The organism is Rahnella sp. ATs2 (genome assembly GCF_051851855.1).
In the GTDB taxonomy this organism is placed as follows: Bacteria; Pseudomonadota; Gammaproteobacteria; order Enterobacterales; family Enterobacteriaceae; genus Rahnella; species Rahnella variigena.
Map to the genome: position 1 here is coordinate 114709 of NZ_JBLYPL010000008.1, position 57671 is coordinate 172379.

Genomic DNA, 57671 nt, shown 5'->3' on the forward strand with positions numbered 1-57671 from the left:
GTTAACGTAATCCTGCACCAGTCCTTCCCAGCCCAGCAAAACTCCATCTCCGAGCACCGCTGACTGCACCAGAAACGGATAGTTATTGGCGCGCCAGGTTCTGCGCGGCGTCACGAAACTCACATCCTGTGAGGCAAACCAGTCACGCCAGCCGGTCCATTCGCGCTGCGGGTCATCCTGTATAAGCAAGGTTTGTTCGAGTAAATCGGCGGCGCTGGCATCAGGCGGCAGGCGTTTGAGAAATTCCGGTGAACACATCGGATAGCATACTTCATCGAACAACGCCTGTACGTGATAACCGGGCGGCGGCTCGCGCAGATAGAAAATAGCCAGATCGAATTCTGATGACTTGAGGTCTGAAAAACTGTCGGAAATCTTCATGCGGATTTGCAGGTCCGGCAGAAGCTGGCGCAAAGACGAGAGACGGGATGAAAGCCACAGGCCACTCATGGCGCTGGTGCAGGCCAGCGTGACCTGCGGCAAACCGTTCCAGCCCATCACCTCAGCGGTGGATTGTGAAATATCCCCCAGCAGCTTTCGCACCTGCTGGGCATAGGTTTCCCCGCGCGGTGTCAGCGTGGTTTTGCGTTGCGCACGCTGGAAAAGCTTACAACCCAGCATTTCTTCCAGCTGGATAATCTGCCGGCTGATGGCGCTTTGGGTGAGATTTAGCTCATCCGCTGCTCTTGAAAAACTGCAATAACGCGCCACGCATTCAAATGCCACCAGCGTGTTGAGTGGCGGTAACGGTTCTATCTGCACGGTAAAGTCTCTCCGGATGGCGTTTAGCAGTTTTCCAGCATCTGTGAAATGGTCAGGCCAACCTGCTGAACGGCGCGCTCAGTTTTCGCCGTCAGCGTCTGGGCATAGTTGATGCGCAGACAATTGCGATATTTGCCTGAGGCAGAGAATATCGAACCGATGGCGATTTGCACTAAATGTTCTTCCAGCAGCCGGTTCAGGCGCTGGGTATCCACACGTTCGTCGAGTTCGATCCACAACAGAAATCCTCCCTGCGGACGGCTGACACGCGTGCCACATGGGAAATATTTCATCACCCAGTCGGTCATGGTGCACAGGTTGCGCTGGTACTGATTACGCATGCGGCGCATGTGTTGCAGATAATGCCCCTGTTTGATGAAATCCGCGATGGCGATTTGCGGCAACGTGGCTGATGCGCCGGTGGTGATGTATTTCATGTGCAGGGCGCGGTCATGATAACGGCCCGGCGCAATCCAGCCGACGCGCAAACCGGGCGCCAGCGTTTTGGAAAACGAACTGCACAGCAGCACGCGGCCATCTTCATCAAACGAGGTAATGGTTGCCGGGCGCGGATACTGATAGGCCAGTTCACCGTAAACATCGTCTTCAATAATCGCGATATCGTAGCGTTGCGCCAGACGCAACAGGCTTTTTTTACGGTCATCCGGCATGTTATAACCGAGCGGATTATTGCAGTTCGGCGTCAGCTGTATGGCTTTAATCGGCCACTGTTCCAGCGCCATCTCCAGTGCTTCCAGACTGATTCCGGTAACCGGATCGGTAGGGATTTCCAGCGCTTTCATGCCAAAGCCTTTCAGAGTCTGCATTGCGCCGTGAAAACTCGGGGAGTCCACCGCCACGATATCGCCGTGTTCACATACTGAACGGATGGCGATAGATAACGCTTCATGACAGCCGGTGGTGATCAGAATATTGGTGGCATCCATATGGCTGCCGCTGTCAATCATCAGACGGGCAATCTGTTCACGTAAATCTTCAGAGCCATAAATACTGTCGTAATGAAACGCGCTCAGATTCTGATGCTGTCCGGCGCGTCCCATCAGACGGCTGAGCGGTTTGAGCGTGGCGGCAGTGACATCCGGAGAGCCGCGGCCTAACTGAATCACACCGGGACGATGCGGGGAAGTGATCAGCTCCAGTACCTGATCCCACTGGGAAATATCCACCGGACGTTGCGTCGGGCGGCATACCGCAGGAAGAGCAGCCTGAATGCGGGCATCTTTCACGAAGTAACCCGATTTCGGGCGGGCTTCCACCAGCTGTTTTTCTTCCAGCACGCGATACGCCTGCTGAACTGTACTGACGCTGACGCCATGTTCACTGCTTAACACCCGCACTGAAGGCAGACGGATACCCGCCGGATACAGCCCTTGTTCAATGCGATCACTCAGGACATTTGCCAGATTTTCGTAACGATTCATTATCTTTTCCTCAACGCCTGCGCAAAGAAAGCAGTACAGATGAACACAATCTAACGCTGAATCTGTCATCAAATCCAGATCTGTATGGTTGAAATACAAAAAAACTGAATCTGTAATGTTTTTGCCCGTTGTTAGATCCTGATGTCAGGTCGTCAACGGGAGCAGAATATGAAAAATATCATTGAAGAACGGCAGTTTGCCGGATGTGAGACAAGGGTTTGTGCAGATATCGTGGTGCATGAAAGTGCAGTACAGATGCCTGTGAGAAAGGGCGGTTGGCTAAAACAGTTGTTTGCAGTGGTACATGGCTGGAATGAGCGCCGCGTCAGCCGCAAGATTTTGCATTCGCTGAGTGCGGATCAACTGAAGGATATCGGGCTGGCGAAATCGGATATCGACAGGGAGTATCCGAAAGCCATATGGCCGAACTGGCCGAAGTGATTTTGCTCCCTCCCCTGCGAAGGGGAGGGCCGGGGTGGGGTATTAAGGTCAAAAAAAATAAGCTGAAGTTTTCTCCAACTCTTTATTTTGTCTGTAAAACCCCCTCCCAACCTCCCCCTTCGCAGGGGGAGGAGCAGTCATGAGTTTTACTTCACCTGCATACCAGGCTGTGCGCCGGAATCCGGGCTGAGCAGGAAGATGTCTTTTCCGCCAGGGCCCGCCGCCATCACCATTCCTTCAGAGATGCCGAAGCGCATTTTACGTGGTGCAAGGTTGGCGACCATGATGGTCAGACGGCCTTCCAGTGCTTTCGGATCAGGATAGGCAGAACGGATACCGGAGAAAATCTGACGGGTTTCGCCGCCCAGATCCAGTTGCAGTCGCAGCAGTTTGTCTGACCCTTCCACGAAATCAGCGCTTTTAATCAGCGCGATACGCATATCCACTTTGGCAAAATCATCAAAAGTGATGGTTTCCTGAATCGGATCATCTGCCAGCGGACCTGTTGCCGGAGCTTTCGCAGCCGCAATATCTTCTTTCGACGCATCAACCATCGCAGTCACTTTATCCAGCTCAATACGGTTAAACAGCGCTTTGAACGGATTCAGCTGATGCGACAGCAGCGGTTGAGCAATAGCGTCCCAGTCCAGCGTGGTGTTCAGGAAGGCTTCAGTGCGCTCTGACAGCGAAGGCAGAACTGGTTTCAGGTAAGTCATCAGCACGCGGAACAGATTGATGCCCATTGAGCAGATGGCTTGCAGGTCAGCGTCGCGGCCTTCCTGTTTTGCAACTACCCACGGTGCCTGCTCATCGACATAGCGGTTGGCCAGGTCAGCCAGCGCCATGATTTCACGGATTGCGCGACCTGATTCACGGCTGTCATACGCCTGCGCGATGCTTTCAGCGGCATCGGTGAAGGTTTTGTACAGCGCTTCATCGGCCAGTTTGTCAGCCAGTTTGCCGTCAAAACGTTTGGCAATGAAACCGGCATTGCGTGACGCCAGGTTAACCACTTTGTTCACGATGTCTGCGTTAACGCGCTGCACGAAATCTTCCAGATTCAGGTCGATATCGTCGATGCGTGAAGACAGTTTTGCGGTGTAGTAGTAACGCAGGCAGTCGGCATCCAGATGATTCAGATAGGTGCTGGCCTTGATGAACGTGCCGCGCGATTTGGACATCTTCGCGCCATTCACGGTGACGTAACCGTGTACGAACAGGTTGGTTGGCTTGCGGAAACCGCTGCCTTCCAGCATCGCCGGCCAGAACAGACTGTGGAAATAAACGATGTCTTTACCGATGAAGTGATACAGCTCGGTAGTCGAATCTTTTTTCCAGAACTCGTCGAAATTCAGGTCGCTGCGACGGTCACACAGGTTTTTGAAAGAACCCATATAGCCGATTGGCGCGTCCAGCCAGACGTAGAAATATTTGCCCGGCGCATCAGGAATTTCAAAACCGAAGTACGGCGCATCGCGGGAGATATCCCACTGTTGCAGACCGTGTTCGAACCACTCCTGCATTTTGTTCGCCACTTGTTCCTGCAGCGCACCGGAGCGGGTCCACGCCTGCAACATTGCGCTGAATTCCGGCAAATCAAAGAAGTAATGCTCAGAATCACGCAGCACCGGCGTCGCACCGGAAACCACAGATTTCGGGTCGATCAGTTCAGTCGGGCTGTAGGTTGCGCCACACACTTCACAGTTATCGCCGTACTGATCTGGCGATTTACATTTCGGGCAGGTGCCTTTGACGAAACGGTCAGGCAGGAACATGCCTTTCTCCGGATCGTACAACTGAGAAATGGTGCGGTTTTTAATGAAGCCGTTTTCTTTCAGGCGACCATAAATCAGCTCGGACAGTTCACGGTTTTCGTCGCTGTGCGTGGAGTGATAGTTGTCGTAGCTGATACCGAAGCCGGCGAAATCTTTCTGATGCTCCTGGCTCATTTCGGCAATCATCTCTTCCGGCTTGATACCGAGCTGCTGCGCTTTCAGCATGATCGGGGTGCCGTGCGCATCGTCCGCACAGATGAAATGCACTTCATTGCCGCGCATTCGCTGGTAACGGACCCAGACGTCAGCCTGGATGTGCTCGAGCATGTGACCGAGATGGATGGATCCGTTGGCGTACGGAAGTGCACAGGTTACCAAAATTTTTTTCGCGACTTGAGCCATAGTAAGAGCTTGCTTTCTGTAGTTGAAATCAGGGGCATTGATGTTAACCGAAAGCGCCGCCCCGCGTAAACAAACGGGGGGATCTCCTTACGTGTGTTCTGTTATGCTTATGCATAGATAAATAGTCTGATAACCAGTTTTCAAGGAGCCGGGATGACATCTCAATCCCCACAGCAGACCACACCCGCAGGGCTGCGCGCACTAGTGACCGGCGTACTGGCCACCTTCCGCCATTCCACATTACAAAAAGATTTACCCGCGATAAAAGCATTGCATCACTGCGTGCTGATGGACGGTGTTTTACATATTGACCTGACGCTGCCGTTTGCCTGGAACAGCGGTTTCGATGTGCTGAAAGATGAAACCAGCGGAGAATTGCTGCGGGTCACCGGCGCTACGGCTATACAGTGGAACCTGCGTCACGATATCGCCACCATGAAACGCGCTAACGATCAGCCGGGTATTAAAGGTGTGCGCAATATTCTGGCTGTCAGCTCGGGTAAGGGCGGGGTTGGGAAATCGACGACTGCCGTGAATCTGGCGCTGGCACTGGCCGCTGAGGGCGGAAAAGTCGGTATTCTGGATGCCGATATTTACGGTCCGTCAGTCCCGAATATGTTGGGTACGGAAGAAGAGCGTCCGACATCACCGGATGGTGTGCACATGTCGCCGATTATGGCGCACGGACTGGCGACCAATTCCATTGGTTATCTGGTTACCGACGAAAACGCTATGGTGTGGCGCGGCCCGATGGCCAGTAAAGCGCTGATGCAGATGCTTTCCGATACGCTGTGGCCAGATCTCGATTATCTGGTGATCGACCTGCCGCCGGGCACTGGTGATATTCAGCTGACGCTGTCGCAGAATATTCCGGTCACAGGCGCGGTGGTGGTGACGACGCCGCAGGACATCGCGCTGCTGGATGCCATGAAAGGCATCGTCATGTTTGAGAAAGTGCATGTGCCGGTTCTGGGCATCGTCGAGAACATGAGTATGCACGTGTGCAGCAACTGCGGACATCACGAACCGATTTTCGGCACCGGTGGCGCGCAGCGTCTGGCCGAGAAGTATCGCTGTGAATTACTGGCGCAATTGCCGCTGCATATTTCACTGCGCGAAGATTTAGATCGTGGCGAGCCGACAGTCGTCTCTAATCCTGAAAGTGAATTCACTGCAATTTACCGCGAACTGGCGGCAAAAATTGCATCGCAATTGTTCTGGAGAGGTGACGCTATCCCGACAGAAATTGCTTTCAGAGCGGTTTAATCTCCCAACTCAGTGAATTATTGCCGGATGTCAGCGATTACACAGCCTTAACGCTGGCATCAGGCAGTGTCTTGTACTTATAATTGGCGCGTTCAAAGCACACGTCTGTGCTTGCCTTCCAACTTCCAAATCAGGTCTTTAATTTTATGTCTGACAAATTCCATCAGTGTGTCATCGTGGGTATCGCTGGCGCATCTGCTTCGGGAAAAAGCCTCATCGCCAGTACGTTATACCGTGAACTTCGTGATCAGGTTGGTGATGAGCACATCGGGGTTATCCCGGAAGATTGCTACTATAAAGACCAAAGCCACATGACCATGGAAGAGCGGGTCAAAACCAACTACGACCATCCAAGTGCGATGGATCACAATTTATTGTTCCAGCATTTACAAGCCATGAAGTCTGGTCAGGCGATTGAATTGCCGAGCTACAGCTTCATTGAGCACACTCGTCTGCCTGAGACGGTGACACTAAAACCGAAGAAAGTGATCATTCTGGAAGGGATCCTTCTCCTGACCGATGCGCGTTTGCGTGACGAAATGAATTTCTCCATCTTCGTTGATACCCCGCTGGATATCTGTCTGATGCGCCGCATGAAACGTGACGTCAACGAACGTGGCCGCTCTATGGATTCTGTGATGGCGCAATATCAGAAGACCGTACGCCCGATGTTCCTGCAATTTATCGAACCCTCAAAACAATACGCAGACATCATTGTGCCGCGCGGCGGCAAAAACCGGATTGCGATTGATATTCTCAAGGCGAAAATCAGTCAGTTCTTCAATTAATCGCCGACCATCTGCAGAAAACATACCGGAGATACGATGAGACTTTGCGACCGAGATATAGAAGCCTGGCTCGACAGCGGCAAATTAGGCATTTCACCCCGTCCGCCGGTTGAACGAATTAACGGTGCGACCGTAGATGTGCGTCTGGGTAACGGCTTCCGCGTTTTCCTCGGCCATAACGCGGGTTATATCGACCTGAGTGGCCCGAAAGACGAAGTCAGCGCCGCACTGGATAAAGTGATGAGCGATGAAATTGTATTGCCGGAAGGCGAAGCATTCTTCCTGCATCCTGGCGAACTGGCGCTGGCGGTTACTTATGAGTCGGTCACCATTCCTGACGATCTGGTCGGCTGGCTGGACGGGCGCTCTTCACTGGCGCGTCTAGGGCTGATGGTACACGTAACCGCACATCGTATTGATCCGGGCTGGAAAGGGCGGATTGTTCTCGAGTTCTATAATTCAGGTAAGCTCCCGCTGGCGCTTCGCCCTGGAATGCTGATCGGTGCGCTGAGCTTTGAACCGTTATCCGGTTCTGCTGCACGTCCTTATAACAGCCGTCAGGATGCGAAATACCGCGACCAGCAAAGCGCAATTGCCAGTCGTATTGATGAAGACTGATTCAGTTTTTTATCCGTATAACGGATAAAAACGTGAGGAAGGCATGAGAAGACTACTGACAACACTGGTGATTTTACTGGTGGTTATCATTGCCGGCATGACTTCGCTGGTGTTTCTGATCAACCCGAATGATTTCCGCCAGTACATGGTGGAACGGGTTGAGGTGAAAAGCGGATATCAGCTGGCCATCAACGGATCGCTGCGCTGGCACGTCTGGCCACAGCTGAGCATTATTGCCGGTCAGACGTCGCTTACCGCGCCGGGGGCTAAGGAACCGGTTGTCAGTGCTGAAAACATGCGGCTGGACGTTAAACTCTGGCCTCTTATTTCTCATCAGCTGGCGGTGAAACAGGTACTGCTGAAAAACGCAGTAATACGTCTGACGCCTGAAACTGAAGAGAATCAGCCCGATGCACCTGTTGCGCCTTCAATGCCAACGCCTGTCGCTCCCGGAGCTTCTGAACTTGAAGCTGGCTGGAAGTTTGATATCGACAAAATCACCATTGCAGACAGTCTGCTTATCTGGCAGCGTGGCGATGACGATCAGATAAATGTTCGTGATATCAACATGGAAATTGATAAAAACGACAACCGTCAGGCCACCATTCAGCTTTCAAGCCGCATAAACCGCAATCAGCGTGACCTTGCATTCACCATGAATGCAAACGTCGATATGCAGCATTATCCGCAGGCTTTTTCGGCTAAGATCAGTAAATTCACTTATCAGCTGAGTGGCGCTGACATCCCTGTGAAAGGTGTTCAGGGTAATGGTTCGATGCAGGCCAGTTATCAGCGCGATAGTGACTCACTGGAACTCACCCAGCTGGCGTTAACGGCGAATGATAATCAGATTTCAGGGACTGCTTCTGCCACGATGGGTGGCGATATCGGCAACTATCAGCTCAATTTAAACGCTGACAAACTCGATCTGGATGCGCTTTCCGGCTGGCAGCCTAAAACTGCTGAGCAGGCGGCTCAGAGCACCCAGTCAATCACCTCCGCGCCGGTCATTGCGCGTGATGTCGATGAGCAGCCGAACGGCCTGAGCATTTTGCGGAATTTCAATGCGAATCTGGCACTGAAAGTAGCGGATTTAACCTATCGCGGGATGAAGATTCAAAATCTGGCACTGAATGCCAATAACCGGCTGGGTAAAGTTGCGCTGCCGACGTTCAGTGGCAATCTCGGATCGGGAAGCTTTTCCCTGCCGGGTGATATGGATGTAACCGGCAAAAGTATTAAGGTTCACATGACGCCGGATGTGAATAATATTGAGCTGGCTGATCTGCTGACTGCTTACGGATTGCCGAAAGCGCTGACCGGCAGCTTCTCTATGAAAGGGGACGTGAACGGAAAGGGGCTCTCGGCAGAAGATTTTGCACGTAACTGGCAGGGTAATGCTGAACTTGCTATGACCAATGCGCACCTGAACGGACTTAATATTCAACAGCTTATCCAGCAGGCAATCAGCCGTAATACCAGCAGCGTTCAGGGGCTTGATAAGTATGAGCATTACAGCCAGATTGATACACTGAAAGCGCAGGGGCAGCTGAAAAACGGCACCCTGAAACTGAACGATCTGGAAGGCCAGTCGCCAATGGTTTACGCAAAAGGTGATGGCTCTGTTGATCTCGCCGGCGAAAAGGTAGACATGAATCTGTTGATCCGCGTTACCGGTGGCTGGAAAGGCGACAGCAATCTGATTAACACCCTTAAAACCACGGATATCCCGTTGCGAGTGTACGGGCCGTGGGCGCAACTGGGTTATCAGCTTCAGGTCGATCAGATACTGCGCCGGACGGTGGAACAGAGTGCCCGTAGAGCCATTCAGAACTGGGTGGATAAACGCAAAGACAGCAATGAAAAAGACGATGTGCAGAAGTTATTAAATAAATAATCTTTCTGTACCTCAATTTGTACGACTCAGTAAAAAGGGACGCCTCATCAGCGTCCCTTTTTTGTTTTAATGCCCAGCTCTACGGCAGGTCACACTTCGTAATCATCATCCATGTCGGTTTTGAGCGGCGTAATTCTCACTTTCAGAATACGGTGACTGCTGACCTCAAGCGGTTCAAACAGATAGTTATCGATGTGGATTTGCGCGCCGACCTGAGGGATGCTCTGAGTATGCTCCATCAGTAATCCTGCCAGCGTGTGATATTCGCGTTTTTCATCAACCGGCAGGGCGATGTACATCACCAGATCTTCCAGCGGCATATAGCCGTTGGCAATCCATGTGCCGTCTTCCTGTTGCGAAATATCGTGGCGCGCATCCGGCGTTTCATCAGATTCAGGCAGATTACCGGCGATTGTTTCCATCACGTCAGTCAGGGTCACAATGCCTTCAACTGAACCGAACTCATCGACGACAAATGCAAAGTGAGTTTTGGCCAGGCGGAACTGCTCAAGCGCCATCAGCAGGGAAAGCTGCTCAGGGAAAATCAGCGGCTGGCGGATAAGTGCCTTAAGATCTAACTCATTTTGCAGGAGTTGTTGTTTCAGCAAGTCGACAACATGCACCACGCCCAGCGGTTCATCGGTAGAGCTGTCTTCGGTCACCAGAATTCGCGTGTGCTGGTTTTCCGCTATTTGCTGCTTAAGCAAATCAACCGGGTCATTGAGTTCAAGATTATCGACGTCGTGGCGGGAAGTCATCACGCTGCTGACGGTACGCTGCCCGAGGCCCAGAACGCGCTCAATCATATGGCGTTCCTGCTGATTGAAGATGGCATCCTCTTCGCCTGCACTGTCAGCAATCATATTTGAGGAATGCGTATCAAGTTCGGCTTCTTCATGTTTGCCACGAAGTACGCGTAAAACGGTTTCAGCAGTACGCTCACGCAGAGAGCGACGTGATGACAAAAAGCGTTTGCGGTTAAACTGCGCCAGCTGATTCAGGCCTTCGATAATGACCGAGAAACCGATTGCCGCATACAGATAGCCTTTCGGGATCGCATAGCCAAAGCCTTCAGCTACCAGGCTAAACCCAATCATCAGCAGGAAACTCAGACACAAGATAACAATAGTCGGGTGCGCATTGACGAAACGGGTCAGTGGCTTACTCGCCAGCAGCATCAGCCCGATTGCTATACATACAGCAGCCATCATGACGGCCAGATGGTCAACCATACCGACAGCGGTAATCACCGAGTCGAGGGAAAATACCGCATCCAGCACCACAATCTGTGCGACAACAGGCCAGAATTTAGCCCCGCGTTGCTGCTGGCTTTGCTCCTCATCCTTACCCTCGAGGCGTTCATTCAATTCCATCGTTGCCTTAAACAACAGGAATATGCCGCCGACGAGCATAATCATGTCACGCGCACTGAACGGGTGACCCAGCACCGTAATGAGCGGGCGGGTGAGTGTCGATAACCATGAGATTGAAGCAAGGAGCAGCAAACGCATGACGAGCGCCAGCATCAGCCCTGTGACGCGGGCTTTATCACGCTGGCTGCGCGGAAGTTTCTCCGCCAGAATGGCAATAAAGATGAGATTGTCTATCCCCAGAACAATTTCAAGAATAACCAGGGTAGCCAGCCCGGCCCAAATCGACGGATCGGCGATCCATTCCATATAGCGTTTTTCACCTTTAGTTACGCGGCGTTTGCCGCACGTAGAATAATGGGCGTCAGGGCATGAAATTTCAAATCTAAAACAGTGGGCTAGGCAAAACCATTCAACAGAGCAGGGGAGGTCCGGGGCAACGCTCAATGGACAGACGCTGATGTTTTCGAAAGCAGCAATTTATGATTATAAAATCACCGAATAGGTTTAACATTCCTAAAATTAGGTCTTTACCTTACCGTTTCGTGCGGCTTACTGGTATCGTAATCAAATACAGAGAATCGTGCTGGCGTCCTAAAGTCAGCAGTATTGCCTCCCTAAAGTAAATGGCAGGGACTATACTCAGGGAAGAAATGGCGTTGCGGAAAAAAATTTGTATTTACAATTTCAGTCCGGTGAATTCCCTGACATGTTTGAATTCTAACTGACTGGATTTACACACTAATAGGTTTCAAGGAGTATCCTTTACAATGTTAAAAGCTGTTATCCCTGTTGCCGGTCTGGGCACACGTATGTTGCCAGCGACGAAGGCCATTCCAAAAGAAATGCTGCCTATCGTCGATAAGCCTTTGATCCAGTACATCGTTAATGAGTGTGCTGCAGCGGGCATCAAAGAAATCATTCTGGTCACGCATTCTTCTAAAAACGCGATCGAAAACCACTTCGACACGTCATTCGAACTGGAAAGCATGCTGGAATCTCGTGTTAAGCGCCAGTTGCTGGAAGAAGTGCAGTCTATCTGCCCGAAGGGCGTGACAATCATGAACGTGCGTCAGGGTCAGTCAAAAGGTCTCGGCCACGCTGTTCTGTGTGCAAAACCTCTGATTGGCAATTCGCCATTCGCGGTTATTCTGCCTGACGTTCTGATGGACGATTCCACCAGCGATCTGCGTAAAGACAACCTTGCTGCGATGCTTCGCCGCTTCCAGGAAACTGGCAACAGCCAGGTCATGGTTGAAGAAGTGCCGGAGAAAGACGTTTCTAAATACGGTATCGTTAACTGTAACGGTGTGGAAGTTGAGCCGGGCGAAAGCGCGCCAATGACGGCTATCGTTGAGAAACCAGAGCTTAAAGATGCGCCATCAAACCTCGCGGTTGTCGGCCGTTATGTGCTTTCCGAAGCCATCTGGCCACTGCTGGCAGTGACGCCATATGGTGCCGGTAACGAAATCCAGCTGACTGATGCCATCGCGATGCTGATGAAAAAGCAAACCGTAGAAGCCTTCTCCATGACCGGCCGTTCACACGACTGTGGCGATAAACTTGGTTATATGAAAGCTTTCGTAGAGTATGGTATTCGCCATAACTCACAGGGTGAAGCGTTTAAGGCGTGGCTGAAAGAGTTTGCTGAAGAGTAATTCTGCAACCAGTTCAACAAAAAAAAGCACCAGCTATGGTGCTTTTTTATTGAGTTAAAATAGATGCTTACATATTCAGCAGTTATCTGGAAACACATGCCCAGCATGGTTAGATTGCCAAATGAAGCCATCAACGTCTTGTCCCGAAAATTCTACAATGAAAAGAGAAGGGTTAACTGCCAGGCACAGTAATAATGATCATTGCACTTTAAATGATTATTAAATACTGGTTGTTATCTAATCATTCAAGGGGATTGATCAGAATTTTACCTGTAAAATTTTAGGATTAATGCTGCGTTGTCATACACATTGCGCTAGGCTATATAACTCAAGTTTGAACACTGTTTTACAAATTAATATTGATAGATTTAACAGGGTTAACTTTAATCAATTTTCCGATTAAGAAAGCGCCCATATGATTGGAGAATTGACTCACTGAGGTGTGTCGTTGAGTCAGGGCTCTAATCAAAATGTCGAGTTGGTATAACCGATTTACAAACAGGGTTGGTTGTTTTTTAGCCTGCTCGCCAGTGTAAGAGTATTTTTAGAGTTTTTCGGATTATGCAATCTTGTGGCACACCCAGAATAGGGTAAGAATTATGCCAGTTAGAACGGGCAGAAGTACTGAAACCCGGGGAATGGCATAAGGTGAGGAAGCCTTCACTGGTCGGTAATGAGGTAAGTGTATTGGTAGCTTTTGAGCCAGGGGCGGTAGCGTGGTTGTTTGTCACTGAGAGGTTCAGATGTGGATGAGAGAGGCTAGAAGTTGTGACGGATATCACATATGACATTCAGTAGACTCAGCTTTCACTCAATATTTGCTCACTTGAATTGCTCTTAAAAGTTATTTTTAAAACGGCCATCAATAACAGTCAGGGATATATAAAATTAAAATGAAACACTTCTCAAAGGAAATGAAGTACGACCGTTGAAAAGTGTGCAGGTTAATTGTAGGAAAATTAACATGACACTTGCGAAATGAATTAGCAGTCTTTATATCAATTTATAGAACATGGTGCGGTCATGCAAGAATATATTATAATATTTTTCAGTGCTTTAGCTTCGTTATTTATTGCACGTAAAGTTGCGCGACGGGTGGGTTTGGTTGATAAACCAAATGCAAGGAAACACCATAATGGCCATATCCCATTGGTGGGTGGTGTATCTATCTATATTTCTATTTGGGTAATATATTTTTTACAACCTTTATGGTTTCCTGACTTCTATTATTACATTACATCAGTAAGTTTACTGCTTTTTGTCGGTGTGTTAGATGACAGATATGATCTGCCAGTAACTCCTCGTATAGTTCTCCAGGCATTTGTAGCTATAGTCATGATGTTCAGCGGGCTGCACCTGGCATCATTAGGTGATATATTTCTGGGGTATCCAATTGGTTTAGGTGTGCTGGGATATGTAATCACAATTTTTGCAGTAATGTGTGCGATTAATGCTTTCAATATGGTCGACGGAATTGATGGCTTATTAGGCGCTTTATCTTGCGTCAGTTTTGCATCTTTAGGAATAGCATTCAGTTTACACGACAAAAACGAACTTGCTCAATGGTGTTATTGCTTAACGATCGCCTGTGTTCCTTATATTCTTCTTAACCTTGGAATTCCATGGGGGCGGAAATTCAAGGTGTTCATGGGGGATGCTGGCAGTACCTTAATTGGGTTTACGGTAATCTGGTTAATTATTCTGGCAACACAAGGTGCATCAGCGATATTACATCCGGTAACAGCATTATGGATTATTGCCGTGCCATTGATGGATATGGTACGAGTCATGGTTTCGAGAGTCCGTAGAGGTGATAGTCCTTTTAAACCTGATCGCGAACATTTGCATCACATTTTATTAAAATATGGATTCAAACATTCCACTGCTTTGATGATTGTATTGGCGATAGCAATTTCATTTTCTATTGTTGGGATTGTTGCAGATATGAATAACTACAATCAGCTAGCAGTTCTGGTTTTGTTTGTTTTATGTTTTGGTTCATTTGTATTATTCATAAATAATTTAGCTAAACAGGGTTCGCTAAAAGAGAATAAGAGTTAAAACAAACTCAACTTTTAGTAAATTGAGGATTTAGTGTGTAATGAGAGATTTAAGATGAAAATTCTGATTACTGGTGGTGCCGGTTTCATAGGCTCCGCGGTCGTTCGTCATATAATTGAGAACACAAAAGATAGTGTGATTAACGTTGATAAGCTGACTTATGCAGGCAATCTGGAGTCAGTCGAAATGGTATCTCACAGTGATCGTTATGCTTTCGTTCAGGCAGATATTTGTGATGGGTTGGCTCTTGAGAAGATTTTTACAATGCATCAGCCTGACGCTGTTATGCATCTTGCGGCAGAGAGCCATGTAGATCGCTCAATTACCGGACCCGCTGAATTTATTGAAACCAATATTGTTGGCACTTATACATTACTTGAAGCAACCCGCGCATATTGGTCCCTGCTGAGTCAAAAAAGAAAAGACGCTTTTCGTTTTCATCATATTTCCACTGATGAAGTGTATGGAGATTTACCTCATCCCGATGAGTGGGCAAGCCAGGAAAGGCTACCTCTTTTCACTGAAAAGACGCCGTATGCCCCCAGCAGTCCATATTCATCATCGAAAGCTTCGAGTGACCACCTGGTACGCGCATGGCAACGAACATACGGTTTACCTTGTATTGTGACAAATTGCTCCAACAACTATGGCCCTTACCATTTTCCAGAAAAACTTATCCCATTAGTTATACTTAATGCACTTGAAGGCAAAAATTTGCCTATTTATGGTAAAGGTGATCAGATTAGAGACTGGTTATATGTAGAAGATCATGCGCGTGCACTTTATACCGTTGTGACCTTAGGTAAAGTTGGAGAAACATATAATATCGGTGGTCATAATGAAAAACAAAATCTCGACGTTGTATTAACTATTTGTGATCTACTGGATGAATTGGTACCTGCCCCTAAATCCTATCGGGATCTTATTACTTATGTCAGCGATCGACCAGGGCATGACAGGCGTTATGCGATAGATGCAAGTAAGATAGAAAAAGAACTCGGGTGGGCACCTGAAGAAAGTTTTGAAAGTGGTTTGCGTAAAACTGTTAACTGGTTCATGCAAAATCAAATATGGTGTCAGCGTGTGCAAGACGGTAGCTACAAACGTGAGCGATTAGGGTTGAAATAATTATATGAAAGGTATCATTTTAGCAGGTGGATCCGGAACTCGTTTATATCCAATAACGATGGCAGTATCAAAACAGTTACTTCCTATTTATGATAAACCGATGATCTATTATCCACTTTCAGTTTTAATGTTAGCGGGAATACGAGAAATTCTTATCATTACCACCCCAGAGGACCTTACAGGTTTTAAGAGGCTCCTTGGAGACGGTGGTGCTTATGGCGTTGAGATAAGTTATGCGGTTCAACCTAGTCCAGATGGATTAGCTCAAGCATTTATCATAGGTGAAAAGTTTATTGGTGAAGATTCAGTCTGTCTGGTACTTGGCGACAATATTTTCTTCGGGCAAGGATTTAGTGCAAAATTAAGAACTGTTGTAAAAAATAATTCAGGTGCAACAATTTTCGGTTATCAAGTATTCGATCCAGAAAGATTTGGAGTCGTCGAGTTTGATGAAAACCAAAATGCAATTTCTCTTGAAGAAAAACCCGAAAGGCCAAAGTCAAACTGGGCAGTTACTGGTTTGTACTTTTATGATAACAAAGTCGTCGAAATTGCAAAAAAAATAAAACCGTCTGCGCGAGGGGAGTTAGAGATCACCTCAATAAATGATGAGTACCTTAAGCAAGGCTCACTAAAAGTTGAGCTTTTAGGTCGTGGGTTCGCATGGCTTGATACGGGAACTCATGACAGTTTGATTGAAGCAGGAAGTTTTGTCGAAACTGTTCAAAAAAGGCAGGGGATGATGGTAGCCTGCCCAGAAGAGATAGCTTGGCGTAATAAGTGGTTGAGCGATGATGATTTGTATCAACGAGGCTTAATGCTGGAGAAAAATCATTATGGACAATATCTTATAAAACTAATGAGTAATCACTTATGAAGATAGAGTTAATTCCATTACAAATACATGGTGACCAAAGAGGTTCCCTTGTCTCTCTTGAAACAACCAAAAACATCCCCTTCGAAATTAAAAGAGTTTATTACCTCTTTGATACAAAAGCCGATGTTACAAGAGGCTATCATGCGCATAGAGAACTCAAACAAGTTGCTATAGCGATAAGAGGGTCCTGCAGGTTTGCTCTTGATGATGGCAATGAACGTATCAATATATTGCTAGATAATCCATCACAAGGCCTTTTGATCGAGTCTTTCATATGGCGGGAAATGAGCGATTTTTCAGATGACTGTGTGCTAATGGTATTAGCAGATAAAGAATATGATGAAAATGACTATGTCAGGGATTATGAGCAGTTTTCAGAAATGGCAAAATAATGAAAATCCATAAACTTAGTGATGTTCAAACCTCTCAAATAGGCGATGGTACGACTATATGGCAATTTGTCGTGGTCTTGAAAGGTGCGAAAATAGGACGTAATTGTAACATTTGCGCCAATAGTCTTATTGAAAATAATGTCATTATTGGTGATAACGTTACAATTAAATCCGGGGTTTATATCTGGGATGGCACGGTAATCGAAGATAACGTTTTTATTGGGCCATGTGTTGCTTTAACTAATGATAAATATCCACGTTCAAAAGTCTATCCTGATGAATTCGCGAATATAACAATAAAAAAGAACGCTTCTATAGGTGCCAACGCAACAATCCTTCCAGGAATCACCATTGGTGAAAACAGTATGGTTGGAGCTGGTTCCGTCGTTACTAAAGATGTCCCAGCTAACGTAATTGTAGCGGGAAATCCAGCAAAACTAATTAAAAAAGTGGGATCATAATGATTAATTTTCTCGACATAAAAAAAATAAATGAACGTTATAAAAGTGAACTTATAGAAGCTGCAGAGCGAGTCATTAATTCCGGTTGGTATATATCTGGAAAAGAACTTGAAGCCTTTGAACATGATTTTGCAAGGTATTGCGGTGTAAAATATGCGATTGGTGTAGCTAATGGACTTGATGCTCTTACGTTAGTTCTTAAGGCGTGGAAAATAATGGGACTTATTAGTGACGGGGATGAAGTGATTGTCCCCGCTAATACTTATATTGCATCCGTGCTGGCTATTTCCGAAACAGGTTTGAAGCCTGTGCTTGTTGAGCCGGATGAGCATACTTTTAATATTAGTATAGATTCAATCATAAAAAATTATACAGAGAAAACTAAGGTAATTTTACCTGTGCATCTTTATGGACAAATCTCTCCTATGGAAGAGATCATGTCTTTTGCCCATGAGAAAAAATTACTTGTTCTTGAAGATTCTGCACAATCACATGGCGCATCAATAGGTGGTAAAAAAGCGGGTAGTTGGGGAGATGCCTCAGGTTTTAGTTTTTATCCGGGCAAAAATTTAGGTGCTCTCGGGGATGCTGGGGCGGTCACAACGAATAGTGACGAATTGAATAGAGTTCTTCGGTCATTGCGAAATTATGGTTCGGAAGAGAAATATAAAAATGATTATATAGGTGTTAATAGTCGATTAGATGAAATACAAGCAGCATTTCTTTGTGTAAAGTTAAAGTATTTAGATGCTGACACCAAGATTCGTAAACAAATTGCCCATAAATATCTTTCAGAAATTAAAAATCCAAATATCACGTTACCTATCATACGTAACCAAGAATTACATGTTTGGCATCTTTTCGTCGTTCGGTGTGATGATAGAGTTGAATTACAAAAGTATTTAAATGATAACGGAATTCAGACATTAATTCATTATCCGACACCGCCTCACAAACAAAAAGCTTACCAAAACTTCAACGGGTTACAGCTTCCTATCACTGAAAAAATCCACCAACAAGTTTTGTCGATTCCTTTGGATCCAACTTTGAGTGATGGTGACATAGAAAAAGTAATAACTGTTATCAATGGATGGAAAATTTGAATTTTGCTAAAGTTACGATTCTTAGCGGCATACTAACATGTTTTAGGTTGGTATGCGGGTTGCTAATTTCGAAAGTCGTTGCTATATATACCGGCCCAGCGGGTATCGCTAATTTGGGGCAACTGCAGAACTTCGTCTCGTTTATTAATGGTTTTATCTCTAATCAAGTTTCACAGGGAGTCACCCGCTACTCATCAGAGCACAAAAACAATTATGAAGATGCTAAGCAATTTTGGAGAGCCGCTATTAAACTCTCTTTCATTGCATGTTGTTTCATCGCTATTTTAGGTTTGATGTTTTCACAAAAGTTGTCTGGCTATCTATTTCATGATAGTAATTATTATTGGTTGATTATTGTCGCGTTATCTGTGTTGCCACTTAATATAGCTAACAGTATTTTTTTAGGGGTTTTGAATGGGTTAGGGGAATACAATAAATTCTTCATTGCTAATATATTGGCTATCTTGTCATCAGTGATATCAATGACAGGGTTGGTATATTTTTTTGGACTAAAAGGTGCGTTAATATCAGCTGCTTTAAATAATGCAATTGCAGGAGCCTGGCTAATTGCGATTATCTTGAAGAGACCTTGGTTTAAGTGGCGGTACTGGGTTGGTCAGACTCCCAAACATCACCTAAAAGAAATGAGAAATTATTTCTATATGGGTGTAATAGGTGCATTGACTGGTCCTATTTCACTTATTGCCGTTAGGACAATTTTAACCAACAATTTCTCTATTGATGATGCTGGATACTGGCAAGCTGTTTCTAAAATATCAGAAGCCTACTTGGCCATATTGACTACTGCAATGACGGTATATTACTTTCCTAAAACTGCTGCTGCAAAGAGCGTTAGCGAACATCTTAGTATTTTAAAAACAGGTGCTGCCGTTGTTGTTCCATTGGCTTTGCTAATGGCTTTTGCTATTTTTGGATTAAAAGATTTTATAATAAGCATCTTGTTTACAAAAGACTTTCATGAGGCCCGTAGACTATTTTTCTTTCAAAATATGGGGGATTTCGTAAGAATTTGTAGTTGGTTATTTGCTACTATATTGCTAGCGAAAGGGTACTTCAAAATAAACGCAGCATTGGAGATTTCTTTTTCTATAACCTACCCGTTACTAGTAAAAGTCCTGACATTATATTGGGGGCTTGAAGGTGTAAGCCTCGCTTATTTTATAACCTATGCAATTTATCTTGTTGCGGTGATGCTGATATATATGTGGCATTTAAATAAAAAGGTTTTATGTTGAAATGATTGAGGAATATAAAAAGCTGACAGTCATTGTCCCAGTTTACAATGAAGAAAAGAATATTTATAAATTGTTAAACAACCTCAATCAGCAGAGCATTAAAGATTTTGAGGTTATAGTTGTAGATGATGGTTCAACAGATAAAACAGTCGAGATTTTAGAGGCATATATATCTGATTCCTTCCGCCTCCGTTTAATAAAACAATGCAACATGGGGGCTGCTAAAGCACGAGAAAATGCTATAAAGGATGCAAAGGGGGACTATGTTGCGCTTGTGGATTGCGATGATTTATTGGCGAGTGATTCTCTTGAAAAAACCATGAGCTTTCTAATAAAAAATAATTTGAACATCTCTCTTTTTAATCTACATTATGTGAATAATGGTAACCTGACTTCAGACCAAGTTTTCCAATATTATACAAATAAAGACATCATATCTGGTTATGAGGCATTTGCGAATTGCATATCCTATTGGGGGGTTCATGCTTTTGGTATTTATGAAAAAAAAATATTCATTAAAGCCTATGATGAATATAATTCCCTTAATCAAGAATCAGTGAACTACTTGAATAATGATGAAGTCATTTCCAGAATCTGCTTTTCACTTTCTCAGCGTGTTGGGATGTCTAATGGAAACTATTATTTTATCAACAATCCAGAATCAACAACACGTAGAGTAAATAAAAACTATTACCGGGTCATTCACAACGCATTTTATTTACTTCAATATATTAAAACGTGTGATGAACGAACAAATAATGATCTTATAGTTCATGAGACTTATAAATTAATCGTGAGTACTGTCTGGGGTGTTTTTGTTCGTTTTAAAAAATGGAAAAAAGAATTGGATGCAAGCGAACGCAGTATGTGGCAGGATTTGATAAAAAACTCTGCTAAAAACATTTTATCTCTTGAAAAGAAAAATCATTTTAGGCTTACAGTTAAGTCTAGATTGCAACTATTATTAATTAGATATTTCTCATGAATAATTACAAACCATTAATAAGTATTCTCATCGCTTCATATAATGCAGCAGATTATATTGAGGAAACATTAAATAGTTGTGTCAATCAAACATATAAAAATATTGAGATTATTATTTCAGATGATCATTCAACTGATGATTCATTGGAAAAAATACATAAATGGAAATCAAGCAATGATATCGTTCGTCCTGACATACGTTGTGTAATTATAGCTAGTAGCGTAAATAACGGAATAACTGTCAATTTTGATAATGCATTGCAGCAGGCAAAAGGAGATTGGATCAAGTGTTTAGGTTCCGATGATATCTTGACACCATTTGCACTAGAGAAGTTTGTTGAGAATATCTCCAAAAATCAAAAATACTTAGATACTGGCGCTGTTTTTACATCTTTCGAAACGTTTGGTAAGACTGTCTCTAAGTCAAGTATTTATCCGTTAGCCTGGACAAAAATGGTTATAAATAGTAAATCATCCTACTTAAAGAAACAATTTGCAATGATCCATTTTAATAATGTTGCGCCAGGTGCTTTTATTAATAAGCGTTTTATAGATTGTTTTGATACAAGTTATAAAATGCTAGAAGATCTTCCATTTTGGCTTAAGCTTATTGAGCAAGGTGCAGGAACTTTACTTTTTAATTTCACGTCAGTAAAGTATAGAATTCATAATCAACAAATTACCTCAAATACTAACCACAAACTCAACAATATATTGCTGGCGGATTTAAATAAAGTAAATGATTTTAGGCGAGCTAATCATTACTATCTGGCATTTTTGCACCATAAGTTTAATTTATATTGTTCGTCTAAACGTAGTATCTATTACAAATATCTCAAGATCATCAATCCCATTAACCTTGCAATACGGCTTTTTGAAACTATAAAGAAATAATATGTTTATATTAATGCTCTGTTGTCCATTATTATTCTTGTCTCTAATATGGCATAAGTTGACTTTAAATTCACGCTCAATTATGAGAGTGATCTTTTTATTCTCTTTTTCAATCTATTTTACAAGTTTCTATTTGAATGGTGCAGATTGGAGTGTTTACTTTCTTAAGTTTTTAGGCGATGACAATCCTTATTTGTCTTTCGAAGCTGGGTTTGTGATTTACTTTAAACTCTTACTGCTGATTTCTTTCGGTCAGTTCGGGACTGCAATATTTTTATTTTACCTGATTACATTTGGAATGCTGATATCGATTGTCAAAAAATACAAAGTCAACGATGCTCTATTCTTTTTAAGTGTTTTCATGATATTTGGTTATACACTCATCTTAGAGCAACTGCGCCAATTCATGGCATGCGTAATAATCCTATACGCATTTTTGAAGTATCGGGAGGGAAATCCTCTTAAGACAACACTTTTTTGGATAATTTTAGCTTCATTTTTCCATATATCTTCGTTGATTGTTTTACCTACGTTATTTTTTCTTTCAATTCGTAGTATCAGCCTGTTTGTTATTTTTGTTATATCCTCAGTAACTGCATTTGTTGTATTACTTTTCGCAGGTTATGCTCTGATTGATTTATTGGGAAACTATAGTTTCGCGTTTAGGAAAGTTTCATTCTATTTGCAGCAGACACCTATAAGTTTAACCTTCGGGTGGCTTAATATACTTGATTTCATATTCGTATCTTTCTACTCGCTTTATCGAAAAAATATCGATAACAATTCACACATAGCTTATTATGCACGTATTGTCTTCATCGGTGCGGTTATACATATGTTTAGCGGGTCAGTTACATTTCTTGCAAGATTAGGATTCTTCTATTATTTCATTGCTGCTTGTCTTTTTTCTCTTTCTCCGAACATTCATGAAAAAAGATTGCTCGCCATACGTTCGTATCGCTCATTAATGATTTGTGTCTATTTCAGCATTGTTCTAGTGTTTAATTTTGTATCTTATTTTAGAAATCCAGTATCACCTGTAGGGTTTTACAACTTAAATTTCAACCTGGAAACCCTATTTGATAATAAATTAGCCGAAACTCTGGCTAAGAAAAAATTTCAGGACGCAATTGATAATCTCTCTGTTGAAAATAAATAACTATAATAACTAAAGTTATCGCTAATTTAATTATTTTTATTTCTAGGTGTAATTAATGAAAATAGTAAAAGTAATTACCGGGCTCGGTATGGGGGGGGCAGAAACTCAAGTATGCCTGCTTGCTGATAAACTGAGTGCTGAGGGACATCATGTCACTATTATCTCATTAGTTGGCGACAGCATTAATATTCCGGTCAATAAAAATATTAAAGTTATAGAATTAAGAATGAAAAAAAACATTCTAGGGTTTATTACCTCTCTGTATAAACTGGTTTCTATATTTTCGACTGTAAAACCCAATATAATCCATGCGCATATGTATCATGCAAATATAATGGCAAGAGTTGCTGCTATCTTTACCCTAAATCGTCGACGATTAGTTTGTACAGCGCATAGCAATAATGAAGGGGGGAGAATAAGGATGTTGTCTTACAGATTTACTGATTTCATGTGCAGTAAAACAACTAATGTCAGCAAAGGAGCTCTTAATCATTTTATCTCACTTAAAGCGTTTAAGAGAGATAAATCTGAAGTTGTTTATAACGGATTGAATTTTGATCGTTTTAAATTTGCAGATTCTAGTGCCATTAAAATTAGAGATGAGTTTAATATCCCTGAAGATATAAAGCTTATTTTGAGTGTTGGAAGGCTCACTGAAGCAAAAGATTATCCAAATTTGCTCAAAGCAGTCAGCAAGTTAAATGATCAAACATATAAACTGCTAATTGTTGGTGATGGTGATCTGAGGGGCGAGTTGGAGCAAGTAGTCGAAAGACTTAATTTAAAGTCTCGAGTTATATTTGCTGGTATACGTACGGATGTTCACGAATTCTATTCAGCTGCAGACATTTTCGTCCTTGCTTCACGATGGGAGGGATTTGGATTAGTTGTTGCAGAAGCTATGGGGTCCGGTTGCCCTGTCGTCTCAACAGACTGCGGTGGTGTTTCTGAAGTTGTTGGTTGTAATGATTATATAGTACCAACTAATGATTATAATGCTCTTGCACTAAAAATTGATGAAATTCTTTCTCTTTCAGAAAATCAAAAGCAAATTCTTATAGAAAAAAATCGTAATCATGTTATTAATCATTTTTCAATTGATAAGATTGTAAATAAATGGCTTGGTATTTATAATTCAAAGGTGAAAAATTAATGAGGATTCTGCTAATTGGGAATCAGTCAGGTACTATAATTCTTTTTCGTAAGCGACTAATTCAAAAATTAGTCCTTCGAGGTTGGGAAGTTTATACTCTGACCATGGATTCTGATTTGAAAAATAACGAAATAATACAAGGATTTGGAGCGATACCTTTAACTTACAAATTTTCTCGATCTGGAATGAATCCAATTTCCGATGTATTAAATACTTTTAAATTGTCATCAAAGATACGAAAATTAAATCCTGATGTTGTTTTCAGTTTTTTTCCAAAGCCTGTCATATTCGGTTCTTTTGCCGCTAAAATGGCTGGGGTTCAGAATATTTTTGTTCTGCTTGAGGGGCTTGGATACTGTTTTACGGAAACGACTCAATCGATGTCCTTTAAAAAAAGACTTTTAAAATCCTTGCAAGTTTTTCTGTATAAGTTGGCTTTACCCCTTGCCAATAAAGTAATGTTCTTAAATAAAGACGACTACCATGATCTTCTTATAGAAAATGATATTAAAGTAAAATCTTATGAAGTAGTTGGTGGTATTGGTGTCAATTTAAATGATTATAACTTTTGCCCTGTTAATACTATAAATATACATTTTTCGATGATATCGCGTCTTTTAATCGAAAAGGGTATACGGGAATTTGTAGCCGCAGCGACTATAGTTAAGAAAATGCATCCTGACATAAAGTTTAGTGTAGCAGGGGCTTTTGATGATAACCCTGGCGGGATACCCCTTGCCGAATATGAGGAATGGATTAAGGAAGGAGCAGTGGAATTTTTAGGGCAAATATCTGATATTAAGTCCTATATTATTACTTCAAGTGTTTTTGTGCTCCCTTCTTATCGTGAAGGTGTACCTCGGAGCACTCAGGAAGCCATGGCTATAGGCAGAGCAATAATTACAACTGATGTTCCGGGGTGCCGCGATACCGTCGTAAATGGTGTTAACGGATTTATGGTTCCCCCCTTTAATGTTGAAGAGTTAGTAGTTAGTATGCTCAGATTTATCGAAGATCCCTCTTTAATTACTTCCATGGGTAATGCTAGTCGAACAATGGCAGAGTCAATGTTTGACGAGGAAATTATTTGTGATAGATTAATAAATATTATGGAGTGATTATTATTCACTTTTAATCGAATTTTTGGAGATGATATGGCAGTTTTTATAACAGGTGGCGCGGGTTATATCGGGTCCCATACTGTCTTGAAATTTTTGGAATCTGAAGCTCAAGTTATAGTACTAGATAATCTTTCTAATTCCAAAAAAGAGTCCCTTGCAAGAGTTGAACATATTACAGGTAAACGCGTAAAGTTTTATAATGGTGATATCAGAGATACTCGATTGTTAAATACTATTTTCTCTGAAAATGATATTGATACTGTTATTCATTTTGCTGGCTTAAAATCTGTTGGTGAGTCCATAAAATACCCTTTGGAATATTATGATAATAATATTTCAGGAGGGCTGTATTTGTTAGCACAGATGAGGAAGAGCAATGTTTTAAACTTCATATTCAGTTCGTCCGCCACTGTCTATGGTCTTCCTGAAACCATCCCACTCACTGAAGAGTGCAAAGTTGGTGGTACAACTAATGCGTACGGTTCTTCTAAACTCATGTTTGAAAACATCCTTAGAGATTTTTCAAAAGCCAACCCTGATTTCCGAATTACTGTTCTGCGATATTTTAATCCTGTCGGTGCGCATCCATCGGGACAAATTGGTGAAGACCCAAACGGCACTCCAAATAACTTAGTCCCATACATTACTCAAGTGGCAATCGGCAAGCTTGCCTGTTTGTCTATCTTTGGTAATGATTATCCTACTCACGATGGTACGGGCGTCAGAGATTACATCCACGTTATGGATTTGGCAGAAGGCCACCTTGCGGCTGAAAAATATAAAAATGACGGGGAATCTTTTAAAATCTATAATCTTGGGACAGGAAAAGGTTATTCCGTTTTAGATCTCATAGAAGCTTTCGAATCAACTAATAATATAAAAATTAAATATCGTTTCGCTCCTCGACGTGACGGCGATATAGCAGAATGTTGGTCCAACCCTGAGCGAGCAAAAAATGAGCTTTCGTGGTGCGCAAATTACTCTTTAAAAGAAATGATGCTGCATACTTGGAACTGGCAAGTTAATAACCCAGATGGCTACCCGGATTAGATAATGTTTTATCTATTTGAGCCATAGTCTATCTTGCTTACCAATTGCTACACATTTCAGGTAAACCTGAGTTAACATCGAAGATACAATTTGTACGGCGTTGAAGTCGTAGTACCCATCCTAAAGACAGGAGTTTGTAATGTCCAAACAACAGATCGGCGTTGTCGGTATGGCGGTCATGGGCCGTAACCTCGCGCTTAACATCGAAAGCCGTGGTTATTCCGTTTCCATTTTTAACCGTTCTGGCGACAAGACTGATGAAGTCATCGCTGAAAATCCGGGTAAAAATCTGGTCCCGCACTACACCGTCGAAGAGTTTGTTGACTCACTGGAAAAACCTCGTCGTATCTTGCTGATGGTGAAAGCCGGTGAAGCAACTGACAAAACCATCGCATCCCTGACTCCGCATCTGGATAAAGGCGACATCCTGATCGATGGCGGCAACACTTATTATAAAGACACCATTCGTCGTAACCGCGAACTGTCGGAGCAAGGTTTTAACTTCATCGGTACCGGCGTTTCCGGTGGAGAAGAGGGCGCATTGAAAGGCCCATCCATCATGCCTGGCGGTCAGAAAGAAGCGTACGCGCTGGTGGCTCCGATTCTTGAGAAAATCGCAGCACGTGCTGAAGATGGCGACGCTTGCGTAGCTTACATCGGTGCAGATGGTGCAGGTCATTACGTCAAGATGGTTCATAACGGTATCGAATACGGCGATATGCAACTTATCGCAGAAGCGTATTCTCTGTTGAAACAGTCTCTGAATCTGAGCAACGAAGAGCTGGCAACCACTTTTGCTGACTGGAACAAAGGCGAGCTGAGCAGCTACCTGATCGACATCACCAAAGATATCTTTACTAAGAAAGACGAAGAAGGTAAATATCTGGTTGATGTGATCCTCGACGAAGCAGCGAACAAAGGCACCGGTAAATGGACCAGCCAGAGCTCGCTGGATCTGGGCGAACCACTGACCCTGATCACTGAGTCCGTATTTGCCCGTTATCTTTCTTCCCTGAAAGATCAGCGCGTTGCGGCCTCTAAAGTATTGTCTGGCCCGGCGGTTAAACCTTTCTCTGGTGACAAAGCTGAGTTCATTGAGAAAGTACGTCGTGCTCTGTATCTGGGTAAACTGGTTTCTTACGCTCAGGGCTTCTCACAACTCAAAGCTGCTTCAGACGAGAACAACTGGGATCTGAACTACGGCGAAATCGCGAAGATCTTCCGTGCTGGTTGTATCATCCGCGCGCAGTTCCTGCAGAAAATCACCGATGCGTATGCTGAAAATGCATCCATCGCTAACCTGCTGCTGGCTCCGTACTTCAAAAACATTGCTGATGAATATCAGCAAGCGCTGCGTGACGTTGTGTCTTATGCCGTTCAGAACGGTATCCCGACACCAACCTTCTCTGCTGCAATCAACTACTATGACAGCTACCGCTCAGCGGTTCTGCCAGCTAACCTGATCCAGGCACAGCGTGACTACTTCGGTGCGCATACTTACAAGCGTACCGATAAAGATGGTGTATTCCATACCGAATGGTTGGATTAATGTACTCAGCTAGAAATTGGCGCCCCTTATGAGGGGCGTTTTTTTTAAGCGATATCCATCAATGGTGAGTTTTTAGGGGAAATCTTACGAAAATTATTATTTTTCGTATAATATATTTATTGAAACCAAGTTATAATCGCGTAATACATTTCATCCGTGAAGTGTAACTTTTTTATTTAGGGTAATCATGAATCAAGACAATAAAATGACTAATAATCGAGCTACAAAACAAAATGAAGATATTGATCTCATAGAAGTTTTTATGCAGCTATGGAGAGGGAAATGGATTATTGCCCTGTTTATGGTTTTGACTATTATTTTGTCAATAGCTTATTTGTTCGTTGCTAAAGAGAAATGGACCTCCGAAGCCATTGTCACTTATCCAGACTCAGGACAAATCGCGAACTACAATAATGCGATGAGTGTGCTATATAACCAGAATCCAGCAAACGCACCCACGGTAGTTGATGTTCAGCAACGTTTTTTCAGTAGGTTTAACTCAGCAATTTCTGCTCTATCACAACAGCTTGGCAATCAGATAAGACCAGAGAAGTTGACTATTACTCCTGCTGTAAAAGACCAGCCCATACCACTTATAATAAGTTATACAGCTGGTACGGCTGGAGAGGCGCAAAAAACTCTTACCACGTATATTCAGCAAATTAATAAACGGGTAGTCACAGAGTTAGATAATGATTTGCAAATTAGCATAAACTCCAAAGTTGAGGATCTGAAAGCGGATTTAGCGACTCAGGAGAAGGTTGCACAGGAAAAGAAAAATCGTCGTTTGCAAATGTTGAATCAGGCTCTAATTATTGCTCAGCAGGCAAATATTAAAGATACCCGGGTACAGCAGGCTGAAACGCTTTCCGAAGATACTCTATTTGTATTAGGTAGTAATGCACTGTCTGCCACTATAAAGAACGAAGCAACCAGACCGTTGCCTTTCGATGTTTCTTATTATCAGACCCGTCAGTCATTATTGGCCATAAGTGCATTAAAATCTAAACCGGATTCAACCTATTCACTGCGCTATGTCATGAAACCAGACCTGCCTATATATAGAGATAGTCCTAAAAAGAGTCTAATTCTTCTGTTCGGTGCTCTAATGGGTATTATTTTAGGTTCTGTCGTGGTTCTTGGTCGGAATATGCTCAAAACCCGTTAACTAACTGCTAAATCGCCAATAAAAAAGCCGCCAATGCTCTTCAGCAAAGGCGGCTTTTTTACGTCTGGACTTTTTTAGCGTTAAAGCCTGCTGTTACTTCTTATGGCGCTGACGCAGATTTTCGATCACGGTGCTCAGGTTCAGATCCTGATCCTGCAGTAACACCAGCAGGTGATAAATAAGATCAGAGGCTTCGTTTTTCAGTTCGAAGCGGTCATTGACGGTGGCTGCCAGCGCGGTTTCCACGCCTTCTTCACCGACTTTCTGCGCGATACGTTTGGTCCCGCTGGCGTACAGTTTGGCGGTATAAGAGCTTTCCGGATCGGCAGTTTTGCGCGATGCCAGCAGTTCTTCCAGCTGATACAAAAACGCCCAGTCGGTTTCGGCGGGATGGAAGCAGCTGTTATTCCCTTTGTGGCAGGTCGGACCCACCGGATTTACCAGAACCAGCAACGTGTCGTTATCACAATCTGGCGTGATGCTGACCACATTCAGATAGTTCTCTGACGTTTCACCTTTGGTCCAAAGACGTTCTTTGGTGCGGGAATAAAAGGTGACTTTACCGGAGGACTGGGTAACGCTCAGCGCTTCCTGATTCATATAACCGAGCATCAGTACTTCACCCGACACCGCGTGCTGTATGATGGCCGGCATCAGGTTATCCACTTTTGCCCAGTCGAGCTGGCTGATCTGTTCACCGGTTAACAGACCGGTTTTTACGTCCTGATTACTCACAAGCGGATCTCCACGCCATTTTCGGCTAAGTAGCTTTTCAGCTCACCAATATTAATAATTTGTTTGTGGAACACGGAGGCGGCCAGTGCGCCGTCAACCTGTGCTTCGCGGAAGGCATCGAGGAAGTGTGGCATGGTGCCGGCACCGCCGGAGGCGATCAGCGGAACGTGACACACTTCGCGGATCATCTTAAGTTGCGCAAGGTCGTAACCGTTACGCACGCCGTCCTGATTCATCATATTCAGTACAATTTCACCTGCGCCGCGTTCCTGAACTTCTCTCACCCAGTCAATTGTCTGCCAGGTAGTGACTTTGGTACGCGCTTCGTCGCCGGTAAACTGATGCACCTGATAGGTACCGGTCGCCGCATCGTGCCACGTATCAATACCGACAACGATACACTGTACACCATAGCGGTCGGCGAGGCGGCTGATCAATGTCGGGTCAGCCAGTGCGGGTGAATTAATGGAAATCTTGTCTGCACCAAACTGCAAAATCTGGCCTGCATCTTCGAGGCTCTTGATGCCGCCCGCGACACAGAAGGGGATATCGATGACTTCCGCCACGCGTGATACCCAGCTTTTGTCTACCACGCGACCGTCGCTGGACGCCGTAATATCGTAAAACACCAGTTCGTCTGCGCCTTCCTCAGCGTAACGCTGCGCTAAAGGCACGATGTCGCCGATAATTTCGTGATTGCGGAACTGCACGCCTTTCACAACCTGACCATCTTTAACGTCGAGGCAGGGGATTATCCGTTTTGCCAGCATGAAATTGCCTCCGTCGCAGTAAATTTACCGTCGAGCAATGCGCGCCCGACAATGACACCTTTTACGCCGCTGTCGCGTAATGCCGCAATATCATCAAGCGAGCCGATGCCGCCGGATGCCTGAAATGCTACCTGCGGATAACGTGCGGTCACTTCACGATAAAGTTCAACGTTAGAACCCGCCAGCGTGCCGTCACGGGAAATATCGGTGCAAAGTACATGTTTCAGGCCGAACGGCAGATATCGCTCGACGACCTGTTCCAGCGTGGCGTTGGAGTTTTCCTGCCAGCCGCTGATGGCGACATTTTTAGTGCCTTCTGCATCGATGCGGACATCAAGTGCCAGCACCAGCGCATCTGCGCCGAAACGGGTGAACCAGCCCTGTACAGTCTGCGGATCTTTTACCGCTGTCGAGCCGACCACCACGCGGGTTGCACCGGCGCTAAGCAAAGCCTCAACGTCTTGTTCGGTGCGGATGCCGCCGCCGACCTGCACCGGCACGGAAACACCGGCCAGCAGTTTGGTCAGCAAAGGGATCTGACGCGCTGCCGGATCCTTTGCGCCAGTCAGATCCACCAGATGCAGAACCTGCGCGCCTTGTTGCTGATAATCCTGCAACCGTGGCAGCGGATCATTGCCGTAGTCACGCTGCTGACCGTAATCGCCCTGATGCAAACGCACCACGCTGCCTTCGATCAAATCTAAAGCGGGAATAATCATGCTGTTTACATCTCCAGAAAGTTTTTCAGCAACTGTGCACCAGCGGCACCGGAGCGCTCGGGATGAAACTGCACGCCGAAGAAGTTGTCTTTTTGTACGGCTGCGCTGAAGGGCTCACCGTATAGTGTCTGCGCGATGGTGTTTTCGCAAACCGGCATGGCAAATCCATGGACGAAATAGAAATAGGCGTTTTCGTCGATACCACGGAAAAGATGGCTGTCGGCGTTGGCAATGACCTGATTCCAGCCCATGTGCGGCAGTGGCAGCCCCATATCCTGCATACGAGTTACCGGTGTTTCGATAATGCCCAGCGTATCAATCCCGCCATTTTCTTCACTCGAAGAAGCCAGCAGTTGCATCCCCAGACAAATACCCAGCACCGGTTGCGTGCAGGCTTTGATGAGTTCGATCAGCTCGCGCTGTTCAAGTTGTTCCATTGCGGCCTGTGCGGTACCGACGCCCGGCAGAAATAACTTGTCTGCCTGCAACACAATTTCCGCTTCACGGCTTACCGTCGGCTCGTAGCCCAGACGTTGCACCGCGTATTTTACGGAAGAGAGGTTGGCACAGCCGGTATCAAGGATAACGACATTCATCACAGCACTCCTTTCGAACTCGGCAGGGTATTGCCATCGACGCGAATTGCCTGGCGCAGTGTGCGGCCAAAGGCTTTGAACAGGCTTTCGACGCGGTGGTGATCGTTCTTGCCCTTGGTGCGCAGGTGCAGGGTACAGGCCATCGCGTAGGACAGGGAACGGAAGAAGTGTTCGACCATTTCCGTGCTCAGGTCACCGACGCGCTGATAGTTAAATTCTGCTTTGTATTCCAGGTGCGGACGGCCGGAGATATCCAGCGCACAGCGTGCCAGACATTCATCCATAGGCAGCACGAATCCGAAACGGCCAATGCCACGTTTATCGCCCAGCGCTTTGTTCAACGCTTCGCCCAGCGCCAGTGCGGTATCTTCTACCGTGTGGTGATCGTCGATATACAAATCGCCTTTCACTTCGATGTTCATACGGAAACCGCCGTGCGTGGCAATCTGATCCAGCATATGGTCGAAGAAGCCCACACCGGTGCGGATTTTGCTTTCGCCTTCACGATCCAGCCAGACATCGACATCAATCGCCGTTTCACGCGTCACGCGGTTCACTTTCGCATGGCGGTCACGTTTAGTCAGCTGTTCCGCAATGGCTGCCCAGTTCAGCGTATCACGCTGATAACGCAGACCGGCGATGCCCATATTGGCTGCCAGCTGAATATCGGTATCACGATCACCAATCACATAGCTGTTTGCCGTGTCCAGCACGCCGCTTTCCAGATAACCGGTCACCAGTTTGGTTTTCGGTTTACGGCAATCACAGTGATCGGCCGGAAGATGAGGGCAGATCAGAACTTCATCAAAAACGATGCCCTGCGAGGTCAGGATTTGCATCATCAGGTTGTGCGGCGGATCGAAGGTTTCCTGAGGGAAACTGGCGGTACCCAGACCGTCCTGATTGGTGATCATCACCAGTTTGAAACCGGCGTCTTGCAGCGCCAGCAGTGCCGGAATAACGCCCGGCTCGAGAGCCAGTTTATCCAGACGGTCCACCTGGAAATCTTCCGGTGGCTCAGAAATCAGCGTACCGTCGCGGTCGATAAACAGTGTTTTTTGCAATAACGGGCTCTGGCTCACATGTGCTCCTTGCGGGGGCTATTTTGATTATCGTTGATGGTCGTGGCGGTCGCGCCCGGTAACGATTGCAGTGCGTCAATCACGCGTTGCAACTCGTTACGCGTACCAATGGTAATTCGCAGGCAGCCGGAAAGTCCCGGTTGCTTATTCTGGTCACGCAGGATAATGCCCTGATCCCAGAGGTTTTTAAATACTGCACTTGAAGCAGAGAAACGGGCAAGCACATAGTTCGTGTCGCTGGCAAAAACCTCTTCAACGCAGGCGCATTTTTCCAGTTCTTCCAGTAACCACTCGCGGTTCTCTGTCACGTCGGCCACGCGCTGACGCATAATCGCCAGTCCTTTCGGGCTCAACGCCTGTGCCGCAATATCGGCGACCGGCGTAGATAAAGGATAAGGCGCGATGACTTTCATTAATAAGCCAATCAGCTCGCTGTTGGCGATCGTGAAGCCGCAGCGCAGACCGGCAAGTGCGAAAGCTTTAGACAGCGTGCGCAAAATGGCCAGGTGTGGGTATTCCTGCAACCAGCCGGAAACTGTCGCCTGCGGGCAGAATTCGATATAAGCCTCATCGACGGCGACAATCGCGCGGCCACGGGTCATGTCCAGTACGGCGCGGATTTCATCCGGGTCGATAATGTTGCCGGTCGGATTATTCGGGCTGCACACATACACCAGTTTCACCCCGTCGAGGGCGGCTTCAATGGCAGGAATATCCAGAGACCAGTCGGCTTTCGCGGCCACCGTGCGGCCTTCAACGCCAATGGTTTCGGCACTCACGCTGTACATGCCGTAGGTCGGCGGACAATAAAGGATGGCGTCTTTGCCCGGTTCGCAGAATGCGCGGATCAAAAGCTCGATGCCTTCGTCTGCGCCGCGACTGACCAGCACCTGTTCCGGATCCACACCCGCATAAGCTGCATAACGGTTGATGACCAGCGCAGGCTGACATTCCGGATAACGGTTAAAAGTCTGCTGTGTCAGTTCGAACTGTGGTGCGATGGCATATTCGTTGGCATTCAGCCAGACATCACCGTTCCCCCCCAGACGGCGGGCGGACTGATACGGCGTCAGTTCCTGCACATTCTTACGTGCCAGCGCCTGAACGCTGAGGTTGTTTTCGTTGCTCATCAGCGTTGCTCCTTTAAAGCGTTAACGCGCAAAGTCACGGCATTTTTGTGTGCGGTCAGCTGTTCAGCCTGCGCCAGGGTTTCAATGGTATTTGCCAGACCGAGCAAACCTTCAGGTGTTAACTGCTGAACGGTCATGCGTTTCTGGAAATCGGCCAGCCCGAGACTGGAACAGGTCGCGGTGTAACCGTAAGTCGGCAAGACGTGGTTGGTACCGGAGGCGTAATCGCCCGCAGATTCCGGTGACCAGTCACCGAGAAAGACCGAACCGGCGCTGGTAATCCTGTCGACAAGCTGTTCCGGCTCGCGGGTTTGCAGGATCAGGTGCTCCGGACCGTAGGCATTGCTGATGTCGATACACTGCGCGAGGTCTTTCGCCACAATCAGACGGCTGCTCGCCAGCGCCTGACGGGCGATCTCGCTGCGGGATAATGTCTGTAACTGACGTTCAACGGCTTCGCCAACGGCCTGTGCCATTTTCAAATCAGGTGTCAGCAAAATCACCTGAGAATCCGGGCCGTGTTCAGCCTGTGAAAGTAAATCAGAGGCGACGAAATCAGGTGTGGCACCGCTATCGGCAATCACCAGCACTTCTGATGGACCGGCAGGCATATCAATCGCCGCGCCGTCCAGGCTCTGACTGACCTGACGTTTGGCTTCGGTCACATAGGCATTACCTGGTCCGAAGATTTTCGCCACACGTGGCACGGTTTCGGTGCCGAAGGCCAGCGCGGCAATCGCCTGCGCACCGCCTAGCTGATATACCTCTTCCACACCGCAAAGTTGCGCGGCATACAGAATTTCATCGGCAATCGGTGGAGGAGAACACAGCACCACTTTCTGGCATCCGGCAATACGCGCCGGCGTGGCTAACATTAATACGGTCGATACCAGCGGCGCAGAACCGCCCGGAATATACAGCCCGACGGACTGAATAGGGCGGGTCAGTTGCTGGCAGCGTACGCCCGGCTGAGTTTCGATATCCACCACCGCCAGTTTTTGCGCCTGATGGAAGGTATTGATATTGCGTACGGCGTGGGCCATCGCCTGTTTAACGTCATCACCTAAACGCGCGGATGCTGCCTCGATTTGCTGTGCGGTGACGCGCAACTCCTGAACTTCAGTCTTATCAAAGCGGGCGCAAAACTCGCGCAGCGCACTGTCACCTTCACTGCGCACACGGCGCAGAATTTCACTGACAGATTCGGTAATACGGTCGGACGCCGAAATTGCCGGGCGTGTCAGCAGCTCGCGACGCTGTTGTTCGTCGCATTGCTGCCAGTCAATCGGGGTAGTGAACGCGTCAGGCTTCATGGCTTACTCCATCATTTTTTCGATTGGCAGAACCAGAATTGAGCTGGCGCCCAGCGCTTTCAGTTTCTCCATGGTTTCCCAGAATAACGTTTCGCTGCTGACCATGTGCATGGCCACGCGCTGCTGATCGCCTGCCAGCGGCAGAATGGTCGGACGCTCAGCACCCGGCAGCAGGGCAACGATTTCGTCCAGACGCTCACTCGGCGCGTGCAACATAATGTATTTGGATTCGCGAGCCTGAATAACGCCCTGAATACGGGTCATCATTTTGTCGATCAGCAGTTGTTTCTCTTGCGGCATTTCGCCATCGCGCTGGATCAGACAGGCTTTGGAGCGGTAAATCACTTCAACTTCGCGCAAGCCGTTGGCTTCCAGCGTTGCGCCGGTAGACACCAGGTCGCAAATCGCATCAGACAGACCGGCACGCGGTGCGACTTCAACAGAACCGTTCAGCAGACAAGATTTGAAATCGACGCCTTTTTTATCGAGGTATTGCTTGAGCAGGTGCGGATAAGACGTCGCGATACGGGCATTTTGCAGACTTTGCGGACCGGTATATTCGGTGTCCAGCGGCGTTGCCAGAGACAAGCGGCAGCCGCCGAAATCCAGGCGACGCAGAGTAAAGTAACGTGGGTCTTCGCCCTGAGCGCGACGGCTCAGCAGCTCTTCTTCGAGTACGTTTTCGCCGATGATCCCCAGATCCACCACACCGTCCATCACCAGTCCCGGGATATCGTCATCACGGACACGCAAAATGTCGATGGGCATGTTCTCAGCGAAAGCGATCAGACGCTGTTCCTGCAGGTTGATTTTGATGCCACAGCGCGCCAGTAATTCGCGTGATTCATCGCTCAGGCGACCCGACTTCTGCATTGCTATCCGTAAACGTGTTTTATCCAGCATGATGACCTCAGTTTCTCAATTATTTATATAAATCGTTTTGTTTAAAATTCTTTAATTTCAATCCGTCAGGCCAAAAAAAAAGCCCCCGGAAGAAATCTTCCGGGGGCTATCTCTGCGTTCTGCGCCACTGGAAGATCTAAACAGTCTCCCAGCACCAATCGCCTGAAAGACTAGTCAGGGTGATGGTGATGATGGTGGTTAATCAGAACGTTTGTCATGTCAGTGTCTCAATTCAGTGATTCAGATGCCGCGTGATTCAGTTTGAATCATTCGCCACACATATCAAATTCGTTGCCAATAAAACTAAACTATCGGGCAGCAACAGCGCAACCTTTTTTTCCGATGATGAGTTTTTCTTATCAGCCGCAAGGTTTTCATCTGATTTTTGAATAATCTGTTAACAGACACGAAGAAAACCTTACGCAGACTGAACGGGGAAAAGGCGACCTTTGCTAGTATAAAGGAAGATATCAGCAGTTGGTGACGTGATACCAGGTGCCTCTGAACAAATGGAGCAAAGTATGAAGAAGGTTTCGATTATCGGACTGGGCTGGCTGGGAATGCCACTGGCGATGGCGCTGGCTGCAAAAGGCTACGATGTCGTGGGCAGCAAAACGACGCTGGATGGCGTGGACGCTGCAAGAATGGTGGGGATCGAATGCTTCCCGCTGATTTTCACACCAGAAATGGAATGCGAAGCGGAAGATCTCGATCGTCTTCTTAATGTGGATGCCCTGATTATCACTCTGCCCGCGCGCCGGACCGTGGAGGGCAGTGAACTTTATTTCCAGGCGGTGCAGCAGTTAACCGACAGTGCGCTGGCGCATAACGTGAAACGGATTATTTTCACCAGTTCGACGTCGGTATACGGCGAAAGAGAGGGCGTGGTGCGGGAAGACTCTCCTCTCGAGCCGGTGACTGCCAGTGGCAAAGTCCTTAAAGAGCTGGAGAACTGGTTCCACGGACTGCCGAATACGTCCGTTGATGTACTGCGTCTGGCGGGTCTGGTGGGCGGAGATCGCCATCCTGGCCGTTTCATGGCCGGTAAGAGCCAGGTGAAAGGCGGTCAACACGGGGTCAATCTGGTGCATCAGGATGACGTAGTGGCGGCAATTGCGTTATTGCTCAGCCGGCCAAAAGGCGGGCATACCTTTAACTTATGTGCACCGAAGCATCCGGCGAAAGCGGATTACTATCCGGCACTGGCAAGACAAATGGGGCTGCAACCGCCAACCTTTGCTGAAGAAGGTTCAGCAGGAAAGGGCAAAATCGTGGATGGCGAGCGGATCTGCAAAGAACTCGGTTTTGAGTATCAGTATCCGGACCCGCAATCTATGCCTTTTTAATCGTTAAATCGTTTTTGAATAATAATAAGTTATGGCCTGCCTGAAATATCGGCAGGCTTTTTTTATTCAGCTGGATTAACACACAATGACATCCCCCGTTACTTTGAATGAAAGTAATCACCCTTCAAAAGTATCGGCAGTCGTATATTTCACTAATAAGACAAGTTAATGACCTTCCGTTCCTCCGGTTATTCACTTATACCTTTAATTATCTCCCTTAAAAATGTGTCTTATGCGTATTTCATGGGGGAATTCTGGCGTGGGATGCTGGTTAGGTAATAAAAATCCCATTCTTGAGCTGTTAATTTACGCTTGCACCGCACAAACCACTTTTTTAAGCCCAATCATTAAAGTTTTTCTGAACAGTTGCCGATAGGTAAGCACGGCAAAAATCCGCTGTTTCATCACTTCTCCTTATCAATCTGGTCTGATGACTGGATGATTCCTCCTGTGCAGTAACAAATTATTACAATCATTGTCTTTTTACTTTTGAAACCACGTGGTTGCTCACGATTTCAGAACAATTCGTCCTTATTTTAAACACCATTTCTTAAGATAACTCCCCGAAACGCCCCGCCCTGACTGGGTTGCGCATTATTAGCACAATGATCACGCTATTTGAAATTTGCAGCATATAACACTGCATGAACTATGATTAATTGCTGCGTGTGCTAATCATTTGGCTTTAGGTGGTCTTTGTACAAAATGATCTAAAAATGGCGAAAAAAGACAGTTTGAAGACAGCTTTTTAGATGGTTTTTTACTTTTGACTTAAATCTGCGCAAATTCTCACGATAAATTGCACTTTTGGAGACAAAATAAATTTCAAAAGTGTGATGTGTGTCACACTTTATTCAAAATTCGTCCACGGCAAGATTGTATGTGTAAAGGGAACGGGGTTAGAGTTGCGTCGTAGTAAGATAATTCCTAATAATGTATGTAAAAGCGTTTCACTGAATGACACGCCATCACAGCAACGGACCCTGCCAGTACACCAAAACTAAAGTGTTTCACTAATACTTAGCAGTGCAATTGTCACAATTAATTTAGTTTACATCAGGAACAACTTTGTATTGGCGGTGAAGTAAATACCGCGGGATAAATCTAACTTTCATCGTGGGATTTATTAAACAGCCAATGATCCAATTGTTTTGATAGTAAAAAATACTCCTGTCACGCCGGGTGAAACTCTCGCTGCATGGAATATGTCTATCAATCAGCCACCTTTAAAAGTGGCATCGGTAATGGGGTAGAACAGAATGTCCGAATTGCTTAAGCACATATATGATATCAACCTGTCATATTTACTGTTGGCGCAGCGTTTGATTAACGACGAAAAAGCCTCAGCGATGTTCCGGTTGGGAATTGATGACGTCATGGCAGACACACTTGGCCAGCTCACGTTGCCACAGATGGTGAAATTAGCTGAAACGAACCAGCTTTTGTGTCAGTTCCGCTTTGATGACAGCAAAACAATTGAACGTCTGACACAAGAATCGCGCGTGGATGACCTGCAGCAAATCCATACCGGCATTCTGTTGTCGAGTCATTTGCTCAAAGGTCTGGCTGCGAAAGACAGCGGCGCGATGAAGAAAAGGGCGTAGCTATGTCTGGGAAAGATGGGTTAACCAAACCGGCAGAAAAAAGTATCGTTCAGGAAGCGCGCGACATTCAGCTTGCCATGGAACTGATTACGCTGGGTGCCCGGCTACAGATGCTGGAAAGCGAAACGCAATTAAGTCGTGGCCGGCTGATCAAACTGTACAAAGAACTGCGTGGAAGTCCTCCGCCGAAAGGAATGTTGCCGTTCTCTACTGACTGGTTTATGACCTGGGAACAAAACATTCATTCTTCCATGTTTTACAACGCGTACTCTTTCCTCTTAAAGAGCGGGCATTGTAATGGGGTGGAAGCGGTGATTAAAGCTTACCGTCTGTATCTTGAACAATGTCCTGAACAACCCGGTGAAGCGCCGATCCTCGCGCTGACACGTGCGTGGACACTGGTCCGTTTTGTCGACAGCGGCATGTTGCAACTCTCTGCGTGTAACTGCTGTGACGGTTCATTTATTACCCATGCACACCAGCCCCGTCACGGGTTTGTTTGCAGTCTTTGCCAGCCCCCATCCCGAGCAGTAAAAAAACGTAAACTTTCCCCGCAGGTTGCCGATATAACATCTCAAGAGCTGGACGAACAGGTCAAGCGCGCTGTCTGAGATGATTGGGTTGCAGTAAGTCGTTCTGAGCGGTGGTAACGCCGCTCATCAATTTCCCCCCGAATATCTCAGTCATTACTGGCACCGTTTATGCACCTCTTAGCGGCATAAACCTTGGCAGAATCATGGCGTCGCGCTTTTCCTCGCCCTAAAACCACATCGAATTAAGGATTCATCGTGCTAGTGATAATAGGTTACATCGTGGTGTTGGGCTCAGTGTTCGGCGGTTTCATGCTCGTCGGCGGTGAACTGGGCGCGTTATACCAACCCGCAGAATTACTCATCATCGGCGGTGCAGGCATCGGTGCCTTTTTCGTGGGTAACAACGGAAAAGCGATTAAATCCACAATGCGCGCGCTGCCTCAGTTGTTCCGCGCATCGAAATACAACAAAGCGTTGTACATGGATCTGATGGCGTTGCTGTACCGCTTACTGGCGAAATCACGTCAGCAGGGGATGCTGTCGCTGGAAAATGACATCGACAATCCCAACGAAAGCGACATTTTCGCTAATTATCCGCGCATCCTTGCCGATAAGCATTTAGTCGAATATCTGACGGATTATCTGCGCCTGATGGTGAGCGGCAACATGAATGCTTTTGAAATCGAAGCATTGATGGATGAAGAAATCGAAACCTACGAGCACGAAAGCGAAGTGCCTGCCAACAGCCTGGCGCTGGTCGGTGATTCACTCCCGGCGTTCGGTATCGTCGCGGCGGTCATGGGCATCGTTCATACCCTGGCGGCGGCGGACCGTCCGGCGGCTGAGCTCGGTGCGCTGATTGCACATGCGATGGTCGGGACCTTCCTCGGTATCCTTCTGGCATACGGGTTTATTTCTCCGCTTGCCAGCGTTCTGCGCCAGAAAAGCGCGGAAAACGCCAAGATGATGCAATGCATCAAAGTGACATTGCTTTCCAGCATCAATGGCTATGCGCCACAAATAGCGGTCGAGTTTGGCCGTAAGACGTTGTACACCTCCGAGCGTCCTTCCTTCATTGAACTGGAGGAGCACGTTCGCCAGGTTAAGTCGCCGGGTCAGAAACAAACTGAAGAAGAAAAAGTATGAAGCATCAAAGCCATCCAATCGTTGTTGTCCGCAAGAAAAAGAACAAGCACGGCGGAGGGCATCACGGCGGTTCGTGGAAGATTGCTTACGCTGACTTTATGACAGCGATGATGGCTTTCTTCCTGGTGATGTGGCTGATTTCGATCTCCAGCCCTAAAGAACTGGTGCAAATTGCCGAATACTTTCGTACACCGCTGGCGGTGGCGATAACCGGCGGGCCGCGCAGCAGTGATGCGACCAGCCCGATCCCGGGCGGCGGGGAAGACCCGACCGTGCAGGACGGCGAAGTGCACAAAATGGATCAGTCGCAGGGCGAGAGCAAACGCGAAGCCGGTGATTTACAACGGTTGCAGCAGAAACTCGAAGACATGCTGGCGTCTGACCCGCGGCTGAAAGATTTGCGTCCGCATCTGATGATTAACCTGACCGAACAGGGTTTGCGCATCCAGATTATTGATAGCAAAAATCGTCCGATGTTCCAGCTGGGCAGCGCGATTGTCGAGCCGTATATGCGCGATATTCTGCGTGCTATCGGGCCTGTGCTGGATGATTTTCCGAATAAAATCAGTCTTGCAGGGCATACGGACGATATGCCGTATGCGCAGGGCGAACGCGGGTACAGCAACTGGGAGCTCTCGACAGATCGCGCAAATGCTTCACGTCGCGAAATGATTATCGGCGGACTCAGTGAAGGCAAAGTTCTGCGCGTGATGGGCATGGGATCCACCATGCAGTTAAAAAACCATCCGGCGGGTGACGCGATTAACCGGCGTATCAGCATTTTAGTTCTGAACAAACATGCTGAAGAAGCGATTGAACGTGAAAACAGCGAGGGTGAAGCGATCACTATCAGTGACGCCGGCGAACTGCAAAGAGCTGTGCCGGGACGTCAGACGGCACCGGCGCTGGCGCCAAAAATGAGCCCGGCTCCGGCTGCACCTGCGGTACCTGATTCATCAGCAGCACCAGCACCATCACAATTACAGGCACCATCAATACCCGGGATTGAGACGCAGACGCCAGTGACACCACCGGCAGGCGCTCAACCTGCGACGGCAGCTCCGGCTGTCGCGGCAGGCACGGCACCTGCGACACATTAACAAGCCGCGATTCACAGCAGAGGTGATCACGTGAGCATGGATATTACTGATTTTTATCAGACATTTTTTGATGAAGCAGACGAGCTGCTGGCGGACATGGAACAACATCTGTTGTTACTTGATCCGCAGGCGCCAGATGTTGAGCAGCTCAATGCGATTTTCCGCGCAGCGCACTCAATCAAAGGCGGGGCGGCAACGTTTGGATTTACGGTTTTGCAGGAAACGACTCACTTACTGGAAAACCTGCTCGACGGTGCGCGTCGCGCTGAAATGAGCCTGAGCACCGACATCATCAACCTGTTTCTGGAAACAAAAGACATTATGCAGGAGCAACTCGACGCCTATAAATCCTCCCGGGATCCTGATGCAGAAAGCTTTGAATATATCTGTGCAGCCCTGAGACAACTGGCCCTCGACGCGCAGGAACAGCGCGAACCTGCGCCGGAACTTCACGTGGTGGAAGATGAACCCGCAGCGGCCGCGCCCGTCGCGGCAGCAACGCCTGCGGCGAAAGGCGGGATGCGTGTCCGCCTGTCCGGTCTGAAAACGCAGGAAGTGCCTGTCATGCTCGAAGAGCTGGGCAATCTTGGCGAAATCAAAGATCCGGTTCAGACCGCAGACAGCGTGGAAGCCACGCTTATCACTACGGTGACCGAAGACGACATTATTGCGGTGCTGTGTTTTGTGCTGGAACCGGAGCAAATCAGTTTCACACAGGCCGCTGTGCCTGCGGTTGCTGAATCCGCACCTGCGCCAGCCCCGGCTGTCACTGAAAGCGCCGCCGTCGCCGTGCGTCCGGCACCGGTTCTGACTGCCGTGCCTAACAGCGAACCGGCGAAAGCCCGTGCGCCAAAAGCCGCTGAATCGACCAGTATTCGTGTCGCCGTCGAAAAAGTGGATCAGCTGATCAACCTGGTCGGCGAACTGGTGATCACTCAGTCGATGCTGGCGCAACGTTCCGATTTGCTGGATCCGGTGGTTCACAGCGACTTGCTCAACAGCATGGGACAGCTTGAGCGCAACGCCCGTGATTTGCAGGAATCGGTAATGTCGATTCGTATGATGCCGATGGAATTCGTGTTCAGCCGCTTCCCGCGTCTGGTGCGCGATCTCGCCAGCAAACTGAATAAGCAAATCGAACTGACCCTGCTCGGCAGCTCTACCGAACTGGATAAGAGCCTGATCGAACGCATCATCGACCCGTTAACGCACCTGGTGCGTAACAGTCTGGATCACGGTGTGGAAACACCGGAAGTGCGTATTGCCAACGGCAAAGAGCCGACCGGCAACCTGACGCTTTCTGCTGAACATCAGGGCGGGAATATCTGCATCGAGGTCATCGATGACGGTGCCGGTCTGAACCGCGAACGTATTCTGGCGAAAGCCGCGTCGCAGGGCATGAACGTCAGCGAAAACATGAGCGATGAAGAAGTCGGCATGTTGATCTTCGCTGCCGGGTTCTCGACCGCAGAAAAAGTCACGGATGTTTCCGGTCGCGGCGTCGGCATGGACGTCGTGAAACGTAACATCCAGGAAATGGGCGGCCATGTTGAAATCCATTCCCAGCAGGGGAAAGGCACGACCATCCGTATTCTGCTGCCGCTGACGCTGGCCATTCTCGACGGCATGTCCGTTAAAGTGGGCGAAGAAGTCTTTATTCTGCCGCTGAATGCCGTCATGGAATCGCTGCAACCGCTGGCTGAAGATTTGCATCCGCTGGCCGGTGGCGAGCGTGTTCTGCAGGTGCGTGGTGAGTACCTGCCGCTGGTTGAGCTCTACAACGTCTTCGATGTGAAAGAGGCCAAAACCGAAGCCACACAGGCCATTGTTGTGATTTTACAAAGTGCAGGCCGTCGCTACGCCTTGCTGGTTGATCAACTGATTGGTCAGCATCAGGTGGTGGTGAAAAACCTGGAAAGTAACTATCGCAAAGTGCCTGGCATTTCCGCCGCCACCATTTTGGGCGACGGCAGTGTGGCATTGATCGTGGATGTGTCTGCCTTGCAGTCGCTGAACCGCGACAAACTGGCAACGGGCGTCTCTGCCGCATAACCAGCAACGCTTCCGGTGACCGCAATGTCGCCGGGTGTGAAAAACTCAGGCCGATTAAAAGATAAAAGCAAAGGTGAACAACATGGCAGGACTTGCAACCGTGGCAAAAATTGCGGGTGAAACAGTAGGTCAGGAATTTCTGATCTTTACTTTAGGCGACGAAGAATACGGCATCGATATCCTGAAAGTGCAGGAAATCCGCGGTTACGATCAGGTAACCCGCATTGCTAACACGCCTGCGTTTATTAAAGGTGTCACCAACCTGCGCGGCGTTATCGTGCCTATCCTCGACCTGCGTGTTAAGTTCGCGCAGGAAGATGTGATTTACAATGAAAACACCGTGGTGATCGTGCTGAATTTCGAAAACCGCGTCGTCGGGATCGTGGTAGACGGCGTATCCGACGTGCTGTCGCTGAGCCAGGATCAGATCCGTCCGGCGCCGGAATTCGCGGTGACCATGTCGACGGAATACCTGACGGGGCTGGGTTCGCTCGGTGACCGGATGTTGATTCTGGTGGATATTGAGAAGTTGTTGAGTAGTGAGGAAATGGCGCTGGTTGATAGCGTTACTAAGATTTAAGTCTTTAAAGTCAAGGTCGTGGGCTCGCCGCCCACACTGGCCCAGAGACCCGCAGTCGCGTGGGCCTCTGGACTCCACGCTCTTTTCAACTGCGCGCTATCGCAGGCACGACGGACATGTTCTTTCACCGCAGCCTGTGGCGCAAAATCTTGCCGCGTTGCGGTGCCTTCTCTCGGTCTTCGAGCCATAGGTCTCGAAGCCGCTCCGTTCAGCAAGATTTTTGATCACGCCATTCCCGATCGAATAAAACCTTCGTTCTGATTCTTTCCCAAAATCCAATGCGGAAGGGTGTTGTCTTGCTCCTTCCCCTGCGAAGGGGAAGGCCGGGATGGGGTATTAATGGTATCTCCGAGCTGACCCTCTTTTTTGCGCCTCCGCTAACTCATTGATTTCACGCACTCAATAAACCTCTCAAAAAAAGAGGGTATTTCTCCCCAAACAGGGATAATCTTTTCCACTTCAAAGCGTAACCCTGAAAACCCAACGGTTCACTGCCGTACAGGCAGCTTAGAAAGCAAAGGCCTGATGCACCACATCGACATGATAGTTCACTGCCGTACAGGCAGCTTAGAAACAAAGCCGCAATCGTAATGACCAATGCCACTGGTTCACTGCCGTACAGGCAGCTTAGAAAAGAGATCAGAGACGACACTCTCACCGAGCGTAGTTCACTGCCGTACAGGCAGCCGCTTGCAACTTACTGCAAACCATAAAAACTCCTTGGAAGCAGTATCTCATCTCGGCGATTTGCCCATTTTTAATGTGTGGATATACAGTTATTGTCTGCTCGCTGCGGCAAAATCCGCAGTCGGGCTTAGGAACCCGGTAAACTGAAACGCAAAAGAAAATGCGTGTCGCTTCGCCATATCGATTGAAAAGTGGATTTTTTATCACTTTTGTAATATCAATTGGTGGCTCAGACGGGGCAGCCTTAGGGCTGGTCGGTTTCCAGTTTTCCGATTCCTAACCTCGTCTGAGTTACCACCCATGAGCTTAGGAACTCCGGTGGTAACGTAACGCCTCAACTGGAGCCAATGACATGACAACTCACACCAACGAAACATCCCCCGATTCCTGGACACTCACCGATCGCTGTCGTTTGCTGGCGAATGCGCTGGTGAACCCGCAAAACAGAGGTTCGCAGGACAGACTTTGCATCATGCTGCAAAACGAGCTTGAATACCTTGAAGCGACGTTATCGCAACCCATCCCCGAGCACCGCAAGAATTTGGGGATACCGATGGACGACGGCTTATTTGATTACGCCGATCTCGAACCCGATGAACTTTGCGATCAGTGCATGGCGCTGAATTTCATACTGATGACGCTGCATGACAGAAAGATAAAAGAGATCATCACGTATATCTTGTGGGAACGGTTCGAGATGCTGCGCTGCTCGCTGTATGCCTCCGGTGAGGTGATCGCATGAACAAAGACTGGCATCAGGCTGATATCATTGCGGCAATCAAAAAGAAGGGCACAACAATGGCGGCTGTCTCACGCCGCGCAGGTTTAAGCTCTTCGACGCTCTCAAACGTCTTAACCCGTAAATGGCCGAAAGGCGAAAGACTGATCGCTGAAACGATTGGCGTAAAAGCCGAAACCATCTGGCCGAGCCGATATACCGAAATAAAATAAACCTGAGAACGGCTCCTTCCCCTGCGAAGGGGAAGGCTGGGATGGGGTATTAATGGCATCGCTGAAATAGGCAATTTACTCTTTGAATAATATCCTGTTTAACTCGCGACTAAATAATAAAACTAACTCTTTCTCTTTATTGATAATTCCGCACAAATTGCAACAAATCTGAAAGCTTATCAATCGTTAGCTAAAATTGGAGCTGATAGCATACCTGCACTATATATAAGGGAATGGAGTGTTGTATGTCAGATGACGACGAAAACGAAGGAGCGGTAAGGCGTTTAACGTCAGGTGAAGTTGATCTATGTAAAACTATTTATGGCGACTATATATACTATTACAAAGTCTGGGTTCACGATGAAAGTTACTTCCCGTTTAATTTGCAATCAGAAAAATACGCGATGTCACCAAATGGTGAATTGTACTTTCGGGGCGAATATTATTCAGACGATTTTTCATTCTCAGGATCAAGTTTTGATAATCATATTAACGCTATACATACGTTCATTCATGAAATGTGTCATGTCTGGCAACATCAGCAAGGAATGTTGGTAAGACTAAGAGGACTGTTTAGCTTCATGGCCGATTATCGATATCAATTGTTTGGTGATTTGCTGAGCAGCTATTCGATAGAGCAGCAGGCAGCTATAGTCGCTGATTATTATGTGTTGAAAAGCCATGGTCTACATTCATGGAGTGAATTGATAAATAATAACTATGTTTTACGGTATGATAATTTCAAATATGAAGAAATATTATCTTTATATGAAGTGACATTAGCACACTTCCCGGCTGGAGAATAATGTGAGTAAAATAGCTGTCTTACCCATAGCGTTTTTGTTGTGTGGTTGTCATGGCGACAGAATCATTCCAGAGCATATCAAAGTTGCAGAAGTAAAAATCCAAAACAATCAAATTTGCATATATACTCGCGATGCTGAAAATGCCTATACATACGACTATATAAAAGTAAGAAAAAATGGTGATAAAGAATGGGCTGTTTATGATTTAAAGAATGAAAAGATCAAAGCCAGCGGATGTATACCGTTCGATACTTATCAATTTAAAGAAACATATTCTTATGCGGCAGATTTTACCGTCAGAAATGAAAAAGGAAAGTCAAAAAGATACGTTATTAGTCTGGATGTTTATGAAATTAATGGAAGGTTGGAATATAAAAAATACCCGCATTGATTAAAAGGAGTTACAAAAATGGCTATTCCCGCATACTTGTTTTTGACAGATGAAACAGGCGCTCTTGTCAAAGGAGGGGTAGATGTTATTGGCAGAGAAGGAAGCATTGAACTGCTTAGCTTTACTCACGGTGTTTCAATTCCTTTTGACGGAAACAGAGGCCGACTGAGTGGTAACAGAAAACACCACGCCATGCATTTGGAAAAGGAATTTGATTGCTCATCACCTTATCTTTACCGGGCTGTTTGTGAATCAAAAAAAATTCAGTTTGCAGAAATTATCTGGTATCAAATCAATGAAGCCGGTGCTGAAGAAGAGTTTTTCAAAATGCAAATGGAGGGGGTTTTGATAACAAGTATTAATCCAAAGCTTCCACATATCAAACATAGCGACCAGGGAAAATTTAATCCAAGTGAAAGCTTTGGTTTGGCATATGAAAAAATAACGTGGATTTATCTGAAAGGAAATATCCAGTACACCGATCAATGGAGTTGGGGACACTATATGTGAACTCGTTCACTGCCGAACAGGCAGCTTAGAAAATGTTGGTATTGAAGGCGTTGTAGGGCATCGCCGTACAGGTAGCCGTTTGCCACTTACTGCAAACCATAAAAAGTCCCTGAACGGCCCCTTCCCCTGCGAAGGGGAAGGCTGGGATGGGCTATTAATGACAACTCCATACTGACCCTCTTTTTTGCACCTTCTCTAACTCATTGATTTAATTAGTACGCGCAAGCTAACAAAAAAAGAGGGTATTTTTGCCAAAACAGGGATAACCTCTGGCCGTTCAAAGCGTAAACCTGAAAACCCAACAGTTCACTGCCGGACAGGCAGCTTAGAAAAGATAATAATTTATCATAATAGCGCGGGGGTTGTTCACTGCCGGACAGGCAGCTTAGAAAGGGATACGTACGAAGAGATCACCCTGCATGTTGTTCACTGCCGGACAGGCAGCTTAGAAACCGGTCTTTTTCCACGGAGCAAGACTCCCCGCGTTCACTGCCGGACAGGCAGCTTAGAAAGCCTGTCGTCACTATTAGTGTGTGGAATTTCCGTTCACTGCCGGGCAGGCAGCTTAGAAAGTGAAAGACACTGGCACGGGGCGCTGCCCGGAGTTCACTGCCGGACAGGCAGCTTAGAAAAACAGCGAAAAACTCATTAAACTTTTGAATTTACGGGAGTATGGGCATAGGCAAAGCCACTTGCGTGACCTCAGAGGGATCATTTAACAAAGAGACTGATTTAGCAACAGAATCTGTCGCAAATTATCTATAACCAGACTGATGCAACCGGGCTGTGACCCCGGACTTGTCCAACTGCTCAAACACCAGGAGTAAACGCCTGGCATTCAATAATGGAGATATATGAAAGCAATAATGACAGTAGACAAACTTGAATTACGCAACATTAAGTCAATACGAGATTCAGGAAAAATAGGACACAACTTCGATCTGGTCGCTAAGTTGAAAGTCCAGTCACGCTCTATGGGAGCATTTTCTGGCGAAGGTATTGATTGTCCAGATTTACAATGGATTGAAACAGTAGATTGGTACAAGTTAGATACTAATGCAGACAAATGGATCCACGTAGGAACCAATCCAAATAATAAAGATTTATACAAAGCAAACTCAAAATCGCAAACATTTAAAACCTGGTGGGAAGAGTATCGCTACGCATTTGCAAGGGATACGAAGGGGTTTCCTGCTGCGCTTAAAAATGCTCATGAACGTGATGTAAAACATTGGATCGCACGTAACGGCTTTGAGTGGGAACTTCCAATCAGGGATATACCAAGTATGAGTTTGCTGGGAGGGTCTGGTGGCGGGGCTGGAGCCAGTCTCGTTGTTGGCGACACCCGCCGCCGTGTCATTCGTTTCGAGTTAGGTTTTACTGGATATTCATATCGAATATATTGTGCACAGATACTTGAAACAAGGGATGGAAAACCTAGCATTAATGCTTTTATTTAAAGAAAATTATCAAATATGGATTTGAATAACCAACAAAATTTTATCGACTGGAGAAAGTCATCACGTTTTCCCCAATGCATGAGTTAGATGTGTCAACGCCATTCAGGACGGGTCGGGCAGCTTAGAATGGCATTAGGCATTTAGCCCCATTTTTATTTGGTTCACTGCCGGACAGGCAGCTTAGAAAAACGAGAAGGTCAGAAGTCTGACTGTTATTCAGTTAACTGCCGTACAGGCAGAAAAATCCTCATTCTCTCGTCATAGATACATTTAATCGAACAAGTTAATTAATTCACTAATACATTGTCCGGGATGTTAATTGAAAGTATCACCTCTAAGAACATACAAAATATGAATATATTAATGCGTTGATGTTTTCGTAAATAGGTTTATTTTAATCCCGTTATTAAAATTGAAGGGAATTCAAAATGACTAACGCATTGATGCCTGCTGAGCTAAAAACGATCCTCCACTCCAAACGTTCTAATATTTATTACCTGCAATATTGCCGTGTGCTGGTTAATGGCGGGCGGGTTGAATATGTTACGGAAGAAGGCAACAAGTCGCTGTACTGGAATATCCCCATCGCCAATACCACTGTCGTGATGCTGGGAACCGGGACGTCGGTAACGCAGGCGGCGATGCGCGAATTTGCCCGTGCGGGTGTGCTGGTCGGGTTCTGTGGCGGCGGCGGAACGCCACTTTATTCGGCGAATGAAGTCGAAGTGAATGTCTCCTGGCTGACGTCTCAGAGTGAATACCGTCCGACGGAATATCTTCAGCAATGGGTCAGTTTTTGGTTCGATGAACAGAAACGGCTGGCCGCCGCAGTGGCGTTTCAGAAAGTGCGCAGTGAGCAAATTCGTAAACACTGGTTAAGCGCAACGATGGTTCGAGAAGACGCTTTCCAGCTGGATACCGCCCGTACAGAATCCCTGTTGCAGCGGTTTGAGCAAAGGCTGACGCAGTGCCAGAACACGGGTGAACTGATGGCGCAGGAAGCCGTGCTGACAAAAGCCTTATATAAGCTGGCCGCCACGGCAGCGCGCTACGGCGACTTTACGCGGGCAAAACGCGGCGGCGGTGTTGACGTCGCTAACCGTTATCTCGATCACGGCAACTATCTGGCGTACGGGCTGGCTGCGACGGCGGTCTGGGTTATTGGCCTGCCGCACGGTCTGGCGGTCATGCATGGCAAAACACGGCGCGGCGGGCTGGTATTTGATGTCGCAGACTTAATTAAAAATGCACTGATCCTGCCACAGGCTTTTATTGCTGCCATGAACGGCGAAGACGAGCAGGAATTTCGTCAGCGTTGTCTGAGCAATTTCCAGCGTGCGGATGCGCTCGACATTATGATTGAAACGGTGCAGGACGTTGCACATGAAATAAGCCAGCAACCATGAATATATTACTGGTATCCGAATGTAATAAAAAAGCGCTGACCGAAACACGGCGGATCATCGATCAGTTTGCTGAGCGCAAGGGCGAGCGGACGTGGCAAACGGCGATAACCATGGAAGGGCTGAATACATTAAGGCGAATACTCAAGAGAACGGCGCGCAGAAATACGGCGGTGGCCTGTCACTGGATCAAATCAAATAATCAGACAGAAGTGCTTTGGGTTGTCGGAAATATTCGTAAGTTTAATGATAAAGGCTCGGTACCCACTAATACGACGCAGCGGGATATAGTAAAGTCCGGCAGCGAAAATGCTTTTCACAGTATGCAGACTATCGGATTACTGGCCGCTATCGCCGGGCTTTTTCATGATTTTGGCAAAGCCAGTCAGTTGTTCCAGAATAAGCTCCGCGGGAAGGGGAAAGGCTTTGAACCGTTCAGGCACGAATGGGTGTCTGTTCGTTTATTCCAGGCATTTGTCGGCCAGCAGACCGATGAACAATGGCTGACCCGTTTGCAGCATGTCAGTGCTGAAGACGAATACGTCATGATACAAAACCTGGCCCGCAATAATGCCAGCCACAGTTATAACAGCCCGCTGGAAAGTCTGCCGCCGGTCGCGCGTCTGGTGGCCTGGCTGATTGTTTCGCATCACCGCCTGCCGGTGTATCCGCGTCGAAACGATAACTACACTAATCCGCCGCAACTTTCCGATATTCAGCACTGGCAGGATAAACAATTTGCGCCGTGCTGGAATTCCACCAATATGGATGCGCCGTGGACGGCAAAAGAACAACGCGCTGTCTGGCAATTCCCGCACGGTACGCCGATGCAAAGCGCGATTTGGCGCAGCAAAGCGCACAAATTTGCCGCACGCGCGCTGCAATTGCCGCTGTTTACTTCGCCTCATATCGCACCTGAACATCGTTTTACCCGCCATCTCGCACGGCTGGTACTGATGCTGGCTGACCATTTGTACTCTTCGCTGGATGCGACAGCGGGCTGGCAGGATCCGGCGTTTTTGCCCATTGCCAACACCGGCACCAGACAACATCTTGATGAGCACAATATTGGCGTTAGCCAGAACGCATGGTTGCTGGCGCGCAGTCTGCCTTATCTGCGGGATACTTTACCGGCCATCACGCGGCATAAAGGATTTAAAAAACGCGCTCAGCAGGAGACATTTCGCTGGCAGGATAAAGCATTCGACTTAACCTGCGGACTGCGGGAAAACGCCCGCCAGCAGGGATTTTTCGGCGTCAATATGGCCTCGACCGGTTGCGGGAAAACGCTGGCGAATGCGCGGATCATGTACGGGCTGGCGGATGAAAAACGTGGTTGTCGTTTCTCTGTCGCGCTTGGTCTGCGGACACTGACTCTACAGACCGGTGACGCACTGGGCGAGAAACTGCATCTCGATAAAGAAGATCTGGCAGTGCTGATCGGCTCGCAGGCGGTAAAGCAGTTGCATCAGCTTCATCACGATACCGCCGACATAAAGAATACCGGCAGCCAGTCTGCGGATGAACTCTTTGCTGAGCATCAGTATGTGCGTTACGACGGTTCGCTTGATACCGGCCAGTTAGGGCAGTGGCTCAAAGGTAAAGACGCTCTCCTGAAACTCATCAGCGCGCCGGTTCTGGTGACGACGATCGACCATCTGATGCCTGCCTGTGAAAGCCTGCGCGGCGGTCATCAGATTGCCCCGATGCTCAGGCTGCTGACTTCTGATCTGGTTCTCGACGAACCCGATGATTTTGATATGGCTGATTTGCCTGCATTGTGCCGGTTAGTGAACTGGGCGGGAATGCTGGGTTCACGGGTGTTGCTTTCATCGGCTACGCTGGCACCGGCGCTGGTGCAGGCATTATTCAGTGCGTATGTCGCAGGGCGGAAAGCGTATCAGCAAGCCTGCGGGCAGCCTGATTTGCCGGTGAACGTGTGCTGCGCGTGGTTTGATGAATTTAATGTCGCGGAAGGTCAGCATATGACCGGCAAATCTTACGGACAACAGCACCGCGAATTTGTGGCAAAACGGGTGCCTTTACTGCAACAGGCCAGCCCGCTGCGTCAGGCATCGCTGGTCACGGTGTCACCGGAAAGCGCCCGTGAGAATGATGTAGTCAATGCGGTGTCCGCGCGGGTTCATCAGTCGTTACTGGAACTGCACAATGCGCATCACAAAGGCAAAAAACTCACCGTCGGTATTGTCCGTATGGCTAACATCGATCCGCTGGTCGCGGTGGCAAAATGTCTGATGACAACGCCGTCTCCGGCAAATTTACAACTGCATTATTGCGTCTATCACAGCCAGTATCCGCTGGCGATGCGGGCTCATATCGAAAACCGTCTTGATGTGATGCTGACCCGCCATGACGAAGACGCTGTCTGGCAGGTGAAAGAAGTGCGTAAGGCTTTGGCCGCGCATCCGGAAAAGCAGCATATTTTTGTCGTGCTCGCGACTTCTGTTGCGGAAATCGGAAGAGATCATGATTACGACTGGGCCATCGCTGAGCCCAGTTCCATGCGTTCGCTTATCCAGCTCGCCGGACGTGTTCAGCGCCATCGTCAGTCAGTCCCGCAAACACCCAATATTCATATCCTGCATAAAAACGTTAAGGCACTGGAAAAGAAAACGCCAGCCTACTGCAAGCCGGGTTTTGAAAGCGGCGGTAATGCCTTTGCCAGCCACGACCTGCACGATTTACTGCGACCGGAAGAATACGAAACTCTCAGCGCCATTCCGCGTATACAAGAGCGGGAAACAGCGGATCCTCTGCTGAGCATGACCGATATGGAACACGGACGATTATGGCCGGAGTTACTTGGGAGAAAGCCCTGCGGCGACAACTATGCCGCCCGCTGGTGGCGTGATCACGCCGACTGGTGCGGCGAATTACAACAGCGAACCCCCTTCCGCCAGTCAGCACCCGATCAGCAATATTATTTGTGGCTGGAGGAAGAGGGCGACGAGCCGCGTTTTCGACAACCGGATGAGGGAACTGAAGGCTGGAAGGATAGCAGCGGATTTAAGGCCATTGATCAGGAATATGCCGAAGGTGTCAGTCCGTGGATGGAGATGAACTGCGAAACGCTCTATCAGGGTCTGGCAGACAGTTTCGGCTGGGAACTTGACCGCGTCAGTAAAACGTTTGGAGAAATCTGTTTAGCCGACGACGAAAACAAACGGTGGCACTGGCACGAAGCGTTAGGGGTGTTTGGTGCACTCGATTAATCAAGGAGAGAACATGGAAACACATGGATTAAGTCAGTTTATTACCGGTTACATCAACGACCGCTGTCAGCTCAAACTGGAAGCGTTCAATAAAACCGCTGACAAGCAGCTTTCCGCTGCCAGCGCGGAAGAGAAATCCGGGCTCGAGCAACAGCTTTTTGAACAACGTCGTGAGCTGGAAAAGAAATATGAAGTTCGTACCTGGCTGACCGATGCCGCCGCGCGCGCGGGGCAAATCAGTCTGGTGACACACGCGGTAAAATATTTTCATGGTGATGCTAAAGGCAGCAGCGTTTACAGCACAGTGAGAAATAATGAAACGGCTTATCTGACAACGGCAACGTTACCTTCACCCGCGGTGGATGCCGTAGGGAATTCCGCCGCGCTGGATGTGGCGAAATTGCTGCAAACGGAACACGAAGGTGATTCTCTGCTTGCCAGCCTCAAACGCGGTGACTTTTCGGCGCTGACGGCGTTAGCTGAAAATGAGATGCAGGCACAGCAATGGATCAGCGGTTTTATGCAGGCGCTGTCGGATAAAACGCTCTCGACGCACCAGCTTGCCAAACAGCTTTATTTCCCCGTTTCCGACGCGGGCGAATACCACCTGCTTAGTCCGCTGTATTCTTCTTCACTGGCTCATGCTTTGTATCAGCGCATCAGCCATGCACGTTACAGCGAAGCCTCGGTGGCTGCCCGCAAAGCGCGACGTGAAGGGCTCTGGAATTCCGAAGCCGTTCAGTATTTTCCTGATCTCGCGGTGCAAAATATGGGAGGCACCAAGCCGCAAAATATCTCCTACCTGAACAGTGCTCGTGGCGGCAAAAATCATCTTCTGCGCTGTGCGCCGCCGCAGTGGCAGCAATCCCTTAAGCCACCGGTCTCACATAAAACCTTTCTGACGGCGGTGTCCCCCAAAGTCACCCGTGTCGTCTCTGATCTGCGTCGTTATCTGCACACGGTGTATGAACGCGATAACACAATGGAAATCCGCCAGCAGCGCGCCGAATACGTGGATGAACTGATCGGCATGATCTTCAGCTATGCCGCTGAGATTCAGTCACTGACAGATCTTCAGGGCTGGAGCCAGCAGGAAGACTGCGTTCTGAAAGCGGCACACCAGCTCTGGCTCGATCCGTTACGTCAGCGCACCGACCCTGATTTTAAACTCCGGCGTGAAGGTGGTGAGTGGATCAGTGAGATTGCTGAGGATTTTGCCCACTGGCTCAACACTCGTCTGAAACAGGACGAAAAGCTGAATGTTGGTGCAGTCGAATTCCGCGAATGGTCGGTGTTAATGCGCAGACGTCTGCGGGAATTTGATGCCGCTCAGCAGGAGAATTGGCAATGAGTTATCTGGTTGTTCTGCCTCATATTCAGGTCGAAAACGCCAATGCGATTTCTGGTCTGACCTACGGTTTTCCGGCGATCACGCATTTTCTTGGGTTTACCCATGCACTTTCGCGGCAGGTTCAGCAAAGCCACGGGCTGCGATTCACTGGCTGCGGCGTGGTGTGTCATCAGCATCAGGTTCAGGCCTATCAGGCCAGCGAACGGGGTGACCATTACTTTGCGCTGACGCGAATTCCGCTGACCAGAGAAGCGAAAACCGCGCCTTTCAATGAAGAAGGGCGGATGAACATGACCGTTACGCTGTTTGCAGAGTGTGAAGGGAGCATTGCGCATGGCGATGGCGGCGCCAGAGAACTGGAGCAACATCTGCAATCGTTGTGTGTTGCTCAGCGGCTGGCGGGCGGTACGGTGACCTCCATGAAACCGGTACGGGTAATGGCGATGCCGCAGAATGGCGATGAATTACAAAACATCACCCGTCGTGAAATGTATCGCGCATTGCCGGGTTTCGCGCTGGTTGACCGCTCAGAACTGCTGGCGCAGCACTTTACCGAACGTCAGGCGCAGGATCCGCAGGCGGAAATGATCGACGCGTGGCTGGATTTCTCGACGATTACTTTCCGTGCTGAACAGCAGGAGGATGACTCTGTGCAATGGCAATACCAGCCGAAACCCGCGAAAGGTTATCTGGTGCCGCTGATGGTGGGATTCACCCCGATTTCGCCGCTATATGCGCCCGGCGACGTGGCAAAAACCCGTGATCCCTCAACGCCGTTCCGCTTTGTCGAAGCTGCTTATGGCGTCGGTGAATGGCGCAGTCCGCACCGTGTCACCGATATTCATCAGCTTATCTGGCGTTACCCCGCCGGCACTGAACACTACATCTGCAGCCACGCTAAACCGCTGCAGGAAGCCGACTTAACTGAACAAGATCACTCCGATTTCTAATCATTGAAACAAGGAAAGCACAATGACCAAAACCACCGTAAAAACCGCATCAGTCCTCGCCTTTGAACGCAAACTGGCAAACTCAGATGCGCAGATGTTTGCCGGTAACTGGAAGGATTCAAACGACGCCGGAAAATGGCAACCGATCGAAATTCAGGAAAAAGCCGTGCGTGGCACCATTTCCAATCGCATGAAAAATGCCGCTTCCACTGATCCCACCAAACTGGATGCCGAAATCCAAAAACCTAACCTGCAACGTGTTGATGTCGCGGCGCTGCCGTTCGATGCCGATACCCTGAAGCTGCGCTTTACCCTGCGCGTGCTGGGCAATCTGTCGTCGCCGTCCGTGTGTAACGATCAGGATTATCAGGCCGCACTGACTGCAGTGATTGATGGTTATCGCACTGAACAGGGTTTTGGCACACTGGCCGCACGTTATGCGGAAAACCTGGCGAACGGGCGTTTTCTCTGGCGCAACCGTATCGGCGCGGAAGGCATTGCCGTTCATGTCACGCACAATAATCAGCGCTGGGAATTTGAGGCGGACGGATACAATCTGCGCCAGTTCAGTCAGCCCACCGGCAGTCTGGCTGAACTGGCGGCAGTGATTGAGCAGGGGCTGAGTGGCAAAGAATCTGTGTTACTGACCGTTGAAGCTTTTGTCCGTTTAGGGGAAGGTCAGGAAGTATTCCCTTCACAGGAACTGGTTTTAGACTCAAGCCGTGAAAGCAAGAAAAGCAAAATCCTCTATCAGGCGGGCGGCATTGCGGCGCTGCATTCACAGAAAATCGGCAATGCGCTGCGTACAATCGATGACTGGTATCCCGATGCGGCAGAACTTGAACTCGGCCCGATTGCCGTCGAACCTTATGGCTCTGTAACCAGCAAAGGCAAAGCCTATCGCCAGCCAAAGCAAAAAATGGATTTTTACACCCTGCTGGATAACTGGGTGACGAAAGACAAAAAGCCAGACACAGAGCAACAGCATTACGTGATGGCGACGCTGATCCGTGGCGGCGTCTTCGGCGAGAAAGGCGAGTAAGGGGCGAGCATGGAGAATTATCAGGAAATCCGCGTTCTGCCCGATCCGGAATTTGGCAGCGATCTGCTGATGGCGGCGCTGTTTGCCAAATTGCATCGCGCGCTGGGGCAACATGCTGCGGGTAAAATTGGCATCAGTTTTCCACATTACAGGCAGAAACCGGGCGACATCATCCGCTTGCACGGTACGGCCGCGAGGCTGACAGTCTTCGGCAAGACCTTATGGATGAAGGGGCTGAATGACCATGTGGCTATCAGCGAAATCCGCGATGTCCCTGCGGATGCTCAACATTGCTGCTTTAGCCGTGTGCAGGTGAAAAGCAGCGCAGAAAGACTGCGCCGCCGGTCTGTGAAAAGAGGCCGGTTAAGCGAAGAGGAAGCTCTTGAGCGTATCCCCGACAGCAAATCGCAAATCACTTCACTGCCGTTTATTCACGTGAAAAGTCTCTCGACCGGTGAAGCATTCAGATTGTTTATCCGGCGTGGGGCGTTGTTAACAGAACC

The 57671-nt window shown here is 47.5% G+C and carries 52 protein-coding genes, 1 CRISPR repeat array and 1 other annotated feature (2 of these 54 only partly in view); of the genes, 40 read left to right on the forward strand and 12 right to left on the reverse strand.

Annotation, left to right across the window (positions count from 1 at the left end):
* Together ACJY2G_RS10295 and ACJY2G_RS10300 are read right to left on the reverse strand one after the other, a co-directional pair.
* Positions 1 to 762, reverse strand: partial view of a LysR substrate-binding domain-containing protein gene (locus ACJY2G_RS10295; protein WP_120162688.1) — the 5' portion only. 129 nt of this gene lie to the left of the window's left edge; only the first 762 of its 891 coding nucleotides appear in the window; it begins with the start codon at positions 760 to 762; its stop codon lies off the left edge, out of view.
* A gap of 23 nt (positions 763 to 785) precedes the next feature.
* Positions 786 to 2204 (reverse strand): PLP-dependent aminotransferase family protein, encoded by a 1419-nt coding sequence (locus tag ACJY2G_RS10300; protein WP_430319738.1) that lies wholly within the window; start codon positions 2202 to 2204, stop codon positions 786 to 788.
* Between the two features lie 168 nt (positions 2205 to 2372).
* Between ACJY2G_RS10300 and ACJY2G_RS10305 the strand changes: the two genes are divergently transcribed.
* The gene (locus ACJY2G_RS10305) at positions 2373 to 2645 is read left to right on the forward strand and encodes a DUF1127 domain-containing protein (protein WP_430319737.1); all 273 of its coding nucleotides are present in this window, start codon (positions 2373 to 2375) and stop codon (positions 2643 to 2645) included.
* 146 nt (positions 2646 to 2791) lie between these two features.
* Here ACJY2G_RS10305 and metG read toward each other — a convergent pair whose 3' ends face one another.
* Positions 2792 to 4864 carry a methionine--tRNA ligase gene (metG, locus tag ACJY2G_RS10310; RefSeq protein WP_279630527.1) on the reverse strand — a complete coding sequence of 691 codons (2073 nt, stop codon included), beginning with the start codon at positions 4862 to 4864 and terminating at the stop codon, positions 2792 to 2794.
* 111 nt (positions 4865 to 4975) lie between these two features.
* Between metG and apbC the strand changes: the two genes are divergently transcribed.
* From apbC to asmA, 4 genes are all read left to right on the forward strand, one after another.
* Complete coding sequence (apbC, locus tag ACJY2G_RS10315) at positions 4976 to 6088, forward strand: iron-sulfur cluster carrier protein ApbC (protein WP_120162691.1); 1113 nt, start codon at positions 4976 to 4978, stop codon at positions 6086 to 6088.
* Positions 6089 to 6234: 146 nt separating this feature from the next.
* Positions 6235 to 6876, forward strand: coding sequence for a uridine kinase (udk, locus tag ACJY2G_RS10320; protein ID WP_013575064.1), 642 nt, complete (start codon positions 6235 to 6237; stop codon positions 6874 to 6876).
* A 36-nt stretch (positions 6877 to 6912) separates the two neighbouring features.
* On the forward strand, positions 6913 to 7494 hold the full coding sequence (dcd, locus tag ACJY2G_RS10325) for a dCTP deaminase (protein ID WP_112290978.1): 582 nt from the start codon (positions 6913 to 6915) through the stop codon (positions 7492 to 7494).
* Between the two features lie 43 nt (positions 7495 to 7537).
* Entirely contained in the window at positions 7538 to 9391 is a 1854-nt protein-coding gene (asmA, locus tag ACJY2G_RS10330) for an outer membrane assembly protein AsmA (protein WP_430319736.1), read from the forward strand.
* 89 nt (positions 9392 to 9480) lie between these two features.
* Here the strand turns inward: asmA and ACJY2G_RS10335 are convergent, their stop codons facing one another.
* Positions 9481 to 11070, reverse strand: a complete 1590-nt coding sequence (locus tag ACJY2G_RS10335) for a TerC family protein (RefSeq protein WP_120162693.1) — start codon at positions 11068 to 11070, stop codon at positions 9481 to 9483.
* A 461-nt stretch (positions 11071 to 11531) separates the two neighbouring features.
* On the opposite strand from ACJY2G_RS10335, the gene galU reads away from it, so the two are divergent.
* The 16 genes from galU to wzzB all read left to right on the forward strand — a co-directional run bounded on the left by galU (position 11532) and on the right by wzzB (position 28775).
* Positions 11532 to 12419 (forward strand): UTP--glucose-1-phosphate uridylyltransferase GalU, encoded by an 888-nt coding sequence (galU, locus tag ACJY2G_RS10340; RefSeq protein WP_112290982.1) that lies wholly within the window; start codon positions 11532 to 11534, stop codon positions 12417 to 12419.
* Positions 12420 to 13442: 1023 nt separating this feature from the next.
* Positions 13443 to 14480 (forward strand): UDP-N-acetylglucosamine--undecaprenyl-phosphate N-acetylglucosaminephosphotransferase, encoded by a 1038-nt coding sequence (wecA, locus tag ACJY2G_RS10345; RefSeq protein ID WP_430319735.1) that lies wholly within the window; start codon positions 13443 to 13445, stop codon positions 14478 to 14480.
* Positions 14481 to 14534: 54 nt separating this feature from the next.
* Positions 14535 to 15608: a dTDP-glucose 4,6-dehydratase gene (rfbB, locus tag ACJY2G_RS10350; protein ID WP_430319734.1), complete on the forward strand. Its 1074-nt coding sequence runs from the start codon at positions 14535 to 14537 to the stop codon at positions 15606 to 15608.
* Between the two features lie 4 nt (positions 15609 to 15612).
* On the forward strand, positions 15613 to 16485 hold the full coding sequence (rfbA, locus tag ACJY2G_RS10355) for a glucose-1-phosphate thymidylyltransferase RfbA (protein ID WP_430319733.1): 873 nt from the start codon (positions 15613 to 15615) through the stop codon (positions 16483 to 16485).
* Positions 16482 to 16877 carry a sugar 3,4-ketoisomerase gene (locus ACJY2G_RS10360; protein WP_430319732.1) on the forward strand — a complete coding sequence of 132 codons (396 nt, stop codon included), beginning with the start codon at positions 16482 to 16484 and terminating at the stop codon, positions 16875 to 16877. Before rfbA ends, ACJY2G_RS10360 begins: the two co-directional genes overlap by 4 nt.
* Positions 16877 to 17338 carry an acyltransferase gene (locus tag ACJY2G_RS10365; protein ID WP_430319731.1) on the forward strand — a complete coding sequence of 154 codons (462 nt, stop codon included), beginning with the start codon at positions 16877 to 16879 and terminating at the stop codon, positions 17336 to 17338. The genes ACJY2G_RS10360 and ACJY2G_RS10365 overlap by 1 nt, the downstream gene beginning before the upstream one ends.
* Positions 17338 to 18441: a DegT/DnrJ/EryC1/StrS family aminotransferase gene (locus tag ACJY2G_RS10370; RefSeq protein ID WP_430319730.1), complete on the forward strand. Its 1104-nt coding sequence runs from the start codon at positions 17338 to 17340 to the stop codon at positions 18439 to 18441. Before ACJY2G_RS10365 ends, ACJY2G_RS10370 begins: the two co-directional genes overlap by 1 nt.
* A complete protein-coding gene (locus tag ACJY2G_RS10375) occupies positions 18429 to 19697 on the forward strand; it encodes an O-antigen translocase (protein ID WP_430319729.1) in 1269 nt (422 codons plus the stop codon). Before ACJY2G_RS10370 ends, ACJY2G_RS10375 begins: the two co-directional genes overlap by 13 nt.
* Position 19698: 1 nt before the next feature.
* Positions 19699 to 20682, forward strand: coding sequence for a glycosyltransferase family 2 protein (locus ACJY2G_RS10380; protein ID WP_430319728.1), 984 nt, complete (start codon positions 19699 to 19701; stop codon positions 20680 to 20682).
* Positions 20679 to 21575: a glycosyltransferase family 2 protein gene (locus tag ACJY2G_RS10385; protein WP_430319727.1), complete on the forward strand. Its 897-nt coding sequence runs from the start codon at positions 20679 to 20681 to the stop codon at positions 21573 to 21575. Before ACJY2G_RS10380 ends, ACJY2G_RS10385 begins: the two co-directional genes overlap by 4 nt.
* Position 21576: 1 nt before the next feature.
* Positions 21577 to 22734: an EpsG family protein gene (locus ACJY2G_RS10390; protein ID WP_430319726.1), complete on the forward strand. Its 1158-nt coding sequence runs from the start codon at positions 21577 to 21579 to the stop codon at positions 22732 to 22734.
* Positions 22735 to 22789: 55 nt separating this feature from the next.
* The gene (locus ACJY2G_RS10395) at positions 22790 to 23887 is read left to right on the forward strand and encodes a glycosyltransferase (protein WP_430319725.1); all 1098 of its coding nucleotides are present in this window, start codon (positions 22790 to 22792) and stop codon (positions 23885 to 23887) included.
* Positions 23887 to 25005 carry a glycosyltransferase family 4 protein gene (locus tag ACJY2G_RS10400; protein ID WP_430319724.1) on the forward strand — a complete coding sequence of 373 codons (1119 nt, stop codon included), beginning with the start codon at positions 23887 to 23889 and terminating at the stop codon, positions 25003 to 25005. The genes ACJY2G_RS10395 and ACJY2G_RS10400 overlap by 1 nt, the downstream gene beginning before the upstream one ends.
* A 36-nt stretch (positions 25006 to 25041) precedes the next feature.
* Entirely contained in the window at positions 25042 to 26058 is a 1017-nt protein-coding gene (gene galE / locus ACJY2G_RS10405; RefSeq protein WP_430319723.1) for a UDP-glucose 4-epimerase GalE, read from the forward strand.
* A 139-nt stretch (positions 26059 to 26197) separates the two neighbouring features.
* Entirely contained in the window at positions 26198 to 27607 is a 1410-nt protein-coding gene (gene gndA, locus ACJY2G_RS10410; protein ID WP_013575079.1) for an NADP-dependent phosphogluconate dehydrogenase, read from the forward strand.
* A gap of 187 nt (positions 27608 to 27794) precedes the next feature.
* Complete coding sequence (wzzB, locus tag ACJY2G_RS10415; RefSeq protein WP_439291691.1) at positions 27795 to 28775, forward strand: LPS O-antigen chain length determinant protein WzzB; 981 nt, start codon at positions 27795 to 27797, stop codon at positions 28773 to 28775.
* A 93-nt stretch (positions 28776 to 28868) separates the two neighbouring features.
* On the opposite strand, the gene hisIE is transcribed toward wzzB, so the two are convergent.
* The 8 genes from hisIE to hisG are packed head-to-tail and all read right to left on the reverse strand — an operon-like array spanning position 28869 to position 36023.
* Entirely contained in the window at positions 28869 to 29483 is a 615-nt protein-coding gene (gene hisIE / locus ACJY2G_RS10420; RefSeq protein ID WP_120162757.1) for a bifunctional phosphoribosyl-AMP cyclohydrolase/phosphoribosyl-ATP diphosphatase HisIE, read from the reverse strand.
* A gap of 23 nt (positions 29484 to 29506) precedes the next feature.
* Entirely contained in the window at positions 29507 to 30280 is a 774-nt protein-coding gene (hisF, locus tag ACJY2G_RS10425; protein WP_120162707.1) for an imidazole glycerol phosphate synthase subunit HisF, read from the reverse strand.
* On the reverse strand, positions 30262 to 30999 hold the full coding sequence (gene hisA / locus ACJY2G_RS10430; protein WP_430319721.1) for a 1-(5-phosphoribosyl)-5-[(5-phosphoribosylamino)methylideneamino]imidazole-4-carboxamide isomerase: 738 nt from the start codon (positions 30997 to 30999) through the stop codon (positions 30262 to 30264). Before hisA ends, hisF begins: the two co-directional genes overlap by 19 nt.
* 5 nt (positions 31000 to 31004) lie before the next feature.
* A complete protein-coding gene (hisH, locus tag ACJY2G_RS10435) occupies positions 31005 to 31595 on the reverse strand; it encodes an imidazole glycerol phosphate synthase subunit HisH (protein WP_112291012.1) in 591 nt (196 codons plus the stop codon).
* Positions 31595 to 32659 carry a bifunctional histidinol-phosphatase/imidazoleglycerol-phosphate dehydratase HisB gene (hisB, locus tag ACJY2G_RS10440; RefSeq protein WP_369921255.1) on the reverse strand — a complete coding sequence of 355 codons (1065 nt, stop codon included), beginning with the start codon at positions 32657 to 32659 and terminating at the stop codon, positions 31595 to 31597. Before hisB ends, hisH begins: the two co-directional genes overlap by 1 nt.
* 14 nt (positions 32660 to 32673) lie before the next feature.
* Positions 32674 to 33807: a histidinol-phosphate transaminase gene (gene hisC, locus ACJY2G_RS10445; protein ID WP_439291692.1), complete on the reverse strand. Its 1134-nt coding sequence runs from the start codon at positions 33805 to 33807 to the stop codon at positions 32674 to 32676.
* A complete protein-coding gene (hisD, locus tag ACJY2G_RS10450) occupies positions 33807 to 35120 on the reverse strand; it encodes a histidinol dehydrogenase (RefSeq protein ID WP_430319719.1) in 1314 nt (437 codons plus the stop codon). The genes hisC and hisD overlap by 1 nt, the downstream gene beginning before the upstream one ends.
* A gap of 3 nt (positions 35121 to 35123) precedes the next feature.
* The gene (gene hisG, locus ACJY2G_RS10455; RefSeq protein ID WP_013575087.1) at positions 35124 to 36023 is read right to left on the reverse strand and encodes an ATP phosphoribosyltransferase; all 900 of its coding nucleotides are present in this window, start codon (positions 36021 to 36023) and stop codon (positions 35124 to 35126) included.
* A gap of 73 nt (positions 36024 to 36096) precedes the next feature.
* Positions 36097 to 36218: a sequence feature (His leader region), on the reverse strand.
* A gap of 326 nt (positions 36219 to 36544) precedes the next feature.
* Here hisG and ACJY2G_RS10460 point away from each other — a divergent pair.
* The 19 genes from ACJY2G_RS10460 to cas6f form a co-directional block, all read left to right on the forward strand.
* Positions 36545 to 37369, forward strand: a complete 825-nt coding sequence (locus ACJY2G_RS10460; protein WP_120162713.1) for an SDR family oxidoreductase — start codon at positions 36545 to 36547, stop codon at positions 37367 to 37369.
* A gap of 1259 nt (positions 37370 to 38628) precedes the next feature.
* A complete protein-coding gene (gene flhD / locus ACJY2G_RS10465) occupies positions 38629 to 38973 on the forward strand; it encodes a flagellar transcriptional regulator FlhD (protein WP_101078669.1) in 345 nt (114 codons plus the stop codon).
* A gap of 2 nt (positions 38974 to 38975) precedes the next feature.
* On the forward strand, positions 38976 to 39584 hold the full coding sequence (gene flhC, locus ACJY2G_RS10470) for a flagellar transcriptional regulator FlhC (RefSeq protein WP_112291020.1): 609 nt from the start codon (positions 38976 to 38978) through the stop codon (positions 39582 to 39584).
* Between the two features lie 177 nt (positions 39585 to 39761).
* Complete coding sequence (motA, locus tag ACJY2G_RS10475) at positions 39762 to 40652, forward strand: flagellar motor stator protein MotA (RefSeq protein ID WP_112291022.1); 891 nt, start codon at positions 39762 to 39764, stop codon at positions 40650 to 40652.
* Positions 40649 to 41752, forward strand: coding sequence for a flagellar motor protein MotB (gene motB, locus ACJY2G_RS10480; protein ID WP_430319718.1), 1104 nt, complete (start codon positions 40649 to 40651; stop codon positions 41750 to 41752). The genes motA and motB overlap by 4 nt, the downstream gene beginning before the upstream one ends.
* Before the next feature lie 36 nt (positions 41753 to 41788).
* Positions 41789 to 43804, forward strand: coding sequence for a chemotaxis protein CheA (gene cheA, locus ACJY2G_RS10485; RefSeq protein WP_208644617.1), 2016 nt, complete (start codon positions 41789 to 41791; stop codon positions 43802 to 43804).
* Between the two features lie 82 nt (positions 43805 to 43886).
* Positions 43887 to 44384, forward strand: coding sequence for a chemotaxis protein CheW (gene cheW / locus ACJY2G_RS10490; RefSeq protein WP_013575095.1), 498 nt, complete (start codon positions 43887 to 43889; stop codon positions 44382 to 44384).
* 1039 nt (positions 44385 to 45423) lie between these two features.
* Positions 45424 to 45813, forward strand: coding sequence for a hypothetical protein (locus ACJY2G_RS10495; RefSeq protein WP_129638675.1), 390 nt, complete (start codon positions 45424 to 45426; stop codon positions 45811 to 45813).
* Positions 45810 to 46022, forward strand: a complete 213-nt coding sequence (locus ACJY2G_RS10500; RefSeq protein ID WP_430319717.1) for a helix-turn-helix domain-containing protein — start codon at positions 45810 to 45812, stop codon at positions 46020 to 46022. The genes ACJY2G_RS10495 and ACJY2G_RS10500 overlap by 4 nt, the downstream gene beginning before the upstream one ends.
* 245 nt (positions 46023 to 46267) lie before the next feature.
* Complete coding sequence (locus ACJY2G_RS10505; protein WP_430319716.1) at positions 46268 to 46828, forward strand: type IV secretion protein Rhs; 561 nt, start codon at positions 46268 to 46270, stop codon at positions 46826 to 46828.
* A gap of 1 nt (position 46829) precedes the next feature.
* Positions 46830 to 47219 (forward strand): putative T6SS immunity periplasmic lipoprotein, encoded by a 390-nt coding sequence (locus ACJY2G_RS10510; protein WP_430319715.1) that lies wholly within the window; start codon positions 46830 to 46832, stop codon positions 47217 to 47219.
* Between the two features lie 18 nt (positions 47220 to 47237).
* Positions 47238 to 47729, forward strand: a complete 492-nt coding sequence (locus tag ACJY2G_RS10515; RefSeq protein ID WP_430319714.1) for an Hcp family type VI secretion system effector — start codon at positions 47238 to 47240, stop codon at positions 47727 to 47729.
* Positions 47730 to 48033: 304 nt separating this feature from the next.
* Positions 48034 to 48361: a CRISPR direct-repeat array (repeat unit 28 nt; unit sequence GTTCACTGCCGGACAGGCAGCTTAGAAA).
* A 222-nt stretch (positions 48362 to 48583) separates the two neighbouring features.
* On the forward strand, positions 48584 to 49189 hold the full coding sequence (locus tag ACJY2G_RS10520) for a hypothetical protein (protein ID WP_439291693.1): 606 nt from the start codon (positions 48584 to 48586) through the stop codon (positions 49187 to 49189).
* 428 nt (positions 49190 to 49617) lie between these two features.
* Positions 49618 to 50595: a type I-F CRISPR-associated endonuclease Cas1f gene (cas1f, locus tag ACJY2G_RS10525; RefSeq protein ID WP_430319712.1), complete on the forward strand. Its 978-nt coding sequence runs from the start codon at positions 49618 to 49620 to the stop codon at positions 50593 to 50595.
* The gene (gene cas3f, locus ACJY2G_RS10530; protein ID WP_430319711.1) at positions 50592 to 53825 is read left to right on the forward strand and encodes a type I-F CRISPR-associated helicase Cas3f; all 3234 of its coding nucleotides are present in this window, start codon (positions 50592 to 50594) and stop codon (positions 53823 to 53825) included. Before cas1f ends, cas3f begins: the two co-directional genes overlap by 4 nt.
* Positions 53826 to 53838: 13 nt before the next feature.
* Complete coding sequence (gene csy1 / locus ACJY2G_RS10535) at positions 53839 to 55176, forward strand: type I-F CRISPR-associated protein Csy1 (protein WP_430319710.1); 1338 nt, start codon at positions 53839 to 53841, stop codon at positions 55174 to 55176.
* Positions 55173 to 56126, forward strand: a complete 954-nt coding sequence (csy2, locus tag ACJY2G_RS10540) for a type I-F CRISPR-associated protein Csy2 (RefSeq protein ID WP_430319709.1) — start codon at positions 55173 to 55175, stop codon at positions 56124 to 56126. Before csy1 ends, csy2 begins: the two co-directional genes overlap by 4 nt.
* A 22-nt stretch (positions 56127 to 56148) precedes the next feature.
* Positions 56149 to 57168, forward strand: coding sequence for a type I-F CRISPR-associated protein Csy3 (gene csy3, locus ACJY2G_RS10545; protein ID WP_430319708.1), 1020 nt, complete (start codon positions 56149 to 56151; stop codon positions 57166 to 57168).
* Positions 57169 to 57177: 9 nt separating this feature from the next.
* Positions 57178 to 57671 carry the 5' portion of a type I-F CRISPR-associated endoribonuclease Cas6/Csy4 gene (cas6f, locus tag ACJY2G_RS10550; protein ID WP_430319707.1) on the forward strand. 61 nt of this gene lie beyond the right edge of the window, so 494 of the gene's 555 nt are visible here — the first part of the coding sequence; the start codon lies at positions 57178 to 57180; its stop codon lies off the right edge, out of view.

Bases quoted from the DNA above. Each gene is read 5' to 3' on its own strand.
- ACJY2G_RS10300 (WP_430319738.1), bottom strand. From the start codon at position 2,204: ATGAATCGTTACGAAAATCTGGCAAATGTCCTGAGTGATCGCATTGAA.
- ACJY2G_RS10305 (WP_430319737.1), top strand. From the start codon at position 2,373: ATGAAAAATATCATTGAAGAACGGCAGTTTGCCGGATGTGAGACAAGG.
- apbC (WP_120162691.1), top strand. From the start codon at position 4,976: ATGACATCTCAATCCCCACAGCAGACCACACCCGCAGGGCTGCGCGCA.
- udk (WP_013575064.1), top strand. From the start codon at position 6,235: ATGTCTGACAAATTCCATCAGTGTGTCATCGTGGGTATCGCTGGCGCA.
- dcd (WP_112290978.1), top strand. From the start codon at position 6,913: ATGAGACTTTGCGACCGAGATATAGAAGCCTGGCTCGACAGCGGCAAA.
- asmA (WP_430319736.1), top strand. From the start codon at position 7,538: ATGAGAAGACTACTGACAACACTGGTGATTTTACTGGTGGTTATCATT.
- ACJY2G_RS10335 (WP_120162693.1), bottom strand. From the start codon at position 11,070: ATGGAATGGATCGCCGATCCGTCGATTTGGGCCGGGCTGGCTACCCTG.
- galU (WP_112290982.1), top strand. From the start codon at position 11,532: ATGTTAAAAGCTGTTATCCCTGTTGCCGGTCTGGGCACACGTATGTTG.
- wecA (WP_430319735.1), top strand. From the start codon at position 13,443: ATGCAAGAATATATTATAATATTTTTCAGTGCTTTAGCTTCGTTATTT.
- rfbB (WP_430319734.1), top strand. From the start codon at position 14,535: ATGAAAATTCTGATTACTGGTGGTGCCGGTTTCATAGGCTCCGCGGTC.
- rfbA (WP_430319733.1), top strand. From the start codon at position 15,613: ATGAAAGGTATCATTTTAGCAGGTGGATCCGGAACTCGTTTATATCCA.
- ACJY2G_RS10360 (WP_430319732.1), top strand. From the start codon at position 16,482: ATGAAGATAGAGTTAATTCCATTACAAATACATGGTGACCAAAGAGGT.
- ACJY2G_RS10365 (WP_430319731.1), top strand. From the start codon at position 16,877: ATGAAAATCCATAAACTTAGTGATGTTCAAACCTCTCAAATAGGCGAT.
- ACJY2G_RS10370 (WP_430319730.1), top strand. From the start codon at position 17,338: ATGATTAATTTTCTCGACATAAAAAAAATAAATGAACGTTATAAAAGT.
- ACJY2G_RS10375 (WP_430319729.1), top strand. From the start codon at position 18,429: ATGGAAAATTTGAATTTTGCTAAAGTTACGATTCTTAGCGGCATACTA.
- ACJY2G_RS10380 (WP_430319728.1), top strand. From the start codon at position 19,699: ATGATTGAGGAATATAAAAAGCTGACAGTCATTGTCCCAGTTTACAAT.
- ACJY2G_RS10385 (WP_430319727.1), top strand. From the start codon at position 20,679: ATGAATAATTACAAACCATTAATAAGTATTCTCATCGCTTCATATAAT.
- ACJY2G_RS10390 (WP_430319726.1), top strand. From the start codon at position 21,577: ATGTTTATATTAATGCTCTGTTGTCCATTATTATTCTTGTCTCTAATA.
- ACJY2G_RS10395 (WP_430319725.1), top strand. From the start codon at position 22,790: ATGAAAATAGTAAAAGTAATTACCGGGCTCGGTATGGGGGGGGCAGAA.
- ACJY2G_RS10400 (WP_430319724.1), top strand. From the start codon at position 23,887: ATGAGGATTCTGCTAATTGGGAATCAGTCAGGTACTATAATTCTTTTT.
- galE (WP_430319723.1), top strand. From the start codon at position 25,042: ATGGCAGTTTTTATAACAGGTGGCGCGGGTTATATCGGGTCCCATACT.
- gndA (WP_013575079.1), top strand. From the start codon at position 26,198: ATGTCCAAACAACAGATCGGCGTTGTCGGTATGGCGGTCATGGGCCGT.
- wzzB (WP_439291691.1), top strand. From the start codon at position 27,795: ATGAATCAAGACAATAAAATGACTAATAATCGAGCTACAAAACAAAAT.
- hisF (WP_120162707.1), bottom strand. From the start codon at position 30,280: ATGCTGGCAAAACGGATAATCCCCTGCCTCGACGTTAAAGATGGTCAG.
- hisA (WP_430319721.1), bottom strand. From the start codon at position 30,999: ATGATTATTCCCGCTTTAGATTTGATCGAAGGCAGCGTGGTGCGTTTG.
- hisH (WP_112291012.1), bottom strand. From the start codon at position 31,595: ATGAATGTCGTTATCCTTGATACCGGCTGTGCCAACCTCTCTTCCGTA.
- hisC (WP_439291692.1), bottom strand. From the start codon at position 33,807: ATGAGCAACGAAAACAACCTCAGCGTTCAGGCGCTGGCACGTAAGAAT.
- hisD (WP_430319719.1), bottom strand. From the start codon at position 35,120: ATGAAGCCTGACGCGTTCACTACCCCGATTGACTGGCAGCAATGCGAC.
- hisG (WP_013575087.1), bottom strand. From the start codon at position 36,023: ATGCTGGATAAAACACGTTTACGGATAGCAATGCAGAAGTCGGGTCGC.
- ACJY2G_RS10460 (WP_120162713.1), top strand. From the start codon at position 36,545: ATGAAGAAGGTTTCGATTATCGGACTGGGCTGGCTGGGAATGCCACTG.
- flhD (WP_101078669.1), top strand. From the start codon at position 38,629: ATGTCCGAATTGCTTAAGCACATATATGATATCAACCTGTCATATTTA.
- flhC (WP_112291020.1), top strand. From the start codon at position 38,976: ATGTCTGGGAAAGATGGGTTAACCAAACCGGCAGAAAAAAGTATCGTT.
- motB (WP_430319718.1), top strand. From the start codon at position 40,649: ATGAAGCATCAAAGCCATCCAATCGTTGTTGTCCGCAAGAAAAAGAAC.
- cheA (WP_208644617.1), top strand. From the start codon at position 41,789: ATGGATATTACTGATTTTTATCAGACATTTTTTGATGAAGCAGACGAG.
- cheW (WP_013575095.1), top strand. From the start codon at position 43,887: ATGGCAGGACTTGCAACCGTGGCAAAAATTGCGGGTGAAACAGTAGGT.
- ACJY2G_RS10495 (WP_129638675.1), top strand. From the start codon at position 45,424: ATGACAACTCACACCAACGAAACATCCCCCGATTCCTGGACACTCACC.
- ACJY2G_RS10500 (WP_430319717.1), top strand. From the start codon at position 45,810: ATGAACAAAGACTGGCATCAGGCTGATATCATTGCGGCAATCAAAAAG.
- ACJY2G_RS10505 (WP_430319716.1), top strand. From the start codon at position 46,268: ATGTCAGATGACGACGAAAACGAAGGAGCGGTAAGGCGTTTAACGTCA.
- ACJY2G_RS10515 (WP_430319714.1), top strand. From the start codon at position 47,238: ATGGCTATTCCCGCATACTTGTTTTTGACAGATGAAACAGGCGCTCTT.
- ACJY2G_RS10520 (WP_439291693.1), top strand. From the start codon at position 48,584: ATGAAAGCAATAATGACAGTAGACAAACTTGAATTACGCAACATTAAG.
- cas1f (WP_430319712.1), top strand. From the start codon at position 49,618: ATGACTAACGCATTGATGCCTGCTGAGCTAAAAACGATCCTCCACTCC.
- cas3f (WP_430319711.1), top strand. From the start codon at position 50,592: ATGAATATATTACTGGTATCCGAATGTAATAAAAAAGCGCTGACCGAA.
- csy1 (WP_430319710.1), top strand. From the start codon at position 53,839: ATGGAAACACATGGATTAAGTCAGTTTATTACCGGTTACATCAACGAC.
- csy2 (WP_430319709.1), top strand. From the start codon at position 55,173: ATGAGTTATCTGGTTGTTCTGCCTCATATTCAGGTCGAAAACGCCAAT.
- csy3 (WP_430319708.1), top strand. From the start codon at position 56,149: ATGACCAAAACCACCGTAAAAACCGCATCAGTCCTCGCCTTTGAACGC.